The 56163-nt window shown below is 64.9% G+C and carries 54 protein-coding genes (1 of these 54 only partly in view); 27 read left to right on the plus strand and 27 right to left on the minus strand.

Annotated elements, in window-relative coordinates; translation table 11 throughout:
- Together ptsP and RX330_RS02910 are read right to left on the minus strand one after the other, a co-directional pair.
- Nucleotides 1-358 carry the start of a phosphoenolpyruvate--protein phosphotransferase gene (gene ptsP / locus RX330_RS02905; RefSeq protein WP_212079514.1) on the minus strand. It extends 1910 nt beyond the left edge of the window, so the window shows 358 of its 2268 coding nt (coding positions 1-358); its start codon is at nt 356-358; its stop codon lies off the left edge, out of view.
- Nucleotides 359-733: 375 nt separating this feature from the next.
- On the minus strand, nt 734-1990 hold the full coding sequence (locus tag RX330_RS02910; RefSeq protein ID WP_317242018.1) for an aspartate kinase: 1257 nt from the start codon (nt 1988-1990) through the stop codon (nt 734-736).
- A gap of 150 nt (nt 1991-2140) precedes the next feature.
- Between RX330_RS02910 and RX330_RS02915 the strand changes: the two genes are divergently transcribed.
- From RX330_RS02915 to RX330_RS02925, 3 genes are all read left to right on the plus strand, one after another.
- Entirely contained in the window at nt 2141-2608 is a 468-nt protein-coding gene (locus tag RX330_RS02915; protein WP_212079516.1) for a PH domain-containing protein, read from the plus strand.
- A 12-nt stretch (nt 2609-2620) separates the two neighbouring features.
- Nucleotides 2621-3388, plus strand: a complete 768-nt coding sequence (gene ubiG, locus RX330_RS02920; protein WP_212079517.1) for a bifunctional 2-polyprenyl-6-hydroxyphenol methylase/3-demethylubiquinol 3-O-methyltransferase UbiG — start codon at nt 2621-2623, stop codon at nt 3386-3388.
- 157 nt (nt 3389-3545) lie between these two features.
- On the plus strand, nt 3546-4445 hold the full coding sequence (locus RX330_RS02925) for an EamA family transporter (protein ID WP_317242019.1): 900 nt from the start codon (nt 3546-3548) through the stop codon (nt 4443-4445).
- On the opposite strand, the gene RX330_RS02930 is transcribed toward RX330_RS02925, so the two are convergent.
- From RX330_RS02930 to RX330_RS02950, 5 genes are read right to left on the minus strand one after another with little or no spacing between them, the layout of a single operon-like run.
- Entirely contained in the window at nt 4442-4924 is a 483-nt protein-coding gene (locus RX330_RS02930; RefSeq protein ID WP_317242020.1) for a DUF1178 family protein, read from the minus strand. The genes RX330_RS02925 and RX330_RS02930 overlap by 4 nt on opposite strands.
- A complete protein-coding gene (locus RX330_RS02935) occupies nt 4921-5799 on the minus strand; it encodes a carbon-nitrogen hydrolase family protein (protein ID WP_317242021.1) in 879 nt (292 codons plus the stop codon). Before RX330_RS02935 ends, RX330_RS02930 begins: the two co-directional genes overlap by 4 nt.
- Complete coding sequence (gene grxC / locus RX330_RS02940; protein ID WP_317242022.1) at nt 5796-6071, minus strand: glutaredoxin 3; 276 nt, start codon at nt 6069-6071, stop codon at nt 5796-5798. The genes RX330_RS02935 and grxC overlap by 4 nt, the downstream gene beginning before the upstream one ends.
- 47 nt (nt 6072-6118) lie before the next feature.
- Nucleotides 6119-6916 carry a ComF family protein gene (locus RX330_RS02945; protein ID WP_317242023.1) on the minus strand — a complete coding sequence of 266 codons (798 nt, stop codon included), beginning with the start codon at nt 6914-6916 and terminating at the stop codon, nt 6119-6121.
- A 57-nt stretch (nt 6917-6973) separates the two neighbouring features.
- A complete protein-coding gene (locus RX330_RS02950; protein WP_317242024.1) occupies nt 6974-7561 on the minus strand; it encodes a macro domain-containing protein in 588 nt (195 codons plus the stop codon).
- 108 nt (nt 7562-7669) lie between these two features.
- Here RX330_RS02950 and RX330_RS02955 point away from each other — a divergent pair, with 108 nt between their 5' ends.
- Nucleotides 7670-8518 (plus strand): methyltransferase domain-containing protein, encoded by an 849-nt coding sequence (locus RX330_RS02955; protein WP_349643015.1) that lies wholly within the window; start codon nt 7670-7672, stop codon nt 8516-8518.
- A 63-nt stretch (nt 8519-8581) separates the two neighbouring features.
- On the opposite strand, the gene RX330_RS02960 is transcribed toward RX330_RS02955, so the two are convergent.
- Complete coding sequence (locus RX330_RS02960; protein WP_212079524.1) at nt 8582-8992, minus strand: (deoxy)nucleoside triphosphate pyrophosphohydrolase; 411 nt, start codon at nt 8990-8992, stop codon at nt 8582-8584.
- A gap of 142 nt (nt 8993-9134) precedes the next feature.
- Here RX330_RS02960 and RX330_RS02965 point away from each other — a divergent pair, with 142 nt between their 5' ends.
- A complete protein-coding gene (locus RX330_RS02965; protein ID WP_317242025.1) occupies nt 9135-10475 on the plus strand; it encodes a TadE/TadG family type IV pilus assembly protein in 1341 nt (446 codons plus the stop codon).
- Nucleotides 10476-10588: 113 nt separating this feature from the next.
- On the opposite strand, the gene argJ is transcribed toward RX330_RS02965, so the two are convergent.
- Entirely contained in the window at nt 10589-11830 is a 1242-nt protein-coding gene (argJ, locus tag RX330_RS02970) for a bifunctional glutamate N-acetyltransferase/amino-acid acetyltransferase ArgJ (protein WP_212079526.1), read from the minus strand.
- A 117-nt stretch (nt 11831-11947) separates the two neighbouring features.
- The gene (locus RX330_RS02975; protein ID WP_212079527.1) at nt 11948-12862 is read right to left on the minus strand and encodes a peptidylprolyl isomerase; all 915 of its coding nucleotides are present in this window, start codon (nt 12860-12862) and stop codon (nt 11948-11950) included.
- A 352-nt stretch (nt 12863-13214) separates the two neighbouring features.
- Here RX330_RS02975 and secA point away from each other — a divergent pair, with 352 nt between their 5' ends.
- Nucleotides 13215-16055, plus strand: a complete 2841-nt coding sequence (gene secA, locus RX330_RS02980) for a preprotein translocase subunit SecA (RefSeq protein WP_317242026.1) — start codon at nt 13215-13217, stop codon at nt 16053-16055.
- 440 nt (nt 16056-16495) lie between these two features.
- On the opposite strand, the gene RX330_RS02985 is transcribed toward secA, so the two are convergent.
- Nucleotides 16496-16939, minus strand: a complete 444-nt coding sequence (locus tag RX330_RS02985) for a MarR family winged helix-turn-helix transcriptional regulator (protein WP_212079529.1) — start codon at nt 16937-16939, stop codon at nt 16496-16498.
- A gap of 179 nt (nt 16940-17118) precedes the next feature.
- On the opposite strand from RX330_RS02985, the gene RX330_RS02990 reads away from it, so the two are divergent.
- From RX330_RS02990 to RX330_RS03020, 7 genes are all read left to right on the plus strand, one after another.
- On the plus strand, nt 17119-18303 hold the full coding sequence (locus tag RX330_RS02990) for a substrate-binding domain-containing protein (RefSeq protein ID WP_317242027.1): 1185 nt from the start codon (nt 17119-17121) through the stop codon (nt 18301-18303).
- Between the two features lie 177 nt (nt 18304-18480).
- Nucleotides 18481-19995: an amidase gene (locus RX330_RS02995; protein ID WP_317242028.1), complete on the plus strand. Its 1515-nt coding sequence runs from the start codon at nt 18481-18483 to the stop codon at nt 19993-19995.
- Between the two features lie 36 nt (nt 19996-20031).
- Nucleotides 20032-20889, plus strand: a complete 858-nt coding sequence (locus tag RX330_RS03000; protein ID WP_212079532.1) for a branched-chain amino acid ABC transporter permease — start codon at nt 20032-20034, stop codon at nt 20887-20889.
- Between the two features lie 4 nt (nt 20890-20893).
- A complete protein-coding gene (locus RX330_RS03005; protein WP_212079533.1) occupies nt 20894-22111 on the plus strand; it encodes a substrate-binding protein in 1218 nt (405 codons plus the stop codon).
- A gap of 19 nt (nt 22112-22130) precedes the next feature.
- On the plus strand, nt 22131-23234 hold the full coding sequence (locus RX330_RS03010; RefSeq protein ID WP_212079534.1) for a branched-chain amino acid ABC transporter permease: 1104 nt from the start codon (nt 22131-22133) through the stop codon (nt 23232-23234).
- Nucleotides 23224-23955, plus strand: a complete 732-nt coding sequence (locus tag RX330_RS03015) for an ABC transporter ATP-binding protein (protein WP_212079535.1) — start codon at nt 23224-23226, stop codon at nt 23953-23955. Before RX330_RS03010 ends, RX330_RS03015 begins: the two co-directional genes overlap by 11 nt.
- Nucleotides 23948-24643 (plus strand): ABC transporter ATP-binding protein, encoded by a 696-nt coding sequence (locus tag RX330_RS03020; protein WP_317242029.1) that lies wholly within the window; start codon nt 23948-23950, stop codon nt 24641-24643. The genes RX330_RS03015 and RX330_RS03020 overlap by 8 nt, the downstream gene beginning before the upstream one ends.
- Nucleotides 24644-25334: 691 nt before the next feature.
- On the opposite strand, the gene RX330_RS03025 is transcribed toward RX330_RS03020, so the two are convergent.
- The 6 genes from RX330_RS03025 to RX330_RS03050 form a co-directional block, all read right to left on the minus strand.
- Entirely contained in the window at nt 25335-26432 is a 1098-nt protein-coding gene (locus RX330_RS03025) for a helix-turn-helix transcriptional regulator (protein ID WP_317242030.1), read from the minus strand.
- Nucleotides 26433-26632: 200 nt separating this feature from the next.
- Complete coding sequence (locus RX330_RS03030; protein ID WP_317242031.1) at nt 26633-28159, minus strand: L,D-transpeptidase family protein; 1527 nt, start codon at nt 28157-28159, stop codon at nt 26633-26635.
- A 506-nt stretch (nt 28160-28665) separates the two neighbouring features.
- Nucleotides 28666-29628: an acetyl-CoA carboxylase carboxyltransferase subunit alpha gene (locus RX330_RS03035; protein ID WP_212079539.1), complete on the minus strand. Its 963-nt coding sequence runs from the start codon at nt 29626-29628 to the stop codon at nt 28666-28668.
- Nucleotides 29629-29953: 325 nt separating this feature from the next.
- Nucleotides 29954-30913 (minus strand): site-specific tyrosine recombinase XerD, encoded by a 960-nt coding sequence (gene xerD / locus RX330_RS03040; RefSeq protein WP_212079540.1) that lies wholly within the window; start codon nt 30911-30913, stop codon nt 29954-29956.
- An 84-nt stretch (nt 30914-30997) separates the two neighbouring features.
- Nucleotides 30998-31405 carry a nuclear transport factor 2 family protein gene (locus RX330_RS03045; protein WP_212079541.1) on the minus strand — a complete coding sequence of 136 codons (408 nt, stop codon included), beginning with the start codon at nt 31403-31405 and terminating at the stop codon, nt 30998-31000.
- Nucleotides 31406-31441: 36 nt separating this feature from the next.
- Nucleotides 31442-32491, minus strand: a complete 1050-nt coding sequence (locus RX330_RS03050; protein WP_317242032.1) for an aldehyde reductase — start codon at nt 32489-32491, stop codon at nt 31442-31444.
- A 189-nt stretch (nt 32492-32680) separates the two neighbouring features.
- Here RX330_RS03050 and RX330_RS03055 point away from each other — a divergent pair, with 189 nt between their 5' ends.
- A complete protein-coding gene (locus tag RX330_RS03055; RefSeq protein ID WP_317242033.1) occupies nt 32681-33193 on the plus strand; it encodes a TetR/AcrR family transcriptional regulator in 513 nt (170 codons plus the stop codon).
- A gap of 16 nt (nt 33194-33209) precedes the next feature.
- Here RX330_RS03055 and RX330_RS03060 read toward each other — a convergent pair whose 3' ends face one another.
- Nucleotides 33210-33356, minus strand: a complete 147-nt coding sequence (locus RX330_RS03060) for a histidine kinase (protein ID WP_212079544.1) — start codon at nt 33354-33356, stop codon at nt 33210-33212.
- 180 nt (nt 33357-33536) lie between these two features.
- On the opposite strand from RX330_RS03060, the gene RX330_RS03065 reads away from it, so the two are divergent.
- The 3 genes from RX330_RS03065 to RX330_RS03075 all read left to right on the plus strand — a co-directional run bounded on the left by RX330_RS03065 (nt 33537) and on the right by RX330_RS03075 (nt 36719).
- Nucleotides 33537-34160 (plus strand): shikimate kinase, encoded by a 624-nt coding sequence (locus tag RX330_RS03065; protein ID WP_212079545.1) that lies wholly within the window; start codon nt 33537-33539, stop codon nt 34158-34160.
- Nucleotides 34157-35299, plus strand: coding sequence for a 3-dehydroquinate synthase (gene aroB, locus RX330_RS03070; RefSeq protein WP_317242034.1), 1143 nt, complete (start codon nt 34157-34159; stop codon nt 35297-35299). Before RX330_RS03065 ends, aroB begins: the two co-directional genes overlap by 4 nt.
- A gap of 67 nt (nt 35300-35366) precedes the next feature.
- Nucleotides 35367-36719 (plus strand): hemolysin family protein, encoded by a 1353-nt coding sequence (locus tag RX330_RS03075; RefSeq protein ID WP_212079547.1) that lies wholly within the window; start codon nt 35367-35369, stop codon nt 36717-36719.
- Nucleotides 36720-36802: 83 nt separating this feature from the next.
- Here the strand turns inward: RX330_RS03075 and RX330_RS03080 are convergent, their stop codons facing one another.
- On the minus strand, nt 36803-37075 hold the full coding sequence (locus RX330_RS03080) for a BolA family protein (protein ID WP_317242035.1): 273 nt from the start codon (nt 37073-37075) through the stop codon (nt 36803-36805).
- 106 nt (nt 37076-37181) lie between these two features.
- Between RX330_RS03080 and RX330_RS03085 the strand changes: the two genes are divergently transcribed.
- Nucleotides 37182-37817 carry a J domain-containing protein gene (locus RX330_RS03085; RefSeq protein ID WP_212079549.1) on the plus strand — a complete coding sequence of 212 codons (636 nt, stop codon included), beginning with the start codon at nt 37182-37184 and terminating at the stop codon, nt 37815-37817.
- Nucleotides 37818-37820: 3 nt separating this feature from the next.
- Here RX330_RS03085 and RX330_RS03090 read toward each other — a convergent pair whose 3' ends face one another.
- Both RX330_RS03090 and RX330_RS03095 read right to left on the minus strand, forming a co-directional pair.
- Nucleotides 37821-38858 (minus strand): sensor histidine kinase, encoded by a 1038-nt coding sequence (locus RX330_RS03090; protein WP_212079550.1) that lies wholly within the window; start codon nt 38856-38858, stop codon nt 37821-37823.
- Nucleotides 38859-39129: 271 nt separating this feature from the next.
- Nucleotides 39130-40224: a citrate synthase/methylcitrate synthase gene (locus RX330_RS03095; RefSeq protein WP_317242036.1), complete on the minus strand. Its 1095-nt coding sequence runs from the start codon at nt 40222-40224 to the stop codon at nt 39130-39132.
- Nucleotides 40225-40300: 76 nt separating this feature from the next.
- Here RX330_RS03095 and RX330_RS03100 point away from each other — a divergent pair, with 76 nt between their 5' ends.
- Complete coding sequence (locus tag RX330_RS03100; RefSeq protein ID WP_212079552.1) at nt 40301-41527, plus strand: citrate/2-methylcitrate synthase; 1227 nt, start codon at nt 40301-40303, stop codon at nt 41525-41527.
- 60 nt (nt 41528-41587) lie between these two features.
- Here the strand turns inward: RX330_RS03100 and RX330_RS03105 are convergent, their stop codons facing one another.
- On the minus strand, nt 41588-42517 hold the full coding sequence (locus RX330_RS03105; RefSeq protein WP_317242037.1) for a LysR family transcriptional regulator: 930 nt from the start codon (nt 42515-42517) through the stop codon (nt 41588-41590).
- A 126-nt stretch (nt 42518-42643) separates the two neighbouring features.
- Here RX330_RS03105 and RX330_RS03110 point away from each other — a divergent pair, with 126 nt between their 5' ends.
- The 3 genes from RX330_RS03110 to atzF all read left to right on the plus strand — a co-directional run bounded on the left by RX330_RS03110 (nt 42644) and on the right by atzF (nt 45269).
- The gene (locus RX330_RS03110; protein ID WP_212079554.1) at nt 42644-43246 is read left to right on the plus strand and encodes an NADPH-dependent F420 reductase; all 603 of its coding nucleotides are present in this window, start codon (nt 42644-42646) and stop codon (nt 43244-43246) included.
- 47 nt (nt 43247-43293) lie between these two features.
- Nucleotides 43294-43665 carry a nuclear transport factor 2 family protein gene (locus tag RX330_RS03115; RefSeq protein WP_317242038.1) on the plus strand — a complete coding sequence of 124 codons (372 nt, stop codon included), beginning with the start codon at nt 43294-43296 and terminating at the stop codon, nt 43663-43665.
- A gap of 191 nt (nt 43666-43856) precedes the next feature.
- On the plus strand, nt 43857-45269 hold the full coding sequence (gene atzF, locus RX330_RS03120; RefSeq protein WP_317242039.1) for an allophanate hydrolase: 1413 nt from the start codon (nt 43857-43859) through the stop codon (nt 45267-45269).
- On the opposite strand, the gene RX330_RS03125 is transcribed toward atzF, so the two are convergent.
- From RX330_RS03125 to RX330_RS03145, 5 genes are all read right to left on the minus strand, one after another.
- Entirely contained in the window at nt 45266-45991 is a 726-nt protein-coding gene (locus RX330_RS03125; RefSeq protein WP_317242040.1) for a Crp/Fnr family transcriptional regulator, read from the minus strand. The two genes, atzF and RX330_RS03125, sit on opposite strands and share 4 nt — an antisense overlap.
- A 58-nt stretch (nt 45992-46049) precedes the next feature.
- Nucleotides 46050-46928, minus strand: coding sequence for an ABC transporter ATP-binding protein (locus RX330_RS03130; RefSeq protein WP_317242041.1), 879 nt, complete (start codon nt 46926-46928; stop codon nt 46050-46052).
- The gene (locus tag RX330_RS03135; protein ID WP_317242042.1) at nt 46916-47695 is read right to left on the minus strand and encodes an ABC transporter permease; all 780 of its coding nucleotides are present in this window, start codon (nt 47693-47695) and stop codon (nt 46916-46918) included. Before RX330_RS03135 ends, RX330_RS03130 begins: the two co-directional genes overlap by 13 nt.
- The gene (locus RX330_RS03140; protein ID WP_317242043.1) at nt 47692-48693 is read right to left on the minus strand and encodes an NrtA/SsuA/CpmA family ABC transporter substrate-binding protein; all 1002 of its coding nucleotides are present in this window, start codon (nt 48691-48693) and stop codon (nt 47692-47694) included. Before RX330_RS03140 ends, RX330_RS03135 begins: the two co-directional genes overlap by 4 nt.
- Before the next feature lie 205 nt (nt 48694-48898).
- Nucleotides 48899-49558, minus strand: a complete 660-nt coding sequence (locus RX330_RS03145) for a DedA family protein (RefSeq protein WP_317242044.1) — start codon at nt 49556-49558, stop codon at nt 48899-48901.
- Nucleotides 49559-49853: 295 nt separating this feature from the next.
- Here RX330_RS03145 and cobS point away from each other — a divergent pair, with 295 nt between their 5' ends.
- The 5 genes from cobS (at nt 49854) to RX330_RS03170 (ending at nt 55983) form a co-directional block, all read left to right on the plus strand.
- Nucleotides 49854-50852, plus strand: a complete 999-nt coding sequence (cobS, locus tag RX330_RS03150; RefSeq protein ID WP_212079562.1) for a cobaltochelatase subunit CobS — start codon at nt 49854-49856, stop codon at nt 50850-50852.
- Nucleotides 50853-50904: 52 nt separating this feature from the next.
- Nucleotides 50905-52806, plus strand: coding sequence for a cobaltochelatase subunit CobT (gene cobT, locus RX330_RS03155; protein WP_317242045.1), 1902 nt, complete (start codon nt 50905-50907; stop codon nt 52804-52806).
- Nucleotides 52803-53885, plus strand: a complete 1083-nt coding sequence (locus tag RX330_RS03160; RefSeq protein WP_317242046.1) for an esterase-like activity of phytase family protein — start codon at nt 52803-52805, stop codon at nt 53883-53885. The genes cobT and RX330_RS03160 overlap by 4 nt, the downstream gene beginning before the upstream one ends.
- A gap of 314 nt (nt 53886-54199) precedes the next feature.
- On the plus strand, nt 54200-55312 hold the full coding sequence (locus RX330_RS03165; RefSeq protein WP_317242047.1) for an NADH:flavin oxidoreductase/NADH oxidase: 1113 nt from the start codon (nt 54200-54202) through the stop codon (nt 55310-55312).
- Nucleotides 55313-55575: 263 nt separating this feature from the next.
- The gene (locus tag RX330_RS03170) at nt 55576-55983 is read left to right on the plus strand and encodes a hypothetical protein (RefSeq protein ID WP_212079566.1); all 408 of its coding nucleotides are present in this window, start codon (nt 55576-55578) and stop codon (nt 55981-55983) included.
- Nucleotides 55984-56163: the final 180 nt, after the last annotated feature.

The following is a 56163-nucleotide window of genomic DNA, read 5'->3' on the forward strand; positions in this document are numbered from 1 at the left end:
GCACGCCAAGGAAGGAGTGGTAGATTTCCTCGCCGGTCTCGGGGCGGAACGAGAAGGCCGGGTGGCTCTGCGCATCGCTCAAATTGAGCGGCGTCGCCTCACTGGCGACGAGGCCGACCAGGCCTTCATGGGCACTCAGCACGGTGTGGTGTACCGCCTCGCGGTTGAGACCTTCGGTGGCGTAGAGCTCCAGCGTGTTGTCGATGCGCAGCACGTAGACCGAGCACACCTCGGCCACCATGTTGGCGGCGATCAGCACCACGATCTTGTCCAGCCGCTCCTGGGCCGAGACCTGCTCCGCCATGGTTTCGCGGAGCCGTCTCAACAAGACGCGGGGACCTCCCGACGCGCTCCGCATGAACCGTCAATCTCCTCCGTCTGCCGGGCCCGGCGGTATCGGCCGGCGGCTGGCCTAAAATTCCAGAAAAACAACCAATTTGTTTGTCCGGCGCAGGCGCAAACCCAAAATCCTCGCGAGATTTTGGCGCCTGCACCGAATCAGCGCCGCCCGAACTGGGACACAGTCTGCGGCAGCCCACCCTGTTCGCCGTATAGCGAATTGAGGCTTGTTTTGCCAAGCAAAACGCCTGCCAAACGCGAATGTGTGGACACCTCGGCGTTTGCTGCGACCGCTAAGAGAAAATTAGCCTAAGCGTGGCCCGGAGAAGTGCAAAGCGGTTTTCCGGTAAGACCACGCTCAAACAACAATCTGAAGCGCGACGAGAGGCGCGCTTCAGGCCTGATCGAGGCCGTAGAGCGTGTGCAGCGTACGCACCGCGAGCTCGGTATAGGCGGTGTCGATCAACACCGAGAATTTGATCTCGGAGGTTGTAATGGCCCGGATGTTGATATTCCGCCCCGCAAGGGCCGAGAACGCCTGGGCCGCGACGCCGGCATGGCTGCGCATGCCGCTGCCGATCACCGAGATCTTGGCGACGTCGGTGGCGGTATCGAGCCGCGCATAACCGATCTGGCCCTTGGCGGCGGTAATCGTGTCCCTGGCGCGGGTATAGTCGGCCGCCGGCACCGTGAAGGTGAGATCGGTGGTCTTGCCGTCCTCGGACACGTTCTGCACGATCATGTCGACGTTGATGTTGGCATCCGCCAGCGGGCCGAAGATCGAGGCCGCAACACCCGGCTTGTCCTCGATCTGGCGCACCGAGATCTGGGCCTCGTCCTTGGAGAAGGCGATACCGGTGACGACGTGGCTTTCCATGATCTCCTCCTCGCTGCAGATCAGCGTGCCGGGCGGCTGGTTGGCATGCGGGTCGATATCCTCGGGCTTGTCGAAGCTCGAGCGGACGAAGATCGGCATGTTGTGGACCATGCCGAGTTCCACCGAGCGGACCTGGAGCACCTTCGCGCCCTGCGAGGCCAGTTCCAGCATGTCTTCGAACGCGATCTTGTCGAGCCTCTTGGCCTTCGGCACGATTCGCGGGTCGGTGGTGTAGACGCCGTCCACGTCGGTATAGATATCGCAGCGGTCGGCCTTGACGGCTGCGGCAACGGCCACAGCCGAAGTGTCGGAGCCGCCGCGGCCCAGCGTGGTGATGCGGTTGGTCTTGGGCTCAATGCCCTGGAAGCCGGCGATGACCGCGACCTCCTTGCGCTCCCGAAAGCGCTTGATGATCTCGCTGCCGTCGATGTCCTCGATCCGGGCCGAGGCATGGGCGTCGCTGGTCTTGATCGGGATCTGCCAACCCTGCCAGGAGCGGGCCTGGATGCCCATGCCCTGGAGCGCGATGGCAAGCAGGCCGGAGGTGACCTGCTCGCCGGAGGCCACGACGGCGTCGTATTCGCGCGCGTCATGCATCGGCGAGGCCTCGGTGCACCAGGCCACCAGCTCGTTGGTCTTGCCGGACATCGCCGAGACGACCACGGCCACTTCGTGGCCGGCATCGACCTCACGCTTCACATGGCGTGCGACGTTGCGGATACGTTCGATGTTGGCGACGGATGTGCCGCCGAATTTCATCACGAGGCGGCTCATGACGACGCGTGCATTCCTTCAAAGGGATCAGTATGGTGACCCGCACCGGACAGGTGCCTGCGGACACCGACCGCGCGTATACATAGCGGCGGGGCCGGGGGCAAGCGGGTTCCTGCGGGGCCGGGTGCGGGCAATGGGTTAACCGAGGTCATGGCGCGTTACATCGACGAGATTCTGCAGCCCGGCGAGCGGGTGCTGTATTCGACCAATGCGCATTGGATCTTCTATTTTCCGGCGATCCTGGCCTGGATCGTGGCCTTGGGCCTGTTCGTGCTGTCGCGGCAGACCACGGTCGAAGGGCTCGTGCTGCTGTGTCTCGTCGCCGCCGCGCTGGTGGCTCTCGCCGCCCTCTATTGGACCGTGAAGGGCTGGTTCCACCGCTTCACCACCGAGACCGACGTCACCAATCTCAGGATTGTGCACAAGACCGGCTTCATCAAGCGCCGCACCTTCGAGATGGCGCTGGACAAGGTCGAGAGTGTCGACGTCAACCAGACGATTCTTGGACGTATTCTCAACTACGGCGACGTGACCATCAACGGGGTCGGCGAAGGCCGCGAGACCATCCGGACGATCGCCTCGCCGCTCGCCTTCCGTAGTTCGATCACCACGCGGTAGGACCGCGTCACCATGAGCATGCAGCAAAATACTTCCGCCACTGCCCAGCCGGGCTCGACCGTCGACGCCGCCGAGATCGCGAAATTCTCAAAACTCTCGGCGGAGTGGTGGGATCCCAACGGCAAGATGGCGCCGCTACACCGGATCAATCCGCTGCGGCTGGGTTATATCCGCGACGCCGCCTGCCGCAAGTTCGAGCGCAATTTGCGCAGCCTCAACTGCCTCGGCGGCCTGCGCGTCCTCGACATCGGCTGCGGCGCCGGCCTGTTGTGTGAGCCGCTGTCGCGCCTCGGGGCGCAGGTCATCGGCGTCGATCCGTCGGCGAGCAACATCGCCGCGGCGAAGCTGCATGCCGACAAGGGCCATCTTGCGATCGATTACCGCTGCACCACGGTGGAGGAGATCGACCCGCGCGAGCGCTTCGACATCGTGCTGGCGATGGAAGTGGTCGAGCACGTCGTCGACGTCGGAATCTTCCTGAAGCGCTGCGCGGCGATGCTGAAGCCGAACGGCCTCATGGTGGTCTCGACGCTGAACCGCAACTGGAAGAGCTTTGCGCTCGCCATCGTCGGCGCCGAATACGTCCTGCGCTGGCTGCCGCGCGGCACCCATGAGTGGAACAAGTTCGTCACCCCCGACGAGCTGACGAAATATCTGCTCGACAACCGCCTCGTCATCACCGAGCAGACCGGCGTGGTCTACAGCCCCTTCGCCGACAAATGGACGCTCTCGTCGGACATGGACGTGAACTACATGGTGGTGGCCGAAGCGATGGTGTGAGGGCGCTGTGAGCGAGGCGCGAATTCGTGTCTCTGGGACGACGGCGGAGATTGTGACGCGGGCATCGCTCCCATGACATCCCCGCGGTTGACCGCGCTGGCCTCAACTTGCAGGTTGGCCGCATTGATTTCCCGCTAACGCCTGTTCACCCACCCCGATGCTCACCATCGCCAGCCTCTGGATTCCCTTTACCGTCATTGCCGCGCTCGGGCAGGTCGCGCGCAATGCGATGCAGCGGTCGCTGACGAAGCCGCTGGGGACCTGGGGCGCGACCAATATCCGCTTCCTGTTCGGCTTCCCGTTCTCGGTGCTGTTCTTAGGTGTGGTTCTGATCGCGACCGGCGATCATCTCGGCATGCCGCCGACCGTGTTCTGGCCGTGGCTGTTGCTCGGAGCGCTCAGCCAGATCGTCGCGACGGGCCTGATGCTGCTGGCGATGAACGACCGCTCCTTCGTGGTGACGACGGCATACCTCAAGACCGAGGCGATCCAGACCGCGATCTTCGGCTTCGTCTTCCTCGGCGATCACCTGACCTGGCTGAAGGTGCTGGCGATCGTGATCGCGACTGTCGGCGTCGTCATCACCGCGCTGCGGCCCGGCGGCGAGAAGAGTTTCGCGGAATTGAGGCCGACCATCACCGGCCTCGTTGCGGCTGCGGCTTTCGCGCTCTCCGCGGTCGGTTTCCGCGGCGCCATCATCAATGTGCCCGGCGTATCGTTCGTAACCTCAGCATCGTTCACGCTGGTGCTCGGCCTGTTTGTGCAGACGCTGGTGCTGACGATCTATCTGCTCTGGCGTGCGCCGGACGTGTTGCGGGGAATTCTCGGCCTGTGGAGGCCATCGATGCTGGCGGGCTTTACGGGCGCCTTCGCCTCGCAATTCTGGTTCCTGGCCTTCGCGCTGACCGCAGCGGCGAATGTCCGCACGCTCGCTTTGATCGAGGTGCTGTTCGCGCAAGGCGTGGCGTATTATTCATTCAAGCAGCCGATCGCGCCGCGGGAGATTTTCGGCATCTTGCTGATCGTGGCCGGCGTGGCGCTACTGGTGGGAGTCTAATTCCGGTCTTCCGGCAGAGTCGGCAGCGGCGAAACCTCGATGCCCTCGTCGATCAGGGACTTCGCTTCTTCCGGCGAGGCCTCGCCGTAGATCGGACGATGCTCCTTGTCGCCGTAATGCATCGCGCGGGCTTCGTTCGCAAAACGCTCGCCGACATTGTCGGCGTTCTTCACGATGTGATCGCGCAGTTCTTTCAACTTCATGCGCAGCTCTTTCTCCTGCGCCATCAGTAGCGACGTCGGGCCTGACGGTGCGGCTTCGGGCGTGGTCGCAGCCGCAGGCTCCGGCGGCGGCGTCGCGCGGCCGCGGCCCTTCTTGCCGACGATGCGCGGCGCCATGATCGCCTTGTCGACCTTGGCCGAGCCGCAGATCGGGCAGGTCACGAGCTTGCGCTTGACCTGCTGATCATAGGCCGACGAGCTCTGGAACCAGCTTTCGAAATCGTGGTCACCGTCGCAGCGAAGCGCGTAGCGGATCATGCCGATCCTCGCACAAGGTGCAGATGATCCGGCCCCGCCTTGGGGTCGGATACGCCAAAGCGGCGGCCGTGCTGGAGCGAGGGGATCGCGCGGCGCGCGGTGTCGGCCCTGGCCGGATCGATCTTGGCCATGATGATGCCGGGCTCGACGTCGCCCTCGGCGAGGATCTCGCCCCAGGGGTCGATGATCAGCGAATGGCCGTAGGTCTCGCGCTTGTTCTCGTGCAAGCCTGCCTGGGCTGCGGCGAAGATGAAGCAGCCGGTCTCGATCGCGCGCGCACGCAGCAGCACGTGCCAATGCGCTTCGCCGGTCTTGCGGGTGAAGGCCGAGGGCACGGTGATGAAATACGCGCCGCTCTCGGCGAGGGCACGGTAGAGCGCGGGGAAGCGCACATCGTAGCAGATCGTCAAGCCCACGCGGCCCCAGGGCAGGTCGGAGATCACGGCAGTCTCGCCCGGCTGGTAATTGGCGGATTCGCGGTAGCTCTCGCCGTCCGGCAGCTCGATGTCGAACATGTGGATCTTGTCGTAGCTCGCGAGCACATTGCCCTCGGGCCCGATCAGGAACGAGCGGTTGACGGCCTTCTCCGGCGAATAGCGTAGCGCCAGCGAACCGACATGGAGGTGAATCTTCAGCTCTGCCGCGAGCGCGCGGTAGGCCTTCAGCGAGGTGTCGTCCTCCTCGCTCTGCAGATGCTCGAACAGCGCCTTGCGGTTCAGCTGCATCATGTTGCTGACTTCGGGGGTCTGCACGTAGTCGGCGCCATTGGCCGCAGCCTGCCGGATCAGCTTGGTGGCCTGTTCGAGGCTCGGCCCCGGCATCAGCCCGGTCCGCATCTGCACCATCGCGGCGGTAAACGTCCGATTCTCGCTCATGACACCGCCTTCACGCTCTCGAGCATGCCGTCGAGCTTGCCTTCCCGATCGAGTGCGTAGAGGTCGTCGCAGCCGCCGATATGAGTTCCGCCGATCCAGATCTGCGGAAAGGTCGCGCCCTCGCCGGCGCGGTCGTACATCTCGGCCCGCCAGGACGGGTTCTTGGCGACGTCGAATTCCGTGAAAGCCGCCTTCTTGCGGGTCAGCAGTGACCTCGCGGCGGAACAATAGCCGCAGCCCGGCCTGGTGTAGATCTCGACAGCAGCAGTCATCTCGTCTGGCGCTCTCTTGTCATGAATTCATTGAATTATATGGGACTTTACTTGACCTCCACAACCCGGGCGAACACCAGCACGTCGACCTGGGCGGCCTTGGCACGCAGCAGGGCCCGCGCGCAGGCGTCCAGGGTCGCGCCCGAGGTCAGGACGTCGTCGATCAGGACAATGCGGCGGCCCTGGACTTCAGCCTGGCGGTCCGGGGATACCTGAAACGCGCCCTGCACATTGGTCCCGCGCTGGGACCGCGACAGGCCGATCTGCTGCTCGGTGGCGCGCACCCGGCGCAGCACCTCGGCCTTCGTCTGGACCCCGCTCTGTCGACCGATGATCTGCGCCAGCGCCCCGGATTGGTTGTAGCGGCGCCGCCAGGCCCGCCGCCAGTGCAGCGGCACCGGCACCAGCATGTCGGCCCCGGCCAGCAGCTCGCCGCCCGCCCGCGCCATCCAGCGGCCCATGGCCGGCGCCAGATCGGTGCGATCCTGGTATTTCAGCGCATGCACCAGCGTGCGCGCGACGTCGTCATAGCGTACTGCCGCGCGGGCCCGCTGGTAGGCGGGCGGGTTCGCGATCGCCTCCATCGACAGCATGTCGGGGCCGGGATCATAGACGAAGGGAATGCCGAGCCGCGGGCAATAGGGCCGTTCGATGAACGACAGCCGCGCCCAGCACGAAGCGCAAACACCCTCGCCATCGACCGGCTCGCGGCAGGACACGCACTGCGTCGGCAGCGCGATGTCGAGCGCGAGCCGTGCCGCGCGCGTCAGCACATGGCGGCCGGCCGTCCACGCGGCACGCAGCGGTGAGGCAATGGAACGGGTGGGGGCGGCGTCGGCTTCCATAGGAAAAGGCTAGCGTTCCATTTGCGAGGGCTCAAGCGGCTCTGCCCGGAAGGGGCATCAGGAGAGTAGTTCGTGGTGCTCTCTCAGGATGGTGCGGGCGCTCCGCGGATCCAGGGCCGGCGCGAGGATCGAATCATAGGCAAGCCGCATCTGGCGAGCGGCCCGCGTAGGCGGCATCGCACCTATTCCTGTCCCCAGACCCGGGACGAGGAGAGAGCGGATCGCCTCGTTAGCACCGGCATTGTGCCTGACGACAGCGATCAGCGCTGCCCGGAACGCGAGGTAAACGTTCACTGTCTGGTCGATGCGCGCTGGGACGCGCATCGTGGGCGCACTCACGAGAAACGGAAAGCGCTCGTGGCCCGTAGCAAGCACGATCGCTTGGCCGACCGGGAGTTCTCCATAATGATGCTCCGCCAATACGGCTTGCAGATTGGTTTGGAGATCCCAGCCAAAGTATCGCGAATAGAGCAGGTCGATCCCGCCATCCATGTGTCCAAAGCTGTTCGCGGGGCTCAGGATCGCGTCGGACTCCCGCGCGAAAATGTCGCCGAGCGAAACCTCGACCGCGGCCACGTCAGCAAACGCCGCCCTCCAGGCTTCAACAACGTCGGCGCTGATGTCTCGGAGGTGAATGTTAAGCACTGCCGGAGCCTCGGTGATGCCCGACTATACGATCATGCGCCTAACCGTACCACCTGCCTCGCTGCTGCCTGGGTTGCCAGAGTGGCCGTCATAAGCGTAACCAGCGGCATGGCTCAGACCCCCCCAAATCCTCCCGCCCTGTTTGATCGCGCCTTGCTGAACGCACGGCAGCAGCGTGCGCGGGCGCAGGGCGAGGTCACCTTTCTGCTCGATCGCGTCGCCGAGGACATATCCGACCGGCTGGCTGCGGTGATGCGCGAGTTTCACGCGGCGGCCGATCTTTGGACGCCCGGCGAAGGGCTCGCGGTGCTGCGCACGCGGCTTCCTGCCATTGAGCACATCGCGCTCGATGCGACGGGTGCGGAGAAATTGCCCTTTGCACCCGAAAGCCTCGACCTCGTCGTCTCGGCGCTCGCGCTGCAATTCGTCAACGACCTGCCGGGCGTGCTGGCGCAGGTGCGTCGCGCGCTGAAGCCGGATGGGCTGCTGCTGGCCGCGATGATCGGCGGCGACAGCCTGACCGAGCTGCGGCAGGCCTTTGCCGCGGCGGAGGCCGAATGCGAGGGCGGTGTCTCGCCACGCGTCGCGCCGTTCGCGGATTTGCGCGACATCGGCGCGTTGTTGCAACGGGCCGGCTTTGCGTTGCCCGTGACCGACGTCGATCGCGTCGTGGTGCGTTACGCCAACGCGTTCGCCTTGATGCAGGATCTCCGCCGCATGGGCGCCGGCAATGTGCTGATCGAGCGGCGGCGCGCGCCGTCGCGGCGCGCGACGCTGCTGCGGATGGCCGAGATCTACACCGAGCGCTTTGCCGATGCCGATGGCCGCATCCGCGCGACGTTCGACATCATCTGGCTCTCAGGCTGGGCGCCGCATGTCAGCCAGCAGCAGCCGCTGAAGCCGGGATCGGCCAAGGCGAGCCTGGCCGAGGCGGTGAAGAAGGCGGGGAAGGAGTGATCCACACGCTGTCATTCCGGGTTCGCCCTTTGGGCGCCCCGGAATGACGATGCACGAGCATCGTCACATCAGCAAATCGATCAAATGCGGGATCAGCGGAATGTCCGCGGGCGGCATCGGGTAGTCACGCAGCTTGTTGGCGCGAACCCAGGCGAGGTTCTGGCCCTCGCGCGCCGTCACAATCCCTTCCCAGCGCCGGCAGATATAGAGCGGCATGAGCAGGTGGAAGCTATCATAGCCATAGCTCGCGAAGGTCAGCGGCGCGAGGCACGGCTCGGCGACGGTGATGCCGAGCTCCTCGTGCAGCTCACGGATCAGGCTCTGCTCCGGCCGCTCGCCGGGTTCACATTTGCCGCCGGGAAACTCCCAGAGGCCGGCCAGCGCCTTGCCCTCGGGGCGCTGCGCGATCAGGACGCGCTTGTCGGCGTCGACCAGCGCGCAGGCCACCACCAGTGTCAGTTTGAGGTCGGCCATGTTCGGAATGTCGCTCGCTGGGGTCGTTCGCAAGGATTCGTTAATCGTGCTGAAGGGGCTACGATTCCAGCGGCCCCATAAGTCATATTTAATCAAGGGTTCCTAGAGTGGGAACATATTTAATCCATTCCGGGCTTCATCCATGCGCGCCGTGCTTTGCTCCATTATTCGCCGGTTCGCAACCGACCGGCGCGGCAATATTGCGGTGATTTTCGCACTCGCCTGCGTCCCCGTGATCACGGTGATCGGTTGCGCGGTCGATTACTCCCGCGCAACGCAGATGCGGTCGAAGCTGCAGGCCGCGGCCGACGCGGCCAGTGTCGGTGCGATCGCCAAGGCTTCACCGGCCTTTGCGGCTGCGGGCACGATGACCTCGGACGGTGCGATCCCGGCCGGTGTCGCCGACGCAAGGAACATCTTCAATGCCAACGTCGCCAACCTGACCGGCTATACGCTCGACAGCGTCACGCCGGCCGTGGTCAAGAACGGCTCGACGGTCACCTCGACCGTCGCGTTCACCGGCAGCATCAAGTCCATGTTCCTCGGCGTGATCGGCAAGACCGCGCTGGCGGCCAGCGGCACGTCGACGGCAACGGCGAGCATGCCGCTCTATGTCGACTTCTACCTGCTGCTGGACAATTCACCGTCGATGGGCGTGGCGGCGACGCCCGCTGACGTCAGCAAGATGGTCAGCAACACGTCCGACAAATGCGCTTTCGCCTGCCACGACTACAACGACCCCAACAATTACTACAATCTCGCCAAGTCCATCGGTGTGACCACGCGGATCGACGTGCTGCGCAGTGCCACCCAGTCCCTGATGGACACGGCCGCCGCGAGCCAGACCTATTCGAACCAGTTCCGCATGGCGATCTACGATTTCGGCGCGGCGTCCTCGAGCATCGGCCTGCGCGCGCCGTTCGCGCTGTCGTCCAGCCTGTCGAGCGCCAAGTCGGCCGCGGCAAACATCGACCTGATGGGCGTCTACGGCAACAATGACGCCTACACCAAGGACATGGATACGCCCTTCAGCTCGGTCTTTCCGGCGCTCAACAATCTGATCAGCGCGCCCGGGGCGGGGACGTCGTCCGCGCCGCTGAAGTACGTGTTCTTCGTCTCCGACGGGGTGGCGGACGAGAACAATTCGGGATGCCTGAAGCCGATCAAGAACGTGAGCGGCATGTCGCGCTGCCAGTCGCCGATCAACAGCGCGCTCTGTGACACGCTGAAGAACCGCAAGATCAAGGTCGCGGTGCTCTACACCACCTACCTGCAACTGCCGACCAACTCCTGGTACATGAGCTGGATCGACCCGTTCAACAAGCCGCCGTTCGGCCCGTCGCCCAACAGCGAGATCGCCCAGAAGATGCAGAGCTGCGCCTCGCCGGGGCTGTATTTCGAGGTGAGCCCGACGCAGGGCATCTCGGATGCGATGAACGCATTATTCCGGAAGGCGGTCGCGGACGCGCGGATTTCGGGGTGAGGCCAGGGACGTGTTCCGGGGCGATGCGCCAGCATCGAACCCGGAATCTCGCGCCGCATGAACATCCGGATTCCGGGTTCTCGCGTCGCGAGCCCGGAATGACAACGTGGGGCCTAAGACCTGTAATCGCCGTTGATCGCGACATATTCCTTGGTGAGGTCGCAGGTCATGACGCGGTCGCGGCCCTTTCCGAGGCCGAGCGAGACCAGAATTGCGATCTCCGGCGCCTTCATCGCTTCCGACACCTGGGCTTCGTCATAGGACGGATCGCGTGCGCCGCTCTTGGCGACGCGGATGCCGTTGAAGGAGATCGAGAGCTTGTCGCGATCGGCCGGCTCGCCGGCCTTGCCGACCGCCATCACCACGCGGCCCCAATTGGCGTCCTCGCCGGCGATCGCGGTCTTCACCAGCGGCGAGTTCGCGATCGACATCGCGATCTTGCGTGCCGAGGCCTTGGTCTTGGCGCCCTCGACCGTGATCTCGACCAGCTTGCGCGCGCCCTCGCCGTCGCGCGCCACCTGCTCGGCGAGGTTGGCGAGCACCTGGTTGAACGCCTTGACGAAAGCCTTCAGGCGCGGATCGCTGGCGCGGCTGATCTTCGGTGCGCCGTGCTCGGCGGCAGTTCCGGTGGCGAAGGCCAGCAGCGTGTCCGAGGTCGAGGTGTCGCCATCGATCGTCACGGCGTTGAAGGTGTCCTCGACGCCGGCCTTGAGCAACGCCTGCAGCGCGGCGGGCGCGATCGGCGCGTCGGTGAAGATGAAGGACAGCATCGTCGCCATGTCGGGGGCGATCATGCCGGCGCCCTTGGCCATGCCGTTGATGGTGACCTTGGCCTTGCCGAGCTTGACGGTCGCGGTCGCGACCTTCGGGAAGGTGTCGGTGGTCATGATCGCCTTGGCGGCAGTGAGGTAGTCGCCGGGCTCGGCGGCCTCGGCGAGGCGGCCCAGCACGCCGTCGAACTTGGTCGCGTCCAGCGGCTCGCCGATCACACCGGTCGAGGCCAGGAAGATCTCGCTCTCGCTGCATCCGACCGCCTTGGCTGCGATCTTGGCGGTCAGCGCAGTCGAGGCGCGGCCGGTCTTGCCGGTAAAGGCATTGGCGTTGCCGGAATTGACGACGAGGGCGCGTGCCTTGCCGCCCTTCAGCTTGGCGCGGCACCATTCCACGGGGGCGGAGGGGCACTTCGATTTGGTGAAGACGCCGGCCACCGCGGTTCCCTTGTCCATCACCGCCAGCAGCACGTCGGTGCGGTTCTTGTAGCGGATGCCGGCTTCGGCCGTCGCAAGGCGGATACCCGCAATCACGGGCATGTCGGGAACGGTTTTCGGAGCGAGCGGGGAGACGGTTGAGGACATCGCGGGGGCGCCTTGGTGGGTCTGGACATGCAGATGGCCGGGGAATCCCCGGCCATTGCGACGTTAGATACTATTGGCGTCCGTGAAGTGACAGAGAATTCTTGCTTCTTCGCGGTCTTACTTCTTGGCAGGCGGAGCCATCTTGCTGTCGGACGGCTTGGCTGCGTCCGCCGGCTTGGCGTCGGCCGCCGGCTGATCCAGACGCTCGACCTTGGCCTCCGCGCGCAGCTTGGCCACGTACTCGGCCTGGGCCTTGCGGGTAACGTAGCTCTCGATCTGGGTCTTGACCTGCTCGAAGTCCGGCGCCTTGCGGTTGCGCTTTTCCTCGACCTTGATGATGTGCCAGCCGAACTGCGACTTCACGGGGTCGGAGATCTTGCCGGGCTCCATGGCGAAGGCGACCGTCGAGAATTCCGGCACCATCTGTTCCTTGGTGAAGAAGCCGAGGTCGCCGCCGTCGGCCGAGCCCGGATCCTTGGACTTCTTCTTGGCCAGCTCGGCGAAATCGGCACCCTTGTCGAGCTCGGCCTTCACGGCCTTGGCCTCGTCCTCGGTCTCGACCAGGATGTGGCGCGCCCGCACCTCCTGCTCCCCGGTGATCTGCTTGGAGGCCTCCTCATAGACCTTCTTCATGGCGTCTGGGGTGGTGGCGGCCTTGCCCTCGCCCGCGAGCAGGCTGTCCATCAGAAGCCGGTTGCGGGCGAATGCCAGGCGCTTCTTGAACTCCTCGCTGTCGGCGACCTTCTTGTCTTCGGCAGCCTTGCTGACGATTTTCATGTCGATCAGGAACGACAGGACGTTCTCGTCCTTGGTCGCCGGGTCCATCTGGGCGAGGCTCGCCCCGAGCTCCTCCTCGGCCATGGCGACGTCGCTCTTCTTGATTTCCGCGCCATTGACCTTCGCCAGCACCGGATCGTCGGCGGCCCGGAGCGGGCCCGCGAACGCCAGGGACAGCGCCAGGGCGAGGCTGCCAGCCAGGGCGGACGCGCGGCGGAAACGCTGGCCGGTGGTTGCCGGGAACGAGGTGGTCATGGAAAATCCTTATGTTGAAGCAGGGGGCTGCTCGAGCGGGGCGGACACTCGCCCAATTCAGGGGGCCTTGGCAACGCGAAAAGTCTGTCAAAATGATGAATTAGCCGCAATGCGCCCGCCGTTGACAAGGCCCTGACCGGGCCATATCTCTGCCCGGTCGCGACCATGGCGATGGCGTTTATTTTGCTGCGTTTTTGGCCGTTGAACCCAGGCTTGCCCAATTCCCACCCATATGGCGGACGCCCCCGCAGTCCGGGCCAGCGGCGCCGTCAGGCGTCACGGTGAGTTGATGGGCAGGCGGGTGACAACTTCTTAGGCCCACGCGGTTGAATCGCGAACACAGGAACCAGGCATGATCGGCGCGCTCGCCCGCAAGTTTTTCGGCTCCGCCAACGACCGGCGGGTGAAGGGATATCAGTCCCGCGTCAACGCGATCAACGCGCTGGAGGCCGAGGTCTCCAAGCTCTCCGACGAGGCGCTCAAGGCCCGCACCGCCGAGTTCAAGAAGCAGCTCGCCGAGGGCAAGACGCTGGACGACCTGCTCGTCCCCGCCTTCGCAACCGTGCGCGAGGCCGCCAAGCGCACGCTCGGCCAGCGCCATTTCGACGTCCAGCTGATCGGCGGCATGGTGCTGCATGAGGGCGACATCGCCGAGATGAAGACCGGCGAAGGCAAGACGCTGGTCGCAACCCTGGCGGTCTATCTCAACGCGCTCGCCGGCAAGGGCGTCCACGTCGTCACCGTCAACGACTACCTCGCCCGTCGCGACTCCGGCTGGATGGGCCAGATCTACAGCTTCCTCGGCATGACCACCGGCGTGATCGTGCACGGTCTCGACGACGCCGAGCGCAAGGCCGCCTATGCCTGCGACATCACCTACGGCACCAACAACGAATACGGCTTCGACTATCTGCGCGACAACATGAAGTACCGGCTCGAGGACATGGTCCAGCGGCCGCACTTCTTCGCCATCGTCGACGAGGTCGACTCCATCCTGATCGACGAGGCACGCACGCCGCTGATCATCTCCGGTCCGCTCGACGACCGCTCCGACTTCTACAACACCATCGACGGCTTCCTGCCCAAGCTCGACAAGACCGACTACGACGTCGACGAGAAGCAGCGCACGGTGACGCTGACCGAAGCCGGCATGGAGAAGATCGAGACCCTGCTGCGCGACGCCGGCCAGCTCAAGGGCGAGTCGCTCTACGACGTCGAGAACGTCTCCGTCGTGCACCACATCAACCAGGCGCTGCGCGCCCACACGCTGTTCACGCGCGACAAGGACTACATCGTCCGCGATGACGAGGTCATCATCATCGACGAGTTCACCGGGCGCATGATGCAGGGGCGCCGCTATTCCGAAGGTCTGCACCAGGCGCTGGAAGCCAAGGAGCACGTGCAGGTCCAGCCGGAGAACCAGACTCTGGCCTCGATCACCTTCCAGAACTATTTCCGGATGTATGAAAAGCTGGCCGGCATGACCGGCACGGCGCTGACCGAAGCCGACGAGCTCTTCGACATCTACAAGCTCGAAGTCGTGGAAATCCCGACCAACGTGCCGATCGGCCGCCTCGACGAGGACGACGAGGTTTATCGCACCCAGCAGGAAAAGTACCGCGCGATTCTCGCCGAAATCGAGCGTGCCAATTCGCGGCTGCAGCCGGTGCTGGTCGGCACCGCCTCGATCGAAAAGTCGGAAGTGCTCGCCGAATTCCTCAAGAAGAACGGCTACAAGCAGATCGATTTCGGCAAGGACAACGCGCTCGACAAGCTTTACGCTGCCGCCCGCGCCGGCAAACCGGCAAAGCTGTTCGCGGTGCTGAATGCGCGCTTCCACGAGCAGGAAGCCTATATCGTCGCGGAAGCCGGCGTGCCCGGCGCGATCACGATCGCGACCAACATGGCCGGCCGCGGTACCGACATCAAGCTCGGCGGCTCGCTCGAGATGCGCATCCCGAAGGAGACCGCGGGCATCGAGGACGAGGCCGAGAAGGCCAGGAAGATCGAGCAGATCAAGGCCGACGTGGAACGCTTCCGCGAGATCGTGCTGAAGGCCGAAGAGACCGTCGAGATCGAGCCGGCGAAGGGCAGCAAGCCCGCCAAGACCGTGACGAAGCCCGGCGGCCTCTACATCATGGGCTCCGAGCGCCATGAATCCCGCCGTATCGACAACCAGCTGCGCGGCCGTTCCGGCCGTCAGGGCGACCCCGGCCGCTCCAAGTTCTTCCTGTCGCTGGAAGACGATCTGATGCGCATCTTCGGCTCGGATCGCCTCGACAGCATGCTGCAGCGTCTCGGCCTGCAAGAGGGCGAGGCCATCATCCATCCCTGGATCAACAAGGCCCTGGAGAAGGCGCAGCAGAAGGTCGAGGCGCGCAACTTCGACATCCGCAAGAACCTGCTCAAGTTCGACAACGTCCAGAACGACCAGCGCAAGGTGATCTTCGACCAGCGCGTCGAGCTGATGAAGGACGAGAGCGTCGCCGAGACCGTCACCGACATGCGTCACGCCTTCATCGACGACCTCGTCGCCAAGCACGTGCCCGAGCATGCCTATGCCGAGCAGTGGGACGTTGCGGGCCTGAAGGATGAACTGAAGCGCGTGCTCGATCTCGACCTGCCGGTCGACGAATGGGCCAAGGAAGAGGGCATCGCCGACGAGGAGCTGCTGAATCGCATCGAGACCAGGGCCGACGAGCACATGGCGGCCAAGGTCGCGCAATGGGGTCCCGACGTGATGCGTTACGTCGAGAAGACTATTTTGCTCCAGACGCTCGACCACCTCTGGCGCGAGCATCTGATCATGCTCGACCATCTGCGCCAGGTCATCGGCCTGCGCGGTTACGGCCAGCGCGATCCGCTCCAGGAATACAAGACCGAAGCCTTCAATCTCTTCCAGGAGATGAGCGCGCATCTGCGCGAGGCCGTCACGGCGCAGCTGATGCGCGTCGAGATTGTCCCGCCGGAGCAGGAAGCTCCCGTCCTGCCGCCGATGGAGGCGCACAAATTTGACCCGAACACCGGCGAGGACGAAATGGCGCTCGCCAGCGTCACGCTGGGTGCGCAAGCCACGGATGCCTCGCTACGTGATCCGAAGAACCCTGCCAGTTGGGGCAAGATCGGCCGCAACGAGGACTGCCCCTGCGGCTCGGGCAAGAAGTACAAGCACTGCCACGGGCGGTATGCCTAGTTAGCCACGCAGGCGTGAGGCGCGACATCGACGCTTCATTCTCCACGGTCGTCGCCCGGCTTGCCGCCTTCGCTGAAGCTTCGGCGCGCCGAGCACCCCTCTGGGCCTCGGCGTAGCCTTGGCGAAGCCGGGACCGGGCGACCCAGCACGCCGCGGCCTCTCGGTTCAATCACATCAGTCTCTGGAATACTGGATCGCCCGATTAAATCGAGCGATGACAGCTGAGTGTGGGGCGCGCAGGATTCTCCACATCGTCGTTCCTGCGAACGCAGGGACCCATACCGCGGGATCTATCGAAGGCCCGCGGTCGTCATACCGTGCGAAGCAGGGCAACCAACAATCTTTGAAACAGCTGCGCCCTGTGGTTATGGGTCCCGGCTTTCGCCGGGACGACGCGGTTTGCTGGGTTGGGGACGCGGCTACTTTCGCGACGTGCCCACTCAATTCGAGCTGTCGATCAGACTCTCCAGCAGCCGCTTCAATTCGCTGGTCGACTTATCGCCGTAGCTCTCCAGGATGTGCTCCTCCTGGTCCACCGCGAGCGAGTTGAGCTTCCTGCTCAACACCTTGCCGCGGTCGGAGATGAACATCAGGACCTTGCGGCGGTCGCCCGGATCCTGCACGCGGTAGACCAGCGTGTCCGAGACCATGCGGTCGATCATCTTGGTCAGGGTCGGATGGTTGAGCAGCACGGCGTCCGCAAGCTCGCCCATCGAATGGCCGTTGCCATCCGACAGCACCTTCAGGATGCGCCATTGCTCGACCGGCACGCCTTCCTTGCTCAACCGCAGTTCGAGCTGCCGGTTGATTTCCCGGTTGGCTTGCGCGAGCAGGTAGGCGAGGTGTTCGGTGATCGGGGTGTTTTCTTTCGACGGTTTTGCCACGGCTAAGACTTCGTCTTGACCCAAATGAGTGAATGTCTTGCAATCGATGCTGCATCTATATGCACTTCAATTGTTGAATATTCAATATTTTCAAAATAGGATCATTGCCCAACAAAGGGGCGGAAGCCGCGGCCGCCCGAAGAATGTGCTTTCAGGTCTGGGGTCAGACAGGAGTTGGCGTGCGCGCGACGGTGAACTTCCCGGCTCACGGCGGTCCGGCGCTACCGCCGTCTTTGCTGTTCAGGAATTTGTCCTCCGCAACGGCGGATGGTGCGCTGTCGCCGCGCGATCACGCCTCCTTCAGGCAGCGGGGCGCCAACAAGCTGCGTGTCGGCGGCTTCATCTGCTGCACCGGTTCGCCCGGAGTGTGGGGACCCTGCGCGACCAACAGCGCGAAGCTCGCCGTCGCCGAGATCAACAAGCGTGGTGGCATCCTCGGCCGCGAGATCGAGCTTTCGATCTACGATGCCGGCGGGCCTCTCGATGACGTCCTGAACCGTGCCGAGCAGGCGATTGCGTTCGACGAGGTCGATCTGATCGTCGGGCTGCACACCAGTGCGGTCCGCGTCGGCTTGCGCGACGTCACCACGCGTCATCGTATCCCCTATATCTATACGCCGGTCTACGAAGGCGGCGAGCGTACGCCTGGCGTGATGGCGATCGGCGAGACGCCGCGCTGGCAGAGCCGGCCAGCGATCCACTGGCTCGCCGACGTCAAGAAAGCCAGGCGCTGGTACCTGATCGGCAGCGACTACGTCTGGCCCTGGCAATCGCACCGCGCGGTGAAGAACTACATCAAGGAGACCGGCGGCCACGTCGTCGGCGAGGAATTCGTTCCCCTCGGCGAGGACGATCACGAGCCGCATCTGGCGCGCATCCGCGCGGCCAAGCCTGACGTCGTGCTGATCTCGCTGATCGGAACCGACAGCAGCTCCTTCAATCGCGCCTTCGGCGAGTGCGGTCTGGGCGCCACCACGCTGCGGCTTGCCGGCGCCATGGATGATACCGTGCTGCTCGGCATCGGCGCCGACAACAGCGAGAACATGTATTGTGCCTCGGGCTATTTCACCGGCACCGGCGCGCACGCCAACGACGATTTCCAGAGCCGCTATCGCGCGATGTTCGGACCGAACGCGCCCCCGATCGGTTCGGTCGGACAATCCAGCTACGAAGGCCTGCGCTTCCTCGAGGCCGTCGCGAACAAGGCCGGTTCGTTGGCGCTGGGGCCGATGCTCGCCGCCGGCTGCAACATTGTCTACAGCGGCCCCCGCGGCGTCGTCACCGTCCGCAACGGGCACGCGCGGATGCCGATGCATCTCGCCGCGGCCGATGGTCTCGACTTCAAGCTGATCAAGCCGCTCTGAGCGCGGCGCGGCCATTCGCTCGCACTTCATCGCAAAATAATACTTGAAAAGGAAAATATTTCCGTTTTGAATGTTCGGCGAGGCCGGGGTGCGTGCGTCGCACCGGGGCGGCCGCGTCCAAGGACCGTTCCGAGGGATCGTTCAAGGGATCGTTTCAAGAAACTTCAGGAGAGCGCCGTGACTGTTGTCCTTCCCACGCCAGCCCAACTTCTCGCCGTCGCCGATCAGTGCGGCCTTTCGCTGACCGACGATGACGTCGCCTCGTTCCGCGGCCTGATGCAGGGCTCGATCGAAGCCTACAATCTCGTCGGCGCGATGCCGGATGAAGTGCCGGAGGTCAAATATCCGCGCACGCCCGGCTATCGGCCCTCGCCGGAGGAGAATCCGCGCAACGCGTGGTATCGCAAGTCGACCGTGAAGGGGGCCGCCAGCGGCAAGCTCAAGGGCAAGACCGTCGCCCTGAAGGACAACATCATGCTCGCCGGCGTTCCCATGATGAACGGCTCGGCGACGCTGGAAGGCTACGTCCCCGATTTCGACGCCACCATCGTCACGCGCATGCTCGATGCCGGCGCCGAGATCGCCGGCAAGGTGCATTGCGAATCCTTCTGCATGTCCGGCGGCAGCCACACCGGCGCGGTCGGCGCGGTGCATAATCCGCACAAGATGGGCTATTCGGCCGGCGGCTCGTCCTCGGGCAGCGGCGTCGTCGTCGCGCTCGGCGAGGTCGACATGGCGATCGGCGGCGACCAGGGCGGCTCGATCCGCATGCCGTCCTCGTTCTGCGGCACCTACGGCATGAAGCCGACCTGGGGCCTCGTGCCCTATACCGGGATCATGCCGATCGAGATCTTCGTTGATCACACCGGCCCGATGACGGCCACCGTTGCCGACAACGCGCTGCTGCTCGAAGTGCTCGCCGGCGACGACGGCTACGATCCGCGCATCAAGGCGCCCAAGGTCGAGGAGTACACCAAGGCGCTCGGCCAGGGCGTCAAGGGCATGAAGATCGGCATTCTCAAGGAAGGCTTCGAGCAGGCGAACGCGGAGGCCGTCGTGAACGAAAGCGTGCGCGAGGCCGCCAAGCGCTTCAAGGATCTGGGAGCGACGGTCGAGACTGTCTCGATCCCGATGCACCTCGCGGGCCCGGCGATCTGGACCCCGATCGGCACCGAGGGCATGACCCAGACCATGATGTATGGCGACGGTTATGGCCTCTCCCGCGCCGATCTCTACTCCACCACGCTGATGGATTTCCATCGCGGCTGGCGCCGTCAGGCGGACTCGCTGTCCGAGACCACAAAGCTGTTCCTGCTGCTCGGCACCTACATCAACAACAATTTCGGTCCGCGCTATTACGGCAAGGCGCTCAACATCTCGCGACGCCTGACCGCGGCCTACGACAAGGCCTTCAAAGATTACGACCTGCTGCTGCTGCCGACCACGCCGATGAAGGCGACCAAGCTGCCGGAGCCCAATGCCAGCCGCGAGGATTACGTCGCCCGCGCCTTGGAGATGATCTCCAACACCGCGCCGTTCGACATCACTCATCATCCCGCGATGTCGCTGCCCTGCGGCATGGTCGACGGCCTGCCGGTCGGTCTGATGCTGGTCGGCCGCATGTTCGAGGAATCCACCATCTACCGCGCCGCGCATGCCTTCGAGCAGATCGGCGACTGGAAGAAGATGTGAGCGGAGCACCGATGCAGGCGAACGGAACCCAAAAGCATGGCTAACGCGTTCGTCGCGGCGTTCGAGATCTTGAGCTTCGGCGCGATCATCGTCCTGATCGTGCTGGGGCTCGGGATCATCGCGAGCATGATGGGCATCTTCAACTTCGCGCAGGGCGAATTCGTCCTGCTCGGGGCCTACATCACCTATCTCGCCTACGCCAAGGGCATGCCGATCTGGGCCGGCATGGTCGCGGCGCCCTTCGTGGTCGGCGCGCTCGGCTTCGTGCTGGAGGCGCTGATCATCCGCAGATTCTACGCCGCGCCGATCGTCGCCATGCTGGGCACTTACGCGCTTGGCCTCATCATCCGCGAATCCGTGCGCGGCCTGATCGGCGGCTTCTATCTCACCGTCCCCGAGCCGATCGGCGGCTCCATCGACATCGGCGCCATGCACATCTCGGCCTGGCGCTTCACCATCATCGTGATCACGCTGCTGGTGATGGCAGGCTGCTATTTGCTGCTGTCGCGCACCAGCTTCGGCCTGCGCATGCGCGCCACGCTGGAGAATCCATCGCTGGCGCGAGCCTCGGGCATCTCAACGCCGCTGATGTACGGCGCCACCTTCGCCTTCGGCTCCGCGCTCGCCGGTCTTGCCGGCGCGCTGATCGTGCCGGTGTTCAGCCTCTACGCCGATCTCGGCCTGCGCTTCCTGATCCAGGGCTTTGTCGCCGTCATGGTCGGTGGCGTCGGCTCCTTCATCGGGCCGGTCGCAGGCGCCGGCGTCATCGGCACGCTCAGCGCCGCGCTGCCATGGATCATGGCGCCCGTCGTCGCCGACGTGCTCGTCTTCGTCCTTGCCATTGTCTTCATCAAATTCCGCCCGCAGGGCCTCATCGCTGGAAAAGGGGTTTAGTCACATGATCGATCGCACGCAGCTCTCTCGCCGTCGCTTCCTCTCCAATTTCGCCTTTGCTTCCGGTGCGGTCGCAACCGGTGTCGGAAGCTGGGTGATCCCGGCGCCCTGGGCCAATGCGGCCGAGGCCCCGATCAAGGTCGGCATCGCGACCGACCTCACCGGCCCGATCGCCTATGCCGGCAACGCCGACGCCAACGTCGCCAAGATGGTGATCAAGGAGATCAACGCCGCCGGTGGTCTGCTCGGCCGTCCGCTCGAGCTCTATATCGAGGACACCGCGTCGAACGAATCGGTTGCGGTGGGCAACGTGCGAAAACTGATCCAGCGCGACAAGGTCGACATGGTGCTCGGCGGCATCACCTCCTCGATGCGCAACGCGATCAAGGATCCGATCGTATCGCGCGGCAAGACGCTCTACATCTATCCGCAGCTCTACGAAGGCAAGGAGTGCACGCCCTATCTGTTCTGCACCGGGCCGACGCCGGCGCAGCAATGCGACGAGTTCATTCCCTGGCTGATCAAGAATGGCGGCAAGAAGTTCGCGCTGCCGAGCGCCAATTACGTCTGGCCGCACACGCTCAACGTCTACGCCCGCAAGGTGATCGAGGCGAATGGCGGCGAGGTCGTGTTCGAGGAATACTACCCGCTCGACCAGGTCGACTTCTCCGCGACCGTCAACCGCATCATCTCCAACAAGGTCGACGTCGTCTTCAACACCGTCATTCCGCCTGGCGTCGGACCGTTCTTCAAGCAGCTCTATGAAGCCGGCTTCCTCAAGAACGGCGGGCGGCTCGCCTGCGTCTACTATGACGAGAACACGCTCAACATCAATCAGGCCGCGGAAATCGAGGGCCTTGCGAGCTGCCTCGATTATTTCAAGGTGCTGACCAAGGAGAACCCGTTCGACGCCAAGATCCAGGCCGCCTACGAGAAGGATTTTCCGGGCAACTTCCTGTTCGCCGCCGGCAGCGCCGCCACCGGCACCTATCGCGGCCTGAAGCTGTGGGAAGCCGCGGTGAAGGAAGCGGGCAAGGTCGATCGCGATTCGGTTGCCGCCGCGCTCGATCACGCCAAAATCGCCGAAGGTCCGGGCGGGCCGGCCGAGATGGTGCCGGGCAAGCGGCACTGCAAGATGAAGATGTACACTGCGGTTGCCAAGGGCGGAAACTACGAGATCGTCGGGCGCAGCAACGGGCTCGTCGATCCCAAGGAATGCTGAGAAGGAATGCTGAGGTGGAATGTCGAAGTCGATGGGCGCAGTGAAACAGGCGATCCCCGCCGAGATCGGCGGGGAGACCGACGTCGCAATGACTGAGCAGGGACCTGTGAGGCAAGCCGCTTCGCGGCGAAAGGTCCTGCCGATCGTGGAGGGCGTCGTGCTCGTCGCGGCGCTGCTCGCGCCGCTGGTGCTGCAGGACTATCTCACGGTTTTCGCAACGCGCGTGATTATCCTGGCGCTGTTCGCGCTGTCGTTCGATCTGGTCTGGGGCTATGCCGGTATCATGAGCTTCGGCCAGGCCCTGTTCTTCGGCTCGGCCGGCTACGGCGTCGCGCTGCTCGCGCGCGACCTCGACGTCACCAACATCTTCCTGGTGCTGCCGGCGGGCACCATCATCGGCCTCACCTTCGCGCTCCTGCTCGGCGGCTTCCTGCTGCTGGGTCGGCATCCCTCCAGCGTGATCTTCGTCTCGCTCGGCACGCTCACCGGCTCCTATGCCGCCGATCGGCTCGCACGCGGCTGGTACTATCTCGGCGGCCAGAACGGCATCCCCTCGATCGCGCCGATGTCGCTTGGGTCGTACGAGTTCACGGAAGGCCCGTCCTTCTACTATCTCGTGCTCGGCATTCTCGTCGTGGTCTACCTGCTCTGCCGCTTCCTGGTGCGCTCGCAGTTCGGTCTGGCGCTGGCGGGCTTGCGCGAAAACGAGCAGCGCATCGCCTTCTTCGGCTACAAGGCCCAGCATCTCAAAGCCATCATCTTTACCATCGGCGGCGCCGTCGCGGGCCTTGCCGGCAGCCTCTATGCCTTCCACGAAGGTTTCGTCTGGCCCAACATGGTCGGCGTCGTTGTCTCGACGCAGGTGGTGCTCTACGTGCTGTTCGGCGGCTCCGGCACGCTGATCGGCGCGGTCATTGGTGCCGTCATCGTCGAGGGCGTCAGCTTCTGGCTGTCGGACAATTACCGCGACATCTGGCCGATCATTCTGGGCCTGTTGCTGCTGCTGGTGATCCTGTTCCGGCCGCTCGGCCTGATCAGTTTTGTGCTGGGCGAGCGCGAGCGCGTCGGCAGTTTCGGTGCCAAGCCCGAAGCGAGCGACAAGGAGAAGCGCAATGCTCCTTGAAGCCGCCGGCATCAAGAAGGTCTTCGGCAAGCTCACCGCGCTCGACGGCGCCGCGCTCAGCGTCGGCGAGAACGAGTTTCACGGGCTGATCGGCCCGAACGGCTCTGGCAAGAGCACGCTGATGAAGTGCATCGCGGGTGCCGAAGTACCGACGCAAGGGAAAGTCTCCTTCGTCAACACCGACATCACCGCCTTCACGCCCACCGAGCGCGCCCGCGCCGGCATGAGCCTCAAGTTCCAGATCACCTCCGTGCTGCCGTCGCTGACGCTGTACGACAACATCCTGCTCGCGCTGCAGGCGCAGTCCTCGCTGTTCGATCTCGTGTTCTCGCGCACGCGGGGCGCGCTTCACGACCAGGTCATGGCCATGCTGAGGCAATTCCGCCTCGCCGATCGCGCCTTTGACGCGGCGGCCGCGCTGTCGCATGGCCAGCAGCAATGGTTGGAGATCGCAATGGCGCTCGCGGGCAAGCCGAAGCTGCTGCTGCTGGACGAGCCGACCGGCGGCATGAGCCTGGAGGAGCGGCGCGTCACCGGCGAGTTGCTCCAGCCGATCAAGCAGCATTGCTCCCTCGTCATCGTCGAGCACGACCTCGATTTCATCCGCGACATCTGCGATCGCCTCACCGTGCTCGACCAGGGCAAGGTGCTGGCCTCGGGCACGGTGTCCGAGATCCAGGCCAACAAGTCAGTCCAGGAGATTTATCTGCGCCGTGCCTGAATTTTTGGACATCAAGCATCTCGATGCGGGCTATGGCCGAAGCCAGGTCCTGTTCGACGTCAACCTCGGCATCCCCTGGCGCGGCGGCGTCGCCGTGCTCGGGCGCAACGGCGCCGGCAAGACCACGCTGATGAAGACCATCGTCGGCGAGCTGCCGGCGTGGAAAGGCGAAGTCGCCTTCGACGGCCGCGACATCAGCCGCCGCGCCACCCAGGAGCGCGTCCGCGCCGGCATCGGCTACGTGCCGCAGGAGCATTCGGTGTTCGCGCGCCTGTCGGTGCGCGACAATCTCGCCGTCGGCTCGCTCGCGAGCAGGAAGGCCGACGCCGTCGACCATGTGCTGACCATCTTCCCAAAGCTCGGCCAGCGCCTCGACCAGCCCGCCGGCACGCTCTCCGGTGGCGAGCGCAAGATGCTCGCGATCGGCCGCGCCATGCTGGGCGACCCAAAGCTCTTGCTGCTGGACGAGCCGACCGAAGGCGTCTGGATCGGCGTCATCGAGGAGATCACCGAACGCCTGATCGAGCTCGCCAAGTCTATCGCCGTCATCATCGTCGAGCAGCACCTCGACCTCGCGCTCCGCGTTGCCAACTACGCTTATGTGCTGGACCGTGGACGGGTCGCGCTGCAGGGGCAGGCGGGGGAAGTGAGGGACAATCCGGAACTGGTGCGGTATCTGACGCCGTAGAAGGTGCTGATGAAGCTTGATGCTCTCGCGTCATCCTCACTGTCATGCCCCGGCTTGACCGGGGCATCCAGTAGGCCGCAGCGTCTCGATCGATAACGCCGGCCCGGTTCTCGGCGCCCGTCGTCTCGCAGGTCGCTGGTCGGCGCAGCCGCATCGGGCCGCACACGCTACCGCGAAAACTTGACGCCAACCTGCGGGCGGCGGGACCGCATGGTTCTTCCGTACGCAACTCTGCTTAGCCCTTGGGCTTCGCAGGGCAGGCCGCGCCGTCGTACCCGCGCCCGCTGATCGCTCACGGGGACGACCGGACGCGCCCTCGATGAGGGCCTCGCTATACGGGAAGCCGCGACCGATAGGGCGCGGTCAGAAGCAGCATGAAAAGCGCTCGTTCGGCCTGATACTTGGCGGCATATCGGTTTAATTCCCGCCCTCGCATCACGACCGCGCCTTCGCTAGTGGAGACGCTCCAGGCCCATCTTTTTCGCTTGCGCTGCACCAAGGTCACTTCGAATGTTGGATACTCCGGTCTGACCATTGTCGCCGCTTCTCGCCATGCATCCAGTCGGACAAACTTCAACCCGGAGGTCCGACCCGTGTCTTCACCCGTTTGGGTGAAAGGGAGTTTGCGCATGCCGGGTCAGTCCGGTCCGAACGGCGGTCAGGGCGACGAGTGACCTGTCTGCGTTAGAGTCTATCCGCCGCGCAATGCCTTGCCGGCGAGCAGGCTGACGAGCTCCTGCTGACGGGAAAGGCCGGTCTTTGAAAGCACGGCTTTGAGTTGCGTGCGCACCGTCTCTCGCGTCACGCCGATTTTTGCTGCGAGTGCATCGATCGATCCGGCCTCTGCAACGCCACGTGCGACCTGGGCCTCCGCGGGTGTCAGGTCGAATAGCCCTTGCAGGACTTCCGCACTCGGCACCGCGCCGCGATCGACGGGTGTTACGATGAGCATGAACGTGGCTTGGGTGAAGATATCGCGTGCCGATCCGCGCACCGGGACGATATGCAGGACCATCGGTATGCGATTCATCGCCGCCGCGATGGCGAGGGACCTGACGGCCGGGCGGTTGCCGATGAGCGGGGTCCCCAGCGCCGCCAAGAACAACCCGTCCGCAGTGACATCGGTCAGGGTCAACCGCTCTGCGCGATCTTGGAACAGCGACGGCATCAGCGCCTCGAACAGGCCGTTCGCCGCGAGTAACTTGCCTCGTTCGCGCAATATCGCCCCGGGTAGCCCGATGGCCTGCAATGCGTCGGCTTGCGCGCGCGCGCGCTCGAAGCCAAGGCGGTTCGCAGTCAGGGACGCCCGAGCCAGATGAGGCCTCAGGCCATCAAGAAACGAGACGACCTCGCGCGGCACCGGCCCATCGTCCTGGTGTCGCGGCATGACGATCGCAATCGAATCGCCGCTCGGTATTGAAATGATGGTCCCGGCTCTGTAGCCGATTCCGTGCCTGCGGTAGAAATTGCAGTACACGTCATTGGTCGCGATCTCCTGCTCCGACAGAAGGTCTCCGTCACTGAGGAAGCCGGCGTAGTTGAGCGCGGCGGCACGCGGCAGCAACGGATCGCGCTCACTCCATCCCTCTTCCAAGAAAAGAGACATGGTCTGGTCGTGATTGACGGAATTGATCCCGCTGACATAGCCGTCGCGTACCGCGAAAAGCAGTCCGCCATTGCCGCCGACAGCGCTACCGATTTCATTGAGGATATCGGGCCACAATGACGGTATGAGCCCGGCCTCGTAGATCCGGTCAATCAGATGATCGAGATGCCCAAATCCACTCATGCGCAGCGCGAAGAGTTCATGGCAGAACTATAGCCGGGTGACCGGGTGACGCAATCCGCACATCGCGAGGCGCCCCGGATCCTTGTCGGGAACCAATCGGTCTGGCGGATTACGCAGGCCTATGACGGCGGCGAGCCCATCCAGGGGATTGGCAATCCGCACGCCGTGCGTGGCCTACTCCCGAAGGCGTGGCATCGCCCCTACCTCACCGCCCCAAAGCGGCTGTCGAACGAGTTCGACTGCACTACCGGCGCGGCGCCCATGATCTGCGTGGCTTCACCCGCACCATCGCTCACCGACGGCTTCAGCGCCGGCCGCGTGGCGGCGAGGCGGGTGTCGGTCTGCTTCGCCGGCTCGGCGGGCTTGGCGGCCACGGCCGGCTTCGGCGCGTCCTTTGCGGCATCCTTGGACTTGTCATTCCCCGGCACGAAGCGGCTCACGGCGGCCTTTAGCCGCGACGCAGCGGTGGGCGGCGTCGGGGCGGTCTGGGCCGGCGCCACGGAGGCGGTGGCTTGCGGCGGCGGGGTGGCGGCCGTGGTGTCGGATGAGCCCATGCCCATCTTGCGGCCGAGGTTGGAGAAGAAGCCGCCGGATTTTTCGCCGGATTTCTCCTGGGACTTTTCGGCAGGCTGAGCCGCGGCGACGCGGGTGCTGGTCGCGGGCACGGCGACCACCGGCTCTTCCTGCGGGGCCGGCGCGGACGCCACGCTGTCGAGGTTCGGCTTGGGCGGATTGACGTGGCTGGGGATCGTGCCCGGCGCCTTCGCCATTGCCAGCATCTGCAGCGTGGTGCCTTCGGCGCCTTCCGACAGGCCGGTCGAGCCTTCCGGAATCTTCGCGGCGAAGACCTTGTTCATGCCGCCGTCGATGCCGGTGTTCATGCGCGCCACCGGCGTGCCCTTGGCAACGAGCCTGGCGTACTCGGCCTCGTCCCTGGCTTGCTTGCCCCGCACGGCGGCGACGATGTCGTCGGGGATCACATAGGCCGGGCACTTCGCCGCGGCGTCGAACACCGGATCGCGCTTCGCATCCGCCGGTTTGGCCGCGTCGAAGACGTACTTCTTCTCGCAGAAATCGACCTTCGGCTCCTGCCGCGTCACCTCGAAATGATCATAGCCTTCCTTGATCATCTTCCAGAACGGCATGTTCGGATTGTTCCGGTGCTTGGCCATGTTCACCGGCGTCATCTTGAACGGATAGGCCTGGAGCTGGAACGCCTTCTGTCCCCCGAAGAAGGATTCGCGCCCGAGCGAATAGATCTCCGCGATCTGCTCGTCCGTCATCGCGTAGCAGCCGCGCGAGGAGCAGTCGCCATGCACCATCAGCTGCGAGCCGGTACGGCCCAAAGCCTTGTCGAACGCGTTCGGGTAACCCGTGTTGAAGGAGAGGTAATAGGCCGATTGCGGATTCATCTGGCCCGGGTTGATCGAGTAGAATCCCTCCGGCGCCTGGCGGTCGCCTTCGCGCACCTTGGGGCCGAGATCGCCCGACCAGCGGCAGATCGGATAGGTCTTGAGCAGCGCGAACTGACCGTTGCGGGTCTGCTTCCAGACCTCGAGCTCGGCCTCCTGCTTGAACAGGCGCACCAGGATCGGCGACTGCAGATCCATGTCCTTCTCGACCATCGCGGCGAGCAGCTTCGGCGGCACCGGCTGGTTGGCCTTGGCGTTGGTCGCGAGCGAGACCTGGTCGGTGTTGCAGCCGGACAGCAGAACGCCAGCCGTCATCAGCGCAACCGAAGCCAAAAGCGCGCGAGCAAGCGAACGAGAAATCAAGATGGACCCCACACCGTGCCGGGCTACGAAGCGCGAACCCCAATTTGTTTGGCGCATGATCCGACCGGACAACCGGACCCGTCGTGACGGGCTTTTTCAGCTCACGCCCCAGCGCTTGTGCCCTGAAGCCATTGATTAAAATTCTAACCTCTGGGTCATGTGGTCGCAACCCGAGCGGGGATCACGAGCCCGTTGGCCCATCGGCATGGTCAACGAAGACTGAATGAACGCGACTTGAGACGGAACTTGGGCCTTTCGGCCCCATCAGGACAGAGATCGCCGATTTGGGCAAAAAAAGGGTTAATGCAGGGTTACCGGGGTGATCCGGGGAGGGCTTGTAGGGTGGGCAAAGGCGCATCGCGCCGTGCCCACGACCTGCGTGTGATCGGTGAGAATTCGTGGGTACGTCGCGCAAGAGCGCGCCTTTGCCCACCCTACGAGACCGGAAACCGCCCGAATCAGGTCAGTTTCCGGCCGATATCGAGGAATTTCTGCCGGCGCTGCTTGCGGATGGCATCGCCATCCAGGCCGCGCATCTCGTCGAAGGCCTTGGCGATGGCATCGCCGGTGGTGGCGATCATGGCGGCGGGGTCGCGGTGGGCGCCGCCGACCGGCTCCTTCAGGATGGCGTCGATCACGCCGAAGCGGAGCATGTCCTGGGCGGTGATCTTCATGTTGTTGGCGGCTTCCTGCGCCTTGGTGCCGTCGCGCCAGAGGATGGAGGAGGCGGCTTCCGGCGAGATCACGCTGTAGATCGCGTGCTCCAGCATCAACACCTTGTTGGCGGTGGTGATGGCGATGGCGCCGCCCGACATGCCCTCGCCGGTGATGATGGCGACGTTCGGCACGGTCAGTGCGAGGCACGCGTCGGTCGAGCGGGCGATGGCTTCGGCCTGGCCCCGCTCCTCGGCGCCGATGCCGGGATAGGCGCCGGCGGAATCGGCCAGCGACAGCACCGGCAGGCCGAACCGCTCGGCCATCTCCATCAGCCGCACGCATTTGCGATAGCCTTCGGGCCGCGCCATACCGAAATTGTGCCGGATGCGGCTCTCGGTGGAATCGCCTTTTTCCTGGCCCATCACGCAGATCGGCTCACCGCGGAAGCGGCCGAAGCCGGCGACCAGCGCCTCGTCCTCGCCGAACTTGCGGTCGCCGGCGAGCGGGGTGAATTCGGTGATCAGGCCCTTGATGAAGTCGTTGAAATGCGGCCGCTGCGGATGCCGCGCCACCAGCGTCTTCTGCCACGGGGTCAGGTTCGTATAGAGGTCGGCCAGCGCCTGCGCCGCCTTGTCCTCGATGCGCGAGACCTCCTCGGCGATGTCGGTGCCGGAAGCCGCCATGACCCTGAGTTCATCGAGCTTGGAATCGAGCTCGGCGACGGGCTTTTCGAAGTCGAGATAGCTGCGCATCTGGTCTTGCATCAACTCAATATAGGGAGGACGGGGCTAGCGAGCGAAGCGGATTTCAATTGGCGGAGAGAAGTGTAGCTTCTTCAAGGGGTTGGCTTGTGTGCTGCGAGCGGGCCCGCCAAATCAATCGAAAGGCCCCGGCTCTTTCTGCGGAGATGTGGCCGAAGTCAAGGCGGTTTCCTTCCCCGCTGTCGTCCCTGCGAACGCAGGGGCCCATAACCACAGGGAGAAGTTTGGCGAAGACTGGCGGTGAAGTGGTCTTCCCGAGGTGCTGACACCGCCCGTCACAGACAGATCACGCGGTATGGGTCCCTGCGTTCGCAGGGACGACAATCGCTTACTTCTCCGCCAGTGGATGCAGGTCGCGCACCAGGCTCTTCAGCCGCTCCTCGACCACGTGGGTGTAGATCTGGGTCGTGGAGATATCGGTGTGGCCGAGCAGGGTCTGCACGATGCGCAAATCGGCACCATTGTGCAGGAGGTGACTGGCAAAGGCATGGCGCAGCACGTGCGGCGAGACCAGCCGGGCCTGCAGGCCCGAGGCGACCGCGAGCTCCTTGAGGTCGCGGGCAAAATGCTGCCGCGTCAGATGCCCACTCTCGCCGAACGAGGGGAATAGCCATTTCGAGGCGGCGAGGCTGTCCTTCTTCTTCTCGGTTTTCGCCGCTTCCGTCGCCGCGAGGTAATCCGCCATCGCCTGCCGCGAGGCCTCGTTGAGCGGCACCAGGCGCTCCTTGTTGCCCTTGCCGCGCACCACGATCATGCGGGCGTCGCGCTTGGCCGCCGAGCGCGGCAGCGCCACCAGCTCGGAGACGCGCAGGCCCGTGGCGTAGAGCACCTCGAGCAGGCAATAGAGCCGCAAGCTCCGCAGCCGCCTTGCGGGCGAGGCATCCTCCGCCTCGCTCAATTCCTTGGCGCGACGGAGCATGCGGTCGACATCGGCGATCGACAGCACCTTCGGCAGGCCGCGGCCGCGCTTGGGTCCGGACAGGATCGCGGCGGGATCCTCGCTGCGGATGCGTTCGTTGAGGAGAAAGCGATAGAGGTGCCGCATCGCCGACAGCCGGCGCGCGACGCTGGTGGATTTGAAGCCGCGCGTGTCGAGATCGGCGAGATAGTCGCGCAGTGTTTGCGTCTCCGCGTCCACGAAAGTGTGGCCGACGCGGCCCAGAAATTCCGAGAAATCGGTGAGGTCGCGGCGATAGGCGTCGAGCGTGTTGGGCCCGGCGCCCTGTTCCGCCGCGAGCATGTCGAGAAACAGGCCGGTGAGCTTGCTATCGGAGGGCTTGATGCGCATGCCCTTCAGGCTAGCTCCTATTTCTTGAGAAACTCACCAGCAATATCGAGCGGTCGGCGCGCTTCTGAACGTCTCATCGAAGGTCTAGGACATGTGGCTGATCGCCGTGGCCTGCGACCAGACCACCATCCATTGCCCATCGCGACATTCGTAAGTGTCGGTGTGCCAATAGTCCGCAGGGGCAACCCGGTGACCACCAAACACGATCTCGAGCCTGGCGCGATAGCGAATCACGGCATGATCGTTGTGCTGACGAACGGCGATCGCTCCGGGTTCCCACATGAGATATTTGATCTGCCCGCTCTGGATCGCGCCCAGATATTCGGCCTTGGACAGCGGCATGCCGACCGGCGTGACCAGCTGGAACTCCGGTGCGTGAAGCGGTCCCGCCGCGTCCATGTCGCCGGCGACAAGGGCGCGAAGCCGAGCCCGCTCGGTGGTGCGGATGTGCTCGGCTTGCGGTGAGTCCGTCTCGGTCGCGTGTCCAGTCATTGATCGGTTCTCCGGTTCTGCAAGAGTGAACAAAGGTCAGCCGGCCTGCGGCACGGCGATCAGGCGATAATCGATCAGGCTCTGTGCGCTGGCGCGGATGCAGTCCTCGTCAGGACGCGGGCTCCAATTCAGCACGCGACGCGCCTTGGCGGCACTGACGCTGAGGTCGCGGTCGAGTTCGTGGACGATCATGCGCGAACGACCGCTGAACGGCACCATGGCCCGCACCATCCAGTTCGGCACGTCGCCGCAAGGCAGATGAGCTGCGTAGGCTGGGAAAGATCTCGCCAGCACGGCGGCCAATTCCCGCAGCCAGAAGAAACCTCCACCAACGATAAAGCGCTCTCCGGAGGCCTCCGGACAGGTCATCGCACGGATGTGCGCGTCAGCCACGTCGCGCACGTCGACGACCGCAAAGCCGAAGCGCGGCACACGCTTCAACTTGCCGCTCATCATCTGCCGGATCAGTCCGACGGACGTGCCGCATTGCGGGCCGAGCAGCGGTCCGAAGATCATGCCGGGGTTGATGACGGCCAGATCGAGTCCGCTCTTGCTGGCAAAGCTCCAGGCGGCCTGCTCGGCCAGCGTCTTCGACCTGTAGTACGGCGTCGCCCGCGGGCTGGTCGGATCAGTCCAGTTGCTTTCGGTGAAAGGGGCCTGGCCATCGCCGTGATTGGTGGCGGCGATCGAGGATGTCAGGACGACGCGTGCCACACCGGCGTCATGGGCCGCGCGCAGCACCCGCAACGCGCCGTCTTTGGCGGTCCTTATCAATTCATTCGCATCGTTCGGCAGCCCTGCCGGAAACGGCGAGGCGGCATGAATCACATAGCGACAGTCCTTCAGCGCGTCGTCCCATCCGCCGTCGGAGCGGAGATCGGCGCGCGCGAAATCGAGAGCATCGGCCGCGGCGAGCGCTGGCGCGCCAAGCCGGCTCCGGATGCGGTCGGAGGCGGCCAGGTCGCGGACGGTGCCGCGCACGCGATGGCCGCTCTCCAGCAACTGCCTGGCGATATGTCCGCCGAGAAATCCGCCGATACCCGTCACGAGAACCGTGGCGGCCGGGGCGCCAACTTGGGAATGCATGTAACTTCAAACCTTTAGGACAGGGGGCACTACCGATTAGACAAATGGACTTATTCCGTCTAACGTGTATTTGACGTATTGGACGATGACTGTCAATTTGTCTCAATGAATGACAGCGATCGCAAAGCCGGAGCTATTCTCGACGCCGCACTGCCGGTGTTCGTCCGCCATGGCTTTCGCAAGACGTCGATGGCCGACATCGCGCGCGCGGCGGGCATCTCGCGTGCGGCGCTCTACCTGAGCTTTGGCAGCAAGGAGGAATTGTTTCGGGCGGGATCGGAGCGGGCGCACGCCAGGACGATGCGCGACGTCGAGGCCGCCCTCGCTGGTCACGGCGACGTTTTCGACCGGATCGAGTCGGCGATTGCGGCGTTCCAGCGCGATCTGGTCGTGCCGTTCGCCGGCAGCGCAGATGCGGCGGAGTTGTTCGATACCAACATGGCGCTCGCCAAGGACATCACGCTGGCGGCCCGCGCTCGGTTGGTGGCGCTGCTTGCGCGCGCGCTCGCCGATGCGCAGGCAACGGGTGCGATCACCCTGGATGGTGCGAAGGCCACGCCGTCGGACCTAGCCGGCATCATCGTCGCGGCGATGGAAGGCATCAAGGAGGCCCAGACCGCGGGTCAGAATCTCCTTGATGATACGCGGCTGTTCCTACGCCTGCTGCGTCAGGCCCTGACCCGAAATCTGCCGGCCGGCTGACGCTCCCGGCCAACGGCTATCGTTTGAGAAACCTGTCCGGCGGGATCGTCACCGTCATTTCCCGCGGCTTCGGATTGACGAAGTTTGCCAGCGCGAAGACCACGCCATAGACGATGCCGGCGATCACGGCGACGGCCGTCAGGAAGCGGAACAGGCTGGGCATCGTTCTGGGGTCTCTAGGGGTCTTGTATCGGGCTTGGCGGGCAAATTAACCAATGAAATCATCCAACATGTTCGCCGTTTCGTGGCAAGAGTCCTCTGGCGAGGGCCCCCCTGGGGTCGTATAGGTGGCCAAAGCATGCCGCCTTTGGCGGCATCGTGCGAGATCCATTCGAGCGAGACAATGTCCGACGCCGCGTTGCCGATACCAGCCTCGCCCGAAGCCGACATCCTGTCGGCGCTGGGCGCGCGCTCGATCGTGCTCGTCGGCATGATGGGCGTGGGCAAATCCACCATCGGCCGTCGCATGGCTCTCAGGCTCAAGCTGCCGTTCGTCGATGCCGATACTGAGATCGAGACGTCGGCCCAGATGACCATCCCGGAGATCTTCGAGCGCCACGGCGAGTTGTATTTCCGTGACGGCGAGGCGCGGGTGATCGCGCGGCTGCTCGACGGCGGGCCGGTGGTGCTGGCGACCGGCGGCGGCGCCTTCATGCGCGAGGAGACGCGCGCGCGCATCGCCGCGAAAGCGGTCTCGATCTGGCTCAAGGCCGACCACGACGTCATCATGCGCCGCGTGCGGCGCCGTGCCGATCGCCCGCTGCTGCAGACCGCCGATCCCGAAGGAACCGTGACGCGCCTCCTCACCGAGCGCGAGCCGGTCTATGGCCATGCCGACCTCACCATCGCCTCGCGCGACGTGCCGCACGACAGAATCGTCGAGGAGTGCATCGAGGCGCTGCGCGCACATCTGTGCGGCGAACGGGCCGCCCAGCCACCTGCCGACGTTGCGAGTGCCATACGATGACTGCGCCGTTGAAACATTCTGATCCTGTCACTGTCGAGGTCGCGCTGGAGAATCGCGCCTATGACATTGTCATCGGCCGCGGCGTGCTGGCCTCGCTCGGCGAGCGCGTCGCAGCCTTACGGCCCGGCGTGCGCACTGCGATCGTGACCGATCGCACCGTGGCAAAGCATTGGCTCGAGCCCGCTGAAGCCTCGCTCGCGGCGAGCGGCATCCCGACCTCGCGCATCGTCGTCGAGGAAGGCGAGATTTCCAAGACCTATGCCGGCCTGGAGAAGGTCAGCGAAGCCCTGATCGCCGCGAAGATCGAGCGCAACGATCTCGTCATCGCGCTCGGCGGCGGCGTTGTCGGCGATCTCGCCGGCTTTGCCGCCGCCATCCTGCGCCGCGGCGTCGACTTCGTGCAGGTGCCGACCTCTCTGCTGGCGCAGGTCGATTCATCCGTCGGCGGCAAGACCGGCATCAACTCGCCGCAAGGCAAGAACCTGCTGGGCGCCTTCCACCAGCCGGTGCTGGTGATCGCCGACACCGCCGTGCTCGACACGCTGTCGCCGCGGCAGTTCCGTGCCGGCTATGCCGAGGTCGCCAAATACGGCGTGCTCGGCGACGAGGCCTTCTTCACCTGGCTGGAGAAGAACCATGCCGACATCTTCAAGGGCGGCTCGGCGCGCGAGCACGCGATCGCGACCTCCTGCCGCGCCAAGGCCGGCGTCGTCTCGCGCGACGAGCGCGAGACCGGCGAGCGCGCGCTGCTCAATCTCGGCCACACTTTCGGTCACGCCCTGGAAGCGGCGACCGGCTTCTCCGACCGCCTGTTCCATGGCGAGGGCGTTGCGATCGGCATGACGCTGGCGGCGCAGTTCTCGGCCAGGCTCGGCATGATCGGCGAGGCCGATGCGGCACGTGTCGAGCGGCATCTGATCGAAGCCGGCCTGCCGACACGCTTGCAGGACATCGCAGGGTTCGCGCAGGAAGGGCTCGCCGATGCCGACGCGCTGATGGCCTTGATGGCGCAGGACAAGAAGGTCAAGCGCGGCAAGCTCACTTTCATCCTGCTGGAAGCCGTGGGCCGCGCCGTGATCGCCAAGGATGTCGAGCCAACGCTGGTGCGCGATTTCCTGAAGGCGAAGTTGTCGCAGTGATGGCAGGACCGTCCGGATCGGTCGCTCGCGAAGCGGCGCGGAAGGCCGAGGCGGTCACGAGGCAAACATGAGTTCGATCTCGATCAATCTGCTGCTTGCGGCGCTCCTGCTCGCCGCCAATGCATTTTACGTGGCCGCGGAATTCGCGCTGGTGAAGAGCCGGGGCTTCCGCGTCAAGGCCATGGTCGAGCAGAACCGCTTCGGCGCGCGCCTGCTGCAAAGGATGATGGGCAACATCGAGGCCTATCTGGCCTGCTGCCAGCTCGGCATCACCATGGCCTCGCTCGGGCTCGGCTGGATCGGTGAGCCCACCGTTGCCGCGCTGCTGAGCCCGGTCCTCCATCCGCTCGGATTGTCGGAGGCAACGCTGCACTTCACCTCGTTCGTGGCGGGCTTTCTGGTCTTCTCCTCGCTGCACATCATCATCGGCGAACAGGTGCCGAAGACGCTTGCGATCCGGGAGCCGATGCCCGTGTCGCAATGGATTGCGTATCCGCTTCACGTTTCCTACCTCGTGTTCTATCCGCTGAGCTGGTGTCTCAACACGGCGTCGGGCGCGATCCTGCGTCTGATCGGGGTCCAGGAGTTCTCGCAGCACGAGATCCTGACGGATTCCGAGATCGAAGGCCTGGTCGAGGAATCGGCCGTGCACGGCAAGATCGAGAGCGGCGAGGCCGAATACATTCACAACGTCTTTCGCCTCGGCGAGCTGACGGTGTCCGACGTGATGGTTCACCGCACCGCCATGGTGATGATCAATGCGGATCTGCCGCCCGAGGAGCTGGTACGGGAGGTGCTGGCCACCGAATACACCCGCATTCCGCTGTGGCGCGACAAGTCGGAGAACATCATCGGCATTCTGCACGCCAAGGATCTGCTGCGGGCGATCCGTGCGTCGGAAGGCGATACCTCGCGCATCGACGTCACCACCATCATGCTGCCGCCCTGGTTCGTGCCGGAAATGCGGCCGATATCCCAGCAGCTCAAGGCGTTCCGCCGACGCAAGACCCATTTCGCCCTCGTCGTCGACGAATATGGCGAGGTTGAAGGCTTGGTGACGCTGGAAGACATTCTGGAGGAAATCGTCGGCGATATCTCCGACGAGCATGACGTGGTCGTCGCCGGCGTGCGCCGCCAGCCGGACGGCTCGGTCGTGGTGGACGGCTCGGTGCCGATCCGCGACCTCAACCGCGTCATGGACTGGCATCTGCCCGATGAGGAGGCAACCACGGTCGCCGGCCTCGTCATCCACGAGGCGCGCTCGATCCCCGATCGCGGCCAGAGCTTCACCTTCCACGGCTTCCGCTTTCGCGTCCTCCGCCGCGAGCGCAACCGCATCACCGCGCTCCGTATTTCACCGGTGCCGCGCGATGCGGAGCTGGAAGAGGCAAAGCCGAGGCGCGCCGGGACGTCGTTCTAGATCCTCAGGGTGAGGAGGCGCGTCAGCGCCGTCTCGGGCGCGCTCCTCGGGATGAGAGGAAAGGGCGTAATTCGCCGCACGAATTAGGAGCCTTCCCCCGGCGCCTTTGCCTGAATCGCCAGCGCATGCACGCCGCCGACGAGTTCCGCGGCCAGCGCCGAATTTATCATGCGATGGCGGTCGACCCGGCTCTTCCCTTTGAAGGCGGCAGACACGATATACACCCGGAAGTGCGTCTCGCCGCTCGGCCGATGGCCGGCGTGACCCTCATGCAAATGTGACTCGTCGACGACTTGCAGGCTTTCCGGCGTGAAAGCTTCCTGCAACTTGTTGCTGATAGTGTCGCGCATAGCCATGTTGTGCCATTCGGGTGTAGAGATCACGCCCCGTTATTTGCCGGGTTTGTCGCTAATTGCAATGTCAAGACTTGAAGGTTTTTGCATTGCGTAGTCAAAGTCAGCCATGCCGATCGATTCATCAAAGTTCTTCGACTCCATCCGCGTCAAGCCGCGCGGCAAGCAGCCGGAAGTGAAGCCGCGCGACACCGCGGTCGGCTGCGAATGGGCCGGATGCCAGAACAAGGGCGCGCATCGTGCGCCGAAGGGCCGCGAGAACCAGCGCGAGTACTGGCACTTCTGCCTGAACCATGTGCGCGAGTACAACCAGAACTACAATTTCTTCTCGGGCATGAACGCCGACGCCGTGGCGCGCTACCAGAAGGATGCACTGACCGGCCACCGCCCGACCTGGAAGATGGGCGCCAATGGCGGCGTCAAGAAGGGCGCGGAAGCCGAGATCGATGGTGCCTTCGATCCATTCAGCATGTTCCAGGAGCTCAACGGTCGCACCGGCTGGCGCAAGGGCCCCGAAGCGGAGCCCAAGGCCGAGACGCGCAAGGTGATGAACGCCGAGCGCAAGGCGCTCCAGGTCATGGGCCTCGGCCCCAGTGCGACGCTCGCCGACGTCAAGAGCAAGTACAAGGCGCTGGTGAAGCAGCACCACCCCGACGCCAATGGTGGCGACCGCTCCACCGAGGACCGCCTGATCGAAATCATCAAGGCGTATAATTATCTGAAGACGGTGGTGCGGGAGGCGTAAAGCCTACGCCTCGGGGAAGGACATTTCGCAAACCAGTCCTTCCGGCCTCCACTGCCGGCTGACGCGTCCCCGCAAGGTCCGGATGATGCCGTCGACCGCGCCGATGCCGAAGCCCTTGCGCTTGGGCGGCTCGTTGACACGAGGACCGCCGCTCTCCGACCAGCGCAGCACGAGGGGCTCTGCGTCAGTGGTCTCCCAGTGGATGTTCAGCCTGCCAGACGGCGTCGACAGCGCTCCGTATTTGGCTGCGTTGGTCGCCAGCTCGTGTACGGCAACCGCGATCGATTGGGCGAGCGTGGCCGGCAGACGGATATCGTCACCCGCGATGCGGACGCGTTCGCCGTCTCCGCTCGTGTAGGGCCGCATTTCCTCTTCGACGATCGTCTTCAGGCTCGCACCGGTCCAGCGCGACGCCGAGAACAGCCTCTGCACGTTGGCAAGCGCGCTGAGCCGGCCTTGAAACGCGGCCTGGAATTCCGCGGCGGTCTCGGCCTTGGTCAGCCGCAGCATCGCCTGGGTCACCGCGAGCAGATTGTTCGAACGATGGTCGACCTCGTAGGCGAGCAGCATCATCCGCTCTTCGGCTTGCTTGCGAGCCGTAATGTCGACCAGCATGTTCACCGCGCCAACCAGCTCACCGCGTTCGTCGCGCAGCGGCGTCGGATAGGGCATGAAGCAGATCCGGGAGCCGTCCGGCCGTTCGGCCACAGCCTCCACGTCGCGCACCGCCCGGTTCTCCTTCAGCGCGATGGCCATGGGGCACTCGTCGTGGGGAAGCGGCGTGCCGTCAGGCAGATAGAGCCTCCATGTCACGCACCACATCTCGCCGATCTTCGGCGTGCGTCCGGCAAAATCGATGCAGGCTTGATTGAAGAAAGTGATGCGGCCTTCCGCGTCGGTCGTGTAGATCGCGGCGGGCAGCGCCTGGAGCAAGTCCCGGAATCGCCTTTCGGAATCCGCGTTGGCAGCGTTCCTGCTCGCTGCCTGCCTCGCGATCTCGCCGATCCTGGCCTCGTCAGATTGTCCAAGCAAGTCCAGCATTGCATTCCTCGACGGGCCAGATCATGCAATTCGCTGCAGGCGAATACGTTCCATGTGCCAGTCGGGGGCGTGGAGTTCCTCCTACGATTACTTCTTCCTTCTTCCCTTGTGGAAGGAAGCGCGGAGCGCCGGATGAGGGATTGCTTCCGCAAACGCGAGTCGGTGTGCGCGGAGAGATACCCCTCACCCCAGTAAGGCCTTGTCTGCAAGCGAAGATGCCCTCTCCCGCGAGGGGAGAGGACACAGTAACCGCTTCCCTCCTACTGCTTGGTCACGCCTCCGGCATCGCCCCCACATATGACGAGCTGGGCCTGATCAATCGTCCGGTCCGCTGCTGCTCGCGCGCATGCGCGGTCCATCCCGCGGCGCGCGCCATCGCGAAGACCGGCGTGAACGCCTGGCGCGGGATCGCCAGCGCGTCGAGCAGGATCGCCGTGAAGAACTCGACATTGGTCTCCAGCGGCCGTTCCGGATTCTTCTTGCGCAGCGCGCTGCGGATATAGGCTTCGACCTCGCCGGCAAAGGGCAGGTCGGCGCCGTCTGCCGACAGCCGCTCGATCGCGGCCTTGAGCACGTCGGCGCGCGGGTCGCGCACGCGATAGACGCGATGGCCAAAGCCCATCAGCCGCTCGCCGCGCGCCAGTGCGGCATCCACCCATGGCTGGATGCGCTCGCGCGAGCCGATCGCGTCCAGCATCTCCAGCACCGGCTCCGGCGCGCCGCCATGCAGCGGGCCGGTCAGTGCGCAATAGCCGGCGGTGACGGCGGCAAACAGATCGGCCTGCGTCGAGGCCACCACGCGGGTGGTGAAGGTCGAGGCGTTCATGCCGTGATCGCACACCGTGACGAAATAGGCATCGAGCGCCGCGACCTCGCGCGGCTCCGGCGCGGTGCCACGCAACATCTGCAACGTGTCGGCGGCATGGCTCGCATTCGGATCGGGCACGACCGGCTCCAGCCCCTTGGCGCGCCGGACCAGTGCACCTGCGATCACCGGAAACGCTCCGACGATCGTCGCCTCGTGCTCCAGCCCGTTCTCCGCGCGAAGCCCCGCGACCGCCGCGCGAAACCCGTCGACGATGCTCATGCCGCGCGTCGCCGGCAGCAGGTCCGGCAGACGGGCGTAGGCGCGCTCGCGCGCCGCGCCGAGGCTTGCCCGCACGTTGGCTTCGCTCAGGCCGGTCTTGCCGGCGCCGTTCCAGAGCCGGGCGGTGACGCCCTCGAAGCTCGACTGGCTCGCCAGGCGGCCGACATGCTCCCCGGCAATGATCAGCTCGCCGCGCTCGCCGTCGACATGGCTCAGCACGGTCTCGGCCGCGGGAACGCCGTCCAGCCCGATCTGGCTCTTGGTGAGGTGGATATTCATGGCCCAATCTCCTGTTCAAGGAGGGATATGGTCAGGCCTCTCGACATATTGATCAATCTTGATTACATCAATCAATATGAAAAATTCGGCGCTCTATCTGTCTGCCCAGGAGGCCGCGGCCGAGCTCGCGATCTCGCCGGCCACGCTCTACGCCTATGTCAGCCGGGGCCTGATCCGCTCCGAGCCGACGCCGGACTCGCGGAAGAACCGCTACCGTGCCGAGGATGTCCGCGCGCTCAAGGAGCGCCGCGTGCCGTCCCCGGAGCCGCGGGGCTTACGCAGCTTCGACGCCGATCTGCCTGTGATGGACACGGAGATCTCGACCATCACCGAGGAGGGCGCGATCTATCGCGGCGTCAACTGCGTCGATCTCTCCGAGAACGGCACGCTGGAACACGCGGCGACGCTGCTGTGGGACGTCTCCGGGGTCGATCCGTTCGATCCGGACAATCAACCGGAGATATCCGAGGAGATGCGCGCGATCGGGCAAGCCGCACGCCGGGCGGCGCCGATCGACCGCGCCATCGCCGTGCTGGCGCTGGCCGCGAGCGCCGATCCCCGCGCCTTCACCCGCGCGCCCGATGGCCGCGCGCTGGTCGGCGCGCGCATCGTTCGCCTGCTGGTGGCGACCATGCTCAATGCCGAGCCCTCGGCCGCGCCGCTGCATGAGGACATTGCGAAGGCGTGGGCGGCGGACAACAAGCACGCGCCCGACCTGATCCGCCGCGCCCTCGTTCTGCTCGCCGATCACGAGCTGAACGCCTCCACCTTCACCGCGCGCTGCGCGGCCTCGACCGGACTAAACCTGTACGACGCGGTGATCGCAGGTCTTGCGGCGTTGAAAGGGCCGCAGCATGGCGGTGCCGGCGTGCTGGCCTCGCAGCTCGTCAAGACACTGGTCGATCGCGACGTCGCCCCGATGGTGCGCGAGCGCGTCGCGCTCGGCGAGCGCTTTGCCGGCTTCGGCCATGGCGTCTACAAGCGCGGCGATCCTCGCGCGCAATCGCTGCTCAATGCGCTTTCGCGCGCCGGCGCGCCGCGCAAATTCACCCGCGAGGTGCCGGAGCGCATCGCGGAGGCGACCGGCGAATTCGTCAACATCGACTATGCGCTCGCCGTGCTCGTGCACGCTTTGCGCCTGCCCGCCGGCAGCGAGCTCGCTCTGTTCGCGATGGCCCGCAGCGTCGGCTGGATCGCGCACGCCAGCGAGCAATTACAGTTCGGCAAGCTGATCAGGCCGCGGGCAAGGTATGTGGGACCGGCTCCGGGGCGGAGGGCCGGGATCGCGGAATCCAGAGCCTAAAGCATGATCCGGGAAGAGTGCGAAGCGACTTTCGCGCTTAAGAACTCGCTCTGGCTCCTGTCAGCCGAGACTTCCCGCAAAGCGTTCGGCCAGCCTGTCTTTCCTGAATGCCTCCGCGACCCAGTCCACAAAGGCTCTCGTCTTGGCGGGCACGAGCTTGCGCGAGGCATGGTAGATCGAGATCGCGCCGGCGTCGCAATACCAACGCGGCACCAGGCGCACGAGCGATCCATCTTCGAGCGCGGGGAGGATATCGGCGGTGGCGAGCATGGCAACGCCGAGGCCGAGCATTGCGGCCTCGCGCATCGCAGCGGGATCGTTGACCACAATGGACTCCGACAATGGGGCATGAACTTCCCGCCCCGAAACATCACGCATCGACCAGTGCCGGACGCGCCCCGTCTGCAGCGAGCGCATGACGATGCCATCAAGTGCGGCCAATTCGTCCGGCCTGGTCGGCGACGTTCGCCGGGACATGTAGGCTGGAGACGCCACGGCGATGATGTGCGCCGGCGCAAGCGTCCGGCTGACAAGACCAGGCAACAATTCAAACCCGCCTCCGATAGCGGCGTCGTAACCTTCGCCGACCAGATCGACCTGGCGGTTCTCGAAGTGCCATTCGGGGCGAACGCGCGGATAGCGCGCCAAGAAGCCGGGGAGCAGCGGCAGGATATGAGCTGTGCCGAATGTCGGCGGCAGGCTTACCTTGAGAACGCCCGCCGGCTCCGCCTTTCCCGTCGATATTCCGGCGATCGCTGCCTGGAGCCCCTCGAGATTGCCGCCGATCGCCGCGCGAAACGTCTCCCCGGCCTCGGTCAGCGTCAGCTTCCGCGTCGAGCGATGAAACAGACGGACACCGAGATTGCGTTCCAGCATGGCGACGTTGCGGCTGACGGCTGCCGGAGTGAGCAGGAGACGCCGGCCGGCCTCCGAAAAGCTGCCGCATTCAGCGCTGCGAATGAAGGACTCGAGGTTGGCCAGTGTTTCCATGTGCTCATTTACAAATGATCGTTGAAAATCTTACGAGCAATCTCCTCCTAATCAAGGGGCAATGTTTGGGTCATCTCTACACCCACGATCAGATCGTCTGATCCCCAAACACTTCGGAGTATTTCCATGTCCACCATCGGCATCATCGGCGCGGGCAATATCGGCCGCGCCATCGCGCAGACGCTGGCGCGCAACGGCATCGCGGTGACCCTGTCCAACAGCCGCGGCCCGGAAAGCCTGGCCGCGACCGTGGCCGAGATCGGTCCGCTCGTGACCGCCGGCACCCGCGAGGAGGCAGCTGCCAAGGATATCGTGTTCGTCGCGGTCAACTGGTCGAAGCTGCCCGATGCGCTTGCCGGGTTGCCGCCGTTTGGCGGCCGGATCGTCGTCGACGCCAACAATCCGATCGAGGCGCCGTTGTTCAAGCCGGCTGAACTCGGCGGCCGCGCCTCGTCAGAGGTCTTTGCCGATCTGGTGCCGGGTGCGCGGGTGGTGAAGGCATTCAACCATCTCCTGGCGCAGCTCCTCGCAACCGACCCGGCAAGCGACGGCGGCAAGCGCGTGCTGTTCTACTCGGGAGACGATGCTGATGCGAAGGCGGCTGTCGGCGCGCTGATCGATCGGCTCGGATTCTCTGGCATCGATCTTGGCTCGCTCGCGATCGGCGCCAGGTTGACCCAGTTTCCTGGCGGTCCGCTTCCGGCGCTGAACCTGGTCAAGTTCGGCTGATGTTCGGAAACGTTCACCAACGAAATGAGATGACGAGAGGCTGCAAGATGACAACCGACACTATCGATTTCGACCATATTCTCCGGTCGAACCTGGAGCGCGTGTTCAACGAGCGGGACGAGGACAAGCGGCGAGCCGCCGTCGCGGACTTGTTCGTTGACGAACCAACCATGTACGAGCCGACGAACATCATCCGGGGGCAGTCGGAGATATCGCGCGTCGCCGGAGATCTTCTCAAGCAGTTCGGCCCGACATTCAGGTTCGTGCCCGATGGCGTCGCGGTCGGACATCATGGCTTGGCGCGCCTGGCCTGGCAGGCCGGCCCCGAGCATGGACCCGTCGCAGTGACGGGGGCCGACGTGGCCCTGATCGAAGGCGGTAAGATCTCGCAGCTGTGGGTGTTGCTCAACCCGCAGTGAAAGAAGGTTGTTGCCGACCTAGGCCCGTAGCCCCGCCGCCGCGATCGCGTTGCCGTGCCGATGGCGGATGTCTCGTCCGTCCAGCGCTCGGTCAGCGCAGTTCGCCGCGACGGGGCGAAGCGCTTAATTGCTTTCCGTGCCGTTGACCTCCGGGCACGCTCACGGCGTCTCAATCGCCTCCGGAGCCATTCGTGTCGCAAGCCGCCCGCCCTAGCCGAAGCCACGCCTCTCGCACCTCCGCCGAACTCACTTCGGTGATTGCAACCGCCTATGAGCGCATCGAACGCGACCGGCACCGCAACTGCTGGATCCATGTGAGGCCGATGCGGGAGGCGCTTGCGGAAGCCGAAGCCCTTGCACGACGTAGCGCCAAAGGCGAAGTCCTGCCGCTGCTCGGTGTGCCTTTCGGGGTGAAGGACAACATCGACGTGGCCGGCATGCCGACGACGGCGGCCTGTCCCTCATTCGCCCATGTTGCGGAGCGATCCGCCCGGTGCGTCGAGCGCCTGGTCGCAGCGGGCGCGATCTGCCTCGGCAAGACCAATCTGGATCAGTTCGCCACCGGACTCTCCGGCGCGCGGTCACCGTATGGCGCCTGTCCGAGCGCCGCTGACGGTCGCTATGTCTCCGGCGGGTCGAGCTCGGGTTCGGCTGTCGCCGTCGCCTCCGGCCATATTGCCTTCTCACTCGGAACCGACACCGGCGGCTCGGGCCGGATACCGGCAGGTTTCAATGGCATCGTCGGAATCAAGCCGACCGTCGGGTTTGTCTCGTCCCGCGGGCTCCTTCCGAACTGCCCGACGCTGGATTGCCCATCGATCTTCTGCAATTCCGCCGCCGAGGGCGAGGTGCTGCTGGGGCTCGTCGAGGGCTTCGACGAAGAAGACCCCTACAGCCGCCACGCGCCGGCCCTTGTGTCGACTTTTCCCCGCGAATTCCGCTTCGGACGTATCCCGACGCGTCAGCTGAATTCATTCGGCATGCCCGAATGCGACGCTCTCTACGAACGGGCATGCGAGAGGCTCGCGGGGTTGGGCGGCCAGGCCGTCGAGATCGACTTCACCCCTTTCGCCGAGGCCGGCGAAATGCTGTTTTCGGGGCCCTGGATCGCTGAACGCCACGCGGCGATCAGCACCCTCATCGATATCGATCATGGTGGATTGCTGGAGGTTACGCGTAATGTGCTGCATTCGGCGTCGCACTTCGCCGCGACAGATGCATTCGCGGCGCAACACCGCCTCCTGAAGCTGCGGCGGCAGGTCCAGTCATTGTTCGCGCAGATGGATGCCCTGGTGGTGCCCACCGCACCGCGCCCCTTCACGATTGCCGACATGCTGGAAGACCCCGTCACGCTCAACAGCCGTCTGGGCTACTACTCCTATTTTGCCAACCTTCTGGACTTGTGCGCGGTGGCGCTTCCCAATGCCACGCTGCCAACCGGCATGCCGATGGGCATTACCCTGCTGGCGGCCCCATGGCACGACCATGCCCTGCTGGACTTTGCCGCGAGATGGCAGCCGGACGACGGCGCCGCCCTCTTCGATCTGAAAGTCTATCAACCTGACGCCGAATCGGGAGCTTCGCCCGATCTCGTCGCGCTCTAGACGAGTTCGAGATCGAGCGCGCGCAAATTCAGGATGACGATCAGCCCTCGGTCGTAGCGGATGACGCCTTTCGCCTGCATGCGCGAAAGCTGCACCGTTACCCATTGCCGTGTGGCTCCGATCAGGTTGGCGAGATCGCCGTGGGTGAACGGAATGCCGATCACGATCTCGCGGCCCTGCGGCGTTCCGTAGATTTTCGAGAGAAAGATGAGCAGACGCTGCAACCGCTCGGTGACTGACCGCGTGCCGAGCATCTGCGCCATGGCCGAGTAGCACCTTGCCTTGAACGCCAGCGCATCAAGAAGCGCAACCGCGATGGTGGCCGACTGGAGCGCAAGGTCGCGCAGCGCGGGACCAGGCAGGAACAGGAGCCTGCTGCGCTCGATTGCAACCGAAGACCACATATGCGCCCCGGCCCCGAAGAGATCCGGCCCGCCGACGAAATTGCCGGCAAACCAGTAGGCGAGCGTCACCTCACGACCGGAGGGTGCTGCATAATAGCTGCGGATTCGGCCCGACTCGATCAGATAGATGCCACTCTGCGTGTCGCCCTGGCGCCAGACATGCTTGCCGGTTTCCAGAACCTCCCGACGACCAATGGCAAGGATGCGACGCCGGTCCGCCTCGTTCAAGGGATCGAGCAAACCCGGCAACGAACTGACCAGAGTATCCGACTCGGCCAGCATCACCCCGGCCGTGGTCCTGAGACTTGTCGCTGACATCTGTCCGCTCCCTGGTAGCTGGAGCAGAACTATTCAAGAGCCATGCCAGCCCCATCGGCTAGATCACCGCTTCCATTTGCGCGAATGCCTTGCGGCCTTCGGTCCGGATCAGATCGAGGCAATCCCGCTTGAGGGCGAGATAGGCGGGGTCGGTCAGGATCGCGCTGGAGCGCGGGCGCGGGAGACCCACGGAAAGATCCCGCAGGATACGGCCGGGGCCGGCGCTCATGATCAGCACCCGATCGGACAGGAGAATGGCTTCGTCGATATCGTGCGTGACAAAGACGATCGTGGCGTTGATCCGGTCGCGAAGTTCGAGAAGGTTGTCTTGCATCACCGCGCGGGTCTGCGCGTCCAGAGCGCCGAACGGCTCGTCCATGAGCAGCACGCGCGGCTGGTTCGCGAGGGCGCGCGCAATCGCCACCCGCTGCTGCATGCCGCCTGAAAGCGTATGCGGATAGGCGCTCGCGAATTTCGTCAGCCCGATCATTTCGATCAGATCGTCGGCGATCCGCAGCGCTTCCGCCTTGGACTTGCCGAGCGCGCGTGGGCCGTGAGCGATGTTACGGCGCACCGATTTCCACGGAAAGAGATGCGGCTGCTGGAAGACCATCCCGACATCCGGCCGGCGTCCCAGCATCGGCCCGCCAGCCACCATCACCCGGCCTTCAAACGGCCGCTCGAGGCCTGCCATCGCATTCAAAAGCGTAGACTTGCCGCAGCCCGACGGGCCCACGAGCGAGACGAATTCGCCCGACATGACGTCCAGGGACACCCGGTCCACCGCAATGACCTGGCCGCGGGGCGCAGCGAAGACGATGCTCAAATCCTCGATGCGGATGGTCGGTTGAGGTGTTGCCGCCGAAGGCGCGGGCGGAGCATCGACGAGTCGGAGCGGCTGGGCCGGACGGAGCGAGTTGTGCATCATCGCCACCATACCGCCCGTTCCGACATCGCCGCGAAGGAACGATCGGCCACGAAAGAGAGCAGCCCGAGCGCCGCCAGCCCTCCCATCACCTGTCCGGTCTGCATGTTCTGTTGCGCGATCTCGATCCGGTAGACGATGCCTGAAAACGCGCCCGCCAGCTCAGCGGCCACGAGGGTGTAAAAGGAGATGCTCACCGCGGTGCGCAGACCGACGACGATGTAGGGAAGCGCGCCCAACAGGACGATCTCCCCCAACATCTGTCGACGTGGCGTACCGAGCATCAGCGCGGCGCGAATGAGGCCGCGATCGACCTTCTGAACGCCGATATGGGTCGCGAGCCACACGGTGAAGAACACGCCCCAGACGACCAGAAACAGTTTGCCGGTCTCGGACAACCCGAACCAGAGGATTACGATGGGCACAAAAGCGATTGGAGGAATCGGGCGAAGAATATGGAACAGTGGGGAGAGCAAGCTCGAGATCAGCCGGAATTCGCCCGTGAGGATGCCGAGCACGATCCCGGCGGCGGCACCAATCGCAAATCCCGCAGTGACGCGGAAGAGGCTCGCTGAAACGTCGCCGAAAAACTGTCCGCTGTGAATCCAGTCGAGGAGGGCGACAGCGACCGTCGAAGGCGGCGGAAACAGCACCGCGTTGACGATGTGCGATCGTGCGACCAGTTCCCATAGGCAGACAAAGGCCGGCACGGAGAGCGCGCCGACCAGCACGCTCAGGCGTCGCTCCGCGTTCGCGCGGTGGCGTCCGTCGGTGCTCATGGATTGGCCGACAGCGTTACGCGTGCGCCATCAAGCGCCTTCAGCGGCCCCGTCGCAATGATCTTCGCGAAATCGGGCATTCCCGCACCGGGCGGATGATTGCCGGTCTCGAGCCGCCAGGCCGCGTGCGTCTTCAGCGTATCGAGCAACTTGTCGTCGAGGCGCACGTGATAGACGTAGTCCGACCAGATCGCCGCAAGCTCGTCGCGCTTCATGCCCGACGCTGTGGCGACAATGTCGATCGCTTCATTCGGATGAGCCTTGACCCAGCCCTCGGCTTCAATGAGGGCCGCCAGGAATTTGCTGACGATCGCCGGGTTTGCCTCCAGATATGGCCGCGTCACGACGATGTTGAAGGTCTCCGAATAGATTCCCTTGGTGTCGAGCAGGACGGCACCCTCGCCGAGAGCCTTCTTTGCATTCGCGACATGCGGCTCCCAGGTGTCGAACGCATCGATGCTCCCCGCCGCCAGGGCTGCAAGCATCTCCTGCGGACGAAGATTGACCAGCGTAACGTCCTTGGAGGTGAGTCCCGCCGCCTTCAACAGAGAAGCGGTGTAGACCTCGCTACCGGTTCCGGCCGTGAACCCGATTCGTTTGCCGCGCAGATCGGCTTTCGTCCTGATGGCGGCGGACGCCGCCGTCATCGTCTTCAGATCGGAATATTCCATGCCGGCGACGAAGGCGATCGGTTGCTGGGCCATTGCGGCCGCCGTGACCGGAGCCTCGGCGGTCGTCGCGATATCCGCTCCGCCACCCATCACCGTGTCGAGGCACTGCTTTCCGCTCGTGAAATTCGAGACGGAGATATCGAGTCCCTGCTTGGCGAACAGGCCGTTCGCCTTGGCGACGATCGCCAGGCCCGAAATCGGCGCGAGATTCTGCGCAAGCCGTGCCTTCAGCATATCTTCGGCTTTGGCCCCGGAGCCGGGGGTGAGGACGGCCGCATATGCCGAGATCGCAAGTAGAGCCAGGTGGAGAGCTGTTTTCGCGCGCATGCAACGAGCCCCTATCGTGTCGGCGGCCGCAATGGCCGGCCTGTGATGGGACGAGGGTCATGCGAAGGCGAGGGGTCGTGAAGCAATTAATCGACAACGGGGCCGGCCAACCTGTTTTTTGCGCACGCGGATGCACAGCGGACTGCAATTTGAGCAGCAGGGAGCCCGGTCGGCTCGCCTCTTGTGCTGCGCCAGCCCGGCTCGTTCAGGCCCGCGGCTTCGCCGCTGCGATCCCGTTGCCATTCCGCCGCCGGATCATCCAGACCGCTGCGCCCGCAACGATCGCCACCGCGACAACGGCGAGGATCCAGATGTGCTTGCCGATATGCTCATGGTGGGGGAGCCCGGCATATTCATGCAGCGCCGACACCGCCAGCACGCCCGGCAGCACATGGGCCGGCGCCCAGACCAGGATCGCCGGGATGTTCACCGCGTAGAACTTTGCCGGCGCCATGCCGAGCGCGCCTGCGGTCACCGGCACGAAGGCGCGGATCGGGGGCACGAAGCGGGCGAAGAACACGGCCCAGGTGCCGAAACGGTGGAAGAAGCTTTCGCTCTGCTCGACCACGCGCGGATAGTTGGTCAGCGGCCAGGTGGTGAGGATCTCGCGCTGCCGCCGGTGCCCGATCCAATAGGCCGAGCCGTCTCCGAGCACGGCGCCAAGCGCAGCGGCGAGCAGCACCCATGGCAGCGCGAGCTCGCCCCCCGGAACCAGGGCGCTGAGCGCCAGGATGATGGTCGAGCCGGGGATCACCGAGCCCACCACCGGCACGGCTTCCAGCAGCGCAGCCAGGAACAGGGTCAGATAGCCCAGCCACGGATGGGCCGAGACGAAGGCGATGAGGGGATCGAGGAAGGATGTCACGTCGTCTTTCGTATCGGCGATGGACCTTGGGATGACCCTACCCAGTTAAGGGCGGGCGGTGAAAGTGCCATTCGCGTAGGCAAGCCGCCGGTCGCGCTCGAAATTCGAGCGTGATTCGCAAGGCAGCCCTCCAAAAACTGCGTTCCTCACCTATCTAAATGAAAACACAATGGAACTTTGATTGGTGGGCGGGCTTCTGCCGGCCACTGGTCTCTGATAGGTTGATTTTCAGCACCCAGCCGCAGCCAACGTGCGAATAACCGGTTTCGGGACCGCCCGGGACCTCGGAGGATTGATGACGACCGCCGCTCTGTCCAAAGTTGAGGAAGTTTCCGGTCTGCCCGACATGAAGGTGTCGGTGCGGCAGGTGTTCGGGATCGACAGCGATCTCGAAGTCCCCGCCTATTCCGAAGTCGATCCTCATGTACCCGAAGTCGATTCCGATTACCGCTTCGACCGCGCCACCACGCTCGCCATTCTCGCCGGCTTCGCCCGCAACCGCCGCGTGATGGTGACCGGCTATCACGGCACCGGCAAATCCACCCATATCGAGCAGGTCGCGGCCCGCCTGAACTGGCCCTGCGTGCGCGTCAACCTCGACAGCCACATCAGCCGTATCGACCTCGTCGGCAAGGATTCTATCGTGGTCCGCGACGGCAAGCAGGTCACCGAATTCCGCGACGGCATCCTGCCCTGGGCGCTGCAGAACAACGTCGCGCTGGTGTTCGACGAATACGACGCCGGCCGCCCCGACGTGATGTTCGTGATCCAGCGCGTGCTGGAAGTCTCCGGCCGCCTGACCCTGCTCGACCAGAACAAGGTGATCAAGCCGCACCCGGCGTTCCGGCTGTTCGCCACGGCGAACACGGTCGGCCTCGGCGACACGTCGGGCCTCTATCACGGCACCCAGCAGATCAACCAGGGCCAGATGGACCGCTGGTCGATCGTCACCACGCTGAACTATCTCAGCCATGACGAGGAGGTGGAGATCGTGCTGGCCAAGGCCAAGCACTATCGCACCACCGAGGGCCGCGACATCGTCAACAAGATGGTGCGCCTCGCCGATCTCACCCGTAACGCCTTCGCCAACGGCGACCTGTCGACGGTGATGAGCCCGCGCACGGTGATCACCTGGGCGGAGAACGCCGACATCTTCGGCGATATCGGCTTTGCGTTCCGCGTCACCTTCCTCAACAAATGCGACGAGCTCGAGCGTCCCCTGGTCGCCGAGTTCTACCAGCGCTGCTTCAACGCCGAGCTGCCGGAATCGGCGGTCAACGTGGCGCTGAGCTGATTTCTCCCGGGGTGTCGTCCCGGCTCTCACCGGGACGACGGATCAAGGTGACATGACCACCTCCAACTCCAAATTCCGCAATACCAAGGAAGCGCCGACCGAGCCGTTCAAGCGCTCGGTCGCCTCCTGCCTGAAGGCGATCGCCAAGTCGCCGGAGCTCGACGTCTCCTTCGCCGCCGAGCGGCCCGGCCTTGCGCCGGGCAAGGCGCGGCTGCCGGAGCCGGCGCGCAAGATGACCAAGCGCGATGCCGCGATCGTGCGCGGCCATGCCGATTCCATCGCGCTCAAGATCGCCTGTCACGACGCCAAGCTGCATCGCAAGCTGATGCCGGGCAATCCGCAGGCGCGCGGCGTGTTCGAGGCGGTGGAGCAGGCCAGGGTCGAGGCGATCGGCGCGCGCCGCATGGCCGGCGTTGCGAAGAACCTCACCGCGATGCTGGACGACCATTTCCATCGCGGCAAGTTCGATGAGATCACCGACCGCGCCGACGCGCCCCTGGCCGACGCGCTGGCGATGCTGGTGCGCGAGCGCCTCACCGGCATGGCGCCGCCGACCGCCGCGAAGAAGATGGTCGATCTCTGGCGTCCGATTCTCGAAGACAAGATCGGCAAGCGGCTCGACCGGCTCGATACGCTGGTCGAGGACCAGACCCGGTTCGGCGATGCCGTGCACGACCTCTTGACCGCGCTCGAGCTCGGCGACGAGCGGAGCGCCGACAGCGAGGACGACGAGGACAACGACGAGAACCAGGACGGCGACAACGACCAGTCCGGCGCCGAAGGCTCGCCCGATTCCGACGCCGCCCAGGAGATGAGTGCCGACCAGGCGCAGGCGACGTCCGAGGAGATGAGCGAGAGCGCGATGGAAAGCGCGCAGGCCTCGACCTCCGACACGTTCGACGACGGCGAGCTCGGCGACGACGAGACGCCGGGCGAGGCGACGCGTCCGAACTCGCACGGCAAGAACGAGCCGCGCGGGCCGGAATATCATGCCTTCGCGCCGAAATTCGACGAAATCATCGCCGCCGAGGATCTCTGCGACCATGACGAGCTGGAGCGCCTGCGCGCCTATCTCGACAAGCAGCTCGCGCATCTGCAGGGCATCGTCGCCCGGCTCGCCAACCGCCTGCAGCGCCGCCTGATGGCGCAGCAGAACCGCGCCTGGGAGTTCGATCTCGAAGAGGGCATCCTCGATCCCGCGCGTCTGTCGCGCGTCGTCACCGATCCCTATCACCCGCTGTCCTTCATGCACGAGAAGGAGGCGACGTTCCGCGACACCGTGGTGACGCTGCTGCTCGACAATTCCGGCTCGATGCGCGGACGGCCCATCACGGTCGCCGCCACCTGCGCCGACATTCTCGCGCGCACGCTGGAGCGTTGCGGCGTCAAGGTCGAGATCCTGGGCTTCACCACGCGCGCCTGGAAGGGCGGGCAATCGCGCGAGGCGTGGCTTGCCGCCGGCAAGCCGGCCAATCCCGGCCGCCTCAACGATCTCCGCCACATCATCTACAAATCGGCGGATGCGCCGTGGCGCCGCGCGCGAAAGAATCTCGGGCTGATGATGCGCGAGGGTCTCCTGAAGGAGAACATCGACGGCGAGGCGCTGGACTGGGCGCACAAGCGACTGTTGGGTCGGCCCGAGCAGCGCAAGATCCTGATGATGATCTCGGACGGTGCGCCGGTCGACGATTCCACGCTGTCGGTCAATCCCGGCAACTATCTCGAGCGGCATCTGCGCCACATCATCGAGGAGATCGAGACCCGCTCGCCGGTCGAGCTGATCGCGATCGGCATCGGCCATGACGTGACGCGCTATTACCGCCGCGCGGTGACGATCGTGGACGCCGAAGAGCTCGGCGGCGCCATCACCGAAAAGCTCGCCGAGCTCTTCAGCGAGACCAACACCGCACCCACGCAAGCGGCCGGTCGCCCGCGACGCAAATTGCATTCGTGAGCACGCATCCATCCCGCCGCAGCTTTCTCAGATACGCAGCGGCGGGATTTTCCACTCTCGCAGCCTCTCGCTTGGCGCAGGCGCAAGCCGTCGCCGAGCCGCCGCCGCGCGCGCTTCAGATCGAGAACGCCGTCACGGCGCCCGTCAGCATCGAGGTCAACGCGCGCGCCATTCCCAATTTCGAGCCGCGTGACCGCACGCGCTCGCGGTTCGGCTCGCTGGACTATCGCAGCGGCCTGGTGCTGACCTCGCCATTTCGCGGCTTCGGCGGATTGTCCGGTATCCGGCTGGATGCCAGGGGCGAGCGCTTCCTCGCGGTCTCCGACCAGGGCGGCTGGTTCACCGGCCGCATCCGGTATTCCGGCCGCAACATGGCCGGCCTCGACGACGTCGAGGCTGCGCCGCTGCTGGGCGCGGAGGGGCGGCCGATCACGGAAAAGCGCCTGTGGTGGGATTCGGAAGCGATCACGCGCGACGGCAATGTCGTCTATGTCGGGCTCGAGCGCGTCAACCAGATCCTGCGCTATGATTTTTCCAAAGGCGGCACGGCTGCGCGCGGCGAGGTGATGCCGGTGCCGGCGGGCGTGCGCAAGCTGCCCTCCAACAAGGGGCTGGAGGCGCTGGTCGTCGTGCCAAAGGGCAAAGACCAGAACATGCCGCTCGCGGGCACCTTGATCGCCTTCTCCGAGCGCGGGCTGGACGCCGACGGCAATCTCACGGCGTTCCTGATCGGCGGGCCCACGCCCGGCCAGTTCAGCGTGCGCCGCATCGAGAAATACGACATCAGCGATGCGGTGCTGCTGGCTAGCGGCGAGCTCCTGATCCTCGAGCGCAAATTCTCCTGGTTCACCGGCGTCAACATCCGCATCCGCTCGATCCCGCTGAAGTCGATCACGCCGGGCGCGCTGGCCGACGGCCCCGTGCTGTTCCTCGCCGATCTCGGCCACGAGATCGACAACATGGAAGGCATCGACGCCCACGTCACGCCGGACGGCGAAACCGTGCTGACGCTGATCTCCGACGACAATTTCTCGATGCTGCAGCGGACCCTGCTGCTTCAGTTCACGCTGGCGGAGTAGCCACCACTGTCGTCCCGGGGCGCGACGACGTCGCCCCAATCTCTCCTGTCGTCCCTGCGCACGCGGGGACCCATACCGCGTGATCTATCGATCGTGAAAGGTCAGCGTAACGACTAATCTTCGCCAAACTCCTTCCTGTGGTCATGGGTCCCTGCGTTCGCAGGGACGACAGCCGATGTGCCGCGCGATCCCCTGCCCATCCGGCGCGCAATGCATCCCACCGCTATCCCCCATTCCCGTTGCGCGCCTAGCAATCCGCGCATCCCTCACTACACTTCCGTCATTGCCCCTCTCATCCCCCCGGAACTCCCCGCATGTCCGTCCTGTTTTCCCCGATCAAGCTGCGCGGCCTGACGCTGTCGAACCGCCTCGTGGTGTCGCCGATGTGCCAGTATTCGGCCGACGACGGCGTCGCCACCGACTGGCACTTCACCCACATCAACAATCTCAGCCTGTCGGGCGCGGCGATGTTCTGCATCGAGGCGACCCATGTCGAGGCGATCGGCCGCATCACGCCGGGCTGTCTCGGGCTCTACAGCGATGCGTGCGAGGCCGCGCTGAAGCCGATCCTCAATTCGGTGCGCCGCTATTCCTCCACCGCGATCGCGATGCAACTGGCCCATGCCGGCCGCAAGGCTTCGAGCGCGCGGCCCTGGGACGGCGGCCAGCTGATCCCGGTCGAGCAGGGCGGCTGGCAGACGGTCGGCCCGTCGGCGGTGCCGCACAAGGAGGGCGAGGCCGCTCCGCTCGCGCTCGATGCCGCGGGCCTCAAGCGCATCCGCGAGGCCTTCGTCGACAGCGCCAGGCGCGCCGCGCGGCTCGGCATCGACGCCATCGAGGTCCATGGCGCACACGGCTATCTCCTCCATCAATTTCTGTCGCCGATCTCCAACAAGCGCACCGACGAATATGGCGGCAGCCTCGAGAACCGCATGCGCTTCCCGCTCGAAGTGTTCGATGCCGTGCGCGCGGCTTTCCCGGATGACAGGCCCGTGGGCATGCGGGTGTCGTCGACCGACTGGGTCGAGGGCGGCTGGGATCTGGCGCAGACCATCGAATTCGCCAGGGCGCTCAAGGCGCGCGGCGTCGACTGGATCGATGCCTCCTCCGGCGGCGTCTCGCCGCTGCAGAAGATCCCGCTCGGCCCCGGCTATCAGGTGCAGTTCGCAGACGCGATCCGCCGCGAGACCGGCTTGCCCACCATCGCCGTCGGCCTCATCACCGAAGGCAAGCAGGCCGAGGAGATCGTCGCATCAGGGAAGGCCGACATGGTCGCGCTCGCCCGCGGCATGCTCTACGACCCGCGCTGGGCCTGGCACGCCGCCGCCGAGCTCGGCGGCGAAGTCGAAGCCCCGCCGCAATATTGGCGCTCGCAGCCGTCCACGCAAAAGGCGCTGTTCGGCAAGACCACCTTCGGGGCGAGGTGAGGGCGCCGCGTCGCTCGCACTGCGCGTATAGCGCGATGCGGGCGCCGCAAACTCCGTCATTGCGAGGAGCCCTTGCGACGCAGCAATCCAGAGTCCCTCCGCCGAGACATCCCTGGATTGCTTCGCTGCGCTCGCAATGACGGTTTTGGCAGGTGTGCCCCATAGCCACCACTTCCCCCCTCCGCCTCCGTAAACGTCCCCAGCTTCCACCCTGCGCAAAACTGGCCTAACCTCTGTCTCCCCAATTCCTCACGAGGCCCGCCATGCGTTTTGGTGCTCGCAAAACCGCTCACATCTTCGAGCGCGTCGGCCTTGCGATGGCGGGCGCGGCGTGCGGGCTGTTCGTCGGCGCTTATGTGGGATCGGCGATCCCGCAACTCACCACGCAGGGCTTCCTGCTGCTGATGATGCTGCTCGGCTTCGTCGGCTTCTATCTCGGCATCGACACGCCGCAATTGCCGTTCGACGATGCGCACAGCCAGATCGACGCCGCCGAATTGATGAGCTCCGCCGGCACGCTCTGCGCCACGCTCACCGCCTTCATCTCCGTCCTCGTCATCGTGCTCCGGCTCGATCCGCATGTGAGCTGGACCTGGCTCGTCTTCTTCCTCTGGATCGCCGGCGTCACCATGCAGATCGTCGCGGGCGCGAAGGCCAGGATGCGGAAGTAGGGACTGCGAGTGGTCCGGGAGATATCGCCGCGAGCACAGTGCGTTCCCTCCCCCCTTGCGGGGGAGGGCTAGGGAGAGGGGTAGCCACACGGCGTGCTCTATCGAACGAGGCGAGACTTTGTTGTCGCTTCTCGCTCATGACGAGCACCATTTGCTGGGCCACCCCTCTCCCCAACCCTC

The organism is Bradyrhizobium sp. NDS-1 (genome assembly GCF_032918005.1).
Lineage (GTDB): Bacteria > Pseudomonadota > Alphaproteobacteria > Rhizobiales > Xanthobacteraceae > Bradyrhizobium > Bradyrhizobium tunisiense.

Excerpts from the sequence above, each read along its gene's own strand:
- RX330_RS03105 (WP_317242037.1), bottom strand. The coding sequence starts at position 42,517 with ATGGAAACACTGGCCAACCTCGAGTCCTTCATTCGCAGCGCTGAATGC.
- RX330_RS03095 (WP_317242036.1), bottom strand. The coding sequence starts at position 40,224 with ATGAATATCCACCTCACCAAGAGCCAGATCGGGCTGGACGGCGTTCCC.
- cobS (WP_212079562.1), top strand. The coding sequence starts at position 49,854 with ATGACGACCGCCGCTCTGTCCAAAGTTGAGGAAGTTTCCGGTCTGCCC.
- RX330_RS03090 (WP_212079550.1), bottom strand. The coding sequence starts at position 38,858 with ATGCTGGACTTGCTTGGACAATCTGACGAGGCCAGGATCGGCGAGATC.
- RX330_RS03115 (WP_317242038.1), top strand. The coding sequence starts at position 43,294 with ATGACAACCGACACTATCGATTTCGACCATATTCTCCGGTCGAACCTG.
- xerD (WP_212079540.1), bottom strand. The coding sequence starts at position 30,913 with ATGCGCATCAAGCCCTCCGATAGCAAGCTCACCGGCCTGTTTCTCGAC.
- RX330_RS02955 (WP_349643015.1), top strand. The coding sequence starts at position 7,670 with ATGGCTCAGACCCCCCCAAATCCTCCCGCCCTGTTTGATCGCGCCTTG.
- RX330_RS03100 (WP_212079552.1), top strand. The coding sequence starts at position 40,301 with ATGAAAAATTCGGCGCTCTATCTGTCTGCCCAGGAGGCCGCGGCCGAG.
- RX330_RS02930 (WP_317242020.1), bottom strand. The coding sequence starts at position 4,924 with ATGATCCGCTACGCGCTTCGCTGCGACGGTGACCACGATTTCGAAAGC.
- RX330_RS03025 (WP_317242030.1), bottom strand. The coding sequence starts at position 26,432 with ATGAGTGGATTTGGGCATCTCGATCATCTGATTGACCGGATCTACGAG.
- ubiG (WP_212079517.1), top strand. The coding sequence starts at position 2,621 with ATGAGCATGCAGCAAAATACTTCCGCCACTGCCCAGCCGGGCTCGACC.
- RX330_RS03050 (WP_317242032.1), bottom strand. The coding sequence starts at position 32,491 with ATGCATTCCCAAGTTGGCGCCCCGGCCGCCACGGTTCTCGTGACGGGT.
- RX330_RS03165 (WP_317242047.1), top strand. The coding sequence starts at position 54,200 with ATGTCCGTCCTGTTTTCCCCGATCAAGCTGCGCGGCCTGACGCTGTCG.
- RX330_RS03030 (WP_317242031.1), bottom strand. The coding sequence starts at position 28,159 with ATGACGGCTGGCGTTCTGCTGTCCGGCTGCAACACCGACCAGGTCTCG.
- RX330_RS03135 (WP_317242042.1), bottom strand. The coding sequence starts at position 47,695 with ATGAGCACCGACGGACGCCACCGCGCGAACGCGGAGCGACGCCTGAGC.
- RX330_RS02945 (WP_317242023.1), bottom strand. The coding sequence starts at position 6,916 with ATGGAAGCCGACGCCGCCCCCACCCGTTCCATTGCCTCACCGCTGCGT.
- RX330_RS02975 (WP_212079527.1), bottom strand. The coding sequence starts at position 12,862 with ATGACCACCTCGTTCCCGGCAACCACCGGCCAGCGTTTCCGCCGCGCG.
- RX330_RS02915 (WP_212079516.1), top strand. The coding sequence starts at position 2,141 with ATGGCGCGTTACATCGACGAGATTCTGCAGCCCGGCGAGCGGGTGCTG.
- RX330_RS03080 (WP_317242035.1), bottom strand. The coding sequence starts at position 37,075 with ATGGCTATGCGCGACACTATCAGCAACAAGTTGCAGGAAGCTTTCACG.
- RX330_RS02910 (WP_317242018.1), bottom strand. The coding sequence starts at position 1,990 with ATGAGCCGCCTCGTGATGAAATTCGGCGGCACATCCGTCGCCAACATC.
- RX330_RS03125 (WP_317242040.1), bottom strand. The coding sequence starts at position 45,991 with ATGTCAGCGACAAGTCTCAGGACCACGGCCGGGGTGATGCTGGCCGAG.
- RX330_RS03015 (WP_212079535.1), top strand. The coding sequence starts at position 23,224 with ATGCTCCTTGAAGCCGCCGGCATCAAGAAGGTCTTCGGCAAGCTCACC.
- RX330_RS03075 (WP_212079547.1), top strand. The coding sequence starts at position 35,367 with ATGAGTTCGATCTCGATCAATCTGCTGCTTGCGGCGCTCCTGCTCGCC.
- argJ (WP_212079526.1), bottom strand. The coding sequence starts at position 11,830 with ATGTCCTCAACCGTCTCCCCGCTCGCTCCGAAAACCGTTCCCGACATG.
- secA (WP_317242026.1), top strand. The coding sequence starts at position 13,215 with ATGATCGGCGCGCTCGCCCGCAAGTTTTTCGGCTCCGCCAACGACCGG.
- RX330_RS03130 (WP_317242041.1), bottom strand. The coding sequence starts at position 46,928 with ATGGTGGCGATGATGCACAACTCGCTCCGTCCGGCCCAGCCGCTCCGA.
- RX330_RS03140 (WP_317242043.1), bottom strand. The coding sequence starts at position 48,693 with ATGCGCGCGAAAACAGCTCTCCACCTGGCTCTACTTGCGATCTCGGCA.
- RX330_RS02965 (WP_317242025.1), top strand. The coding sequence starts at position 9,135 with ATGCGCGCCGTGCTTTGCTCCATTATTCGCCGGTTCGCAACCGACCGG.
- RX330_RS03065 (WP_212079545.1), top strand. The coding sequence starts at position 33,537 with ATGTCCGACGCCGCGTTGCCGATACCAGCCTCGCCCGAAGCCGACATC.
- RX330_RS03060 (WP_212079544.1), bottom strand. The coding sequence starts at position 33,356 with ATGCCCAGCCTGTTCCGCTTCCTGACGGCCGTCGCCGTGATCGCCGGC.
- grxC (WP_317242022.1), bottom strand. The coding sequence starts at position 6,071 with ATGACTGCTGCTGTCGAGATCTACACCAGGCCGGGCTGCGGCTATTGT.
- RX330_RS03085 (WP_212079549.1), top strand. The coding sequence starts at position 37,182 with ATGCCGATCGATTCATCAAAGTTCTTCGACTCCATCCGCGTCAAGCCG.
- RX330_RS02925 (WP_317242019.1), top strand. The coding sequence starts at position 3,546 with ATGCTCACCATCGCCAGCCTCTGGATTCCCTTTACCGTCATTGCCGCG.
- RX330_RS03045 (WP_212079541.1), bottom strand. The coding sequence starts at position 31,405 with ATGACTGGACACGCGACCGAGACGGACTCACCGCAAGCCGAGCACATC.
- RX330_RS03005 (WP_212079533.1), top strand. The coding sequence starts at position 20,894 with ATGATCGATCGCACGCAGCTCTCTCGCCGTCGCTTCCTCTCCAATTTC.
- RX330_RS03055 (WP_317242033.1), top strand. The coding sequence starts at position 32,681 with ATGGCCGACATCGCGCGCGCGGCGGGCATCTCGCGTGCGGCGCTCTAC.
- RX330_RS02960 (WP_212079524.1), bottom strand. The coding sequence starts at position 8,992 with ATGGCCGACCTCAAACTGACACTGGTGGTGGCCTGCGCGCTGGTCGAC.
- aroB (WP_317242034.1), top strand. The coding sequence starts at position 34,157 with ATGACTGCGCCGTTGAAACATTCTGATCCTGTCACTGTCGAGGTCGCG.
- RX330_RS03035 (WP_212079539.1), bottom strand. The coding sequence starts at position 29,628 with ATGCAAGACCAGATGCGCAGCTATCTCGACTTCGAAAAGCCCGTCGCC.
- cobT (WP_317242045.1), top strand. The coding sequence starts at position 50,905 with ATGACCACCTCCAACTCCAAATTCCGCAATACCAAGGAAGCGCCGACC.
- RX330_RS03170 (WP_212079566.1), top strand. The coding sequence starts at position 55,576 with ATGCGTTTTGGTGCTCGCAAAACCGCTCACATCTTCGAGCGCGTCGGC.
- RX330_RS03110 (WP_212079554.1), top strand. The coding sequence starts at position 42,644 with ATGTCCACCATCGGCATCATCGGCGCGGGCAATATCGGCCGCGCCATC.
- RX330_RS03010 (WP_212079534.1), top strand. The coding sequence starts at position 22,131 with ATGTCGAAGTCGATGGGCGCAGTGAAACAGGCGATCCCCGCCGAGATC.
- RX330_RS03000 (WP_212079532.1), top strand. The coding sequence starts at position 20,032 with ATGGCTAACGCGTTCGTCGCGGCGTTCGAGATCTTGAGCTTCGGCGCG.
- RX330_RS02935 (WP_317242021.1), bottom strand. The coding sequence starts at position 5,799 with ATGAGCGAGAATCGGACGTTTACCGCCGCGATGGTGCAGATGCGGACC.